General features: G+C 66.6%; 43 protein-coding genes and 1 pseudogene. 15 read left to right on the top strand and 29 right to left on the bottom strand.

What is annotated here, in order from left to right:
- The coding region (locus VGC47_12665) for a hypothetical protein (protein ID HEX9856158.1) at window positions 1-515 on the bottom strand (515 nt) is incomplete at its 3' end.
- 123 nt (window positions 516-638) lie between these two features.
- On the opposite strand from VGC47_12665, the gene VGC47_12660 reads away from it, so the two are divergent.
- The gene (locus VGC47_12660; GenBank protein HEX9856157.1) at window positions 639-1,799 is read left to right on the top strand and encodes a DUF222 domain-containing protein; all 1,161 of its coding nucleotides are present in this window, start codon (window positions 639-641) and stop codon (window positions 1,797-1,799) included.
- 25 nt (window positions 1,800-1,824) lie between these two features.
- Here VGC47_12660 and VGC47_12655 read toward each other — a convergent pair whose 3' ends face one another.
- Genes VGC47_12655 through VGC47_12645 form a run of 3 tightly spaced genes read right to left on the bottom strand, consistent with a single transcriptional unit; the run spans window position 1,825 to window position 5,409 of the window.
- Entirely contained in the window at window positions 1,825-3,267 is a 1,443-nt protein-coding gene (locus VGC47_12655) for a hypothetical protein (GenBank protein ID HEX9856156.1), read from the bottom strand.
- 38 nt (window positions 3,268-3,305) lie between these two features.
- Window positions 3,306-4,661, bottom strand: coding sequence for a Pup--protein ligase (gene pafA, locus VGC47_12650; protein HEX9856155.1), 1,356 nt, complete (start codon window positions 4,659-4,661; stop codon window positions 3,306-3,308).
- A gap of 37 nt (window positions 4,662-4,698) precedes the next feature.
- Entirely contained in the window at window positions 4,699-5,409 is a 711-nt protein-coding gene (locus VGC47_12645) for a 50S ribosomal protein L11 methyltransferase (protein ID HEX9856154.1), read from the bottom strand.
- A 102-nt stretch (window positions 5,410-5,511) separates the two neighbouring features.
- Between VGC47_12645 and VGC47_12640 the strand changes: the two genes are divergently transcribed.
- Window positions 5,512-5,880 (top strand): DUF2007 domain-containing protein, encoded by a 369-nt coding sequence (locus VGC47_12640; protein HEX9856153.1) that lies wholly within the window; start codon window positions 5,512-5,514, stop codon window positions 5,878-5,880.
- 4 nt (window positions 5,881-5,884) lie between these two features.
- On the opposite strand, the gene prcA is transcribed toward VGC47_12640, so the two are convergent.
- From prcA to VGC47_12595, 9 genes are all read right to left on the bottom strand, one after another.
- Window positions 5,885-6,565 (bottom strand): proteasome subunit alpha, encoded by a 681-nt coding sequence (gene prcA, locus VGC47_12635; protein HEX9856152.1) that lies wholly within the window; start codon window positions 6,563-6,565, stop codon window positions 5,885-5,887.
- The gene (prcB, locus tag VGC47_12630) at window positions 6,562-7,359 is read right to left on the bottom strand and encodes a proteasome subunit beta (GenBank protein ID HEX9856151.1); all 798 of its coding nucleotides are present in this window, start codon (window positions 7,357-7,359) and stop codon (window positions 6,562-6,564) included. Before prcB ends, prcA begins: the two co-directional genes overlap by 4 nt.
- A complete protein-coding gene (locus VGC47_12625; GenBank protein HEX9856150.1) occupies window positions 7,356-7,550 on the bottom strand; it encodes a ubiquitin-like protein Pup in 195 nt (64 codons plus the stop codon). The genes prcB and VGC47_12625 overlap by 4 nt, the downstream gene beginning before the upstream one ends.
- Window positions 7,543-9,027, bottom strand: a complete 1,485-nt coding sequence (gene dop, locus VGC47_12620; GenBank protein ID HEX9856149.1) for a depupylase/deamidase Dop — start codon at window positions 9,025-9,027, stop codon at window positions 7,543-7,545. Before dop ends, VGC47_12625 begins: the two co-directional genes overlap by 8 nt.
- A 12-nt stretch (window positions 9,028-9,039) precedes the next feature.
- On the bottom strand, window positions 9,040-10,713 hold the full coding sequence (arc, locus tag VGC47_12615; protein ID HEX9856148.1) for a proteasome ATPase: 1,674 nt from the start codon (window positions 10,711-10,713) through the stop codon (window positions 9,040-9,042).
- Window positions 10,714-10,879: 166 nt separating this feature from the next.
- On the bottom strand, window positions 10,880-11,653 hold the full coding sequence (locus tag VGC47_12610) for a tRNA (adenine-N1)-methyltransferase (GenBank protein HEX9856147.1): 774 nt from the start codon (window positions 11,651-11,653) through the stop codon (window positions 10,880-10,882).
- Window positions 11,654-11,759: 106 nt separating this feature from the next.
- A complete protein-coding gene (locus tag VGC47_12605; GenBank protein ID HEX9856146.1) occupies window positions 11,760-11,990 on the bottom strand; it encodes a hypothetical protein in 231 nt (76 codons plus the stop codon).
- Window positions 11,987-12,187, bottom strand: a complete 201-nt coding sequence (locus VGC47_12600; protein HEX9856145.1) for a hypothetical protein — start codon at window positions 12,185-12,187, stop codon at window positions 11,987-11,989. Before VGC47_12600 ends, VGC47_12605 begins: the two co-directional genes overlap by 4 nt.
- 2 nt (window positions 12,188-12,189) lie before the next feature.
- Window positions 12,190-12,501: a phage holin family protein gene (locus tag VGC47_12595; GenBank protein HEX9856144.1), complete on the bottom strand. Its 312-nt coding sequence runs from the start codon at window positions 12,499-12,501 to the stop codon at window positions 12,190-12,192.
- A gap of 161 nt (window positions 12,502-12,662) precedes the next feature.
- On the opposite strand from VGC47_12595, the gene VGC47_12590 reads away from it, so the two are divergent.
- On the top strand, window positions 12,663-14,012 hold the full coding sequence (locus VGC47_12590; protein HEX9856143.1) for an MFS transporter: 1,350 nt from the start codon (window positions 12,663-12,665) through the stop codon (window positions 14,010-14,012).
- Between the two features lie 11 nt (window positions 14,013-14,023).
- Here the strand turns inward: VGC47_12590 and VGC47_12585 are convergent, their stop codons facing one another.
- Genes VGC47_12585 through VGC47_12565 form a run of 5 tightly spaced genes read right to left on the bottom strand, consistent with a single transcriptional unit; the run spans window position 14,024 to window position 18,284 of the window.
- Complete coding sequence (locus VGC47_12585; GenBank protein HEX9856142.1) at window positions 14,024-15,979, bottom strand: thiamine pyrophosphate-binding protein; 1,956 nt, start codon at window positions 15,977-15,979, stop codon at window positions 14,024-14,026.
- On the bottom strand, window positions 15,976-16,368 hold the full coding sequence (locus VGC47_12580; GenBank protein ID HEX9856141.1) for a cupin domain-containing protein: 393 nt from the start codon (window positions 16,366-16,368) through the stop codon (window positions 15,976-15,978). The genes VGC47_12585 and VGC47_12580 overlap by 4 nt, the downstream gene beginning before the upstream one ends.
- Before the next feature lie 51 nt (window positions 16,369-16,419).
- The gene (locus VGC47_12575; GenBank protein HEX9856140.1) at window positions 16,420-16,575 is read right to left on the bottom strand and encodes a hypothetical protein; all 156 of its coding nucleotides are present in this window, start codon (window positions 16,573-16,575) and stop codon (window positions 16,420-16,422) included.
- A gap of 3 nt (window positions 16,576-16,578) precedes the next feature.
- Window positions 16,579-17,775: an OmpA family protein gene (locus VGC47_12570; protein ID HEX9856139.1), complete on the bottom strand. Its 1,197-nt coding sequence runs from the start codon at window positions 17,773-17,775 to the stop codon at window positions 16,579-16,581.
- A gap of 35 nt (window positions 17,776-17,810) precedes the next feature.
- Window positions 17,811-18,284 carry an NUDIX domain-containing protein gene (locus VGC47_12565; GenBank protein ID HEX9856138.1) on the bottom strand — a complete coding sequence of 158 codons (474 nt, stop codon included), beginning with the start codon at window positions 18,282-18,284 and terminating at the stop codon, window positions 17,811-17,813.
- 50 nt (window positions 18,285-18,334) lie between these two features.
- Between VGC47_12565 and VGC47_12560 the strand changes: the two genes are divergently transcribed.
- The 4 genes from VGC47_12560 (at window position 18,335) to VGC47_12545 (ending at window position 21,617) form a co-directional block, all read left to right on the top strand.
- Complete coding sequence (locus tag VGC47_12560) at window positions 18,335-19,285, top strand: pyridoxal-phosphate dependent enzyme (GenBank protein HEX9856137.1); 951 nt, start codon at window positions 18,335-18,337, stop codon at window positions 19,283-19,285.
- A 91-nt stretch (window positions 19,286-19,376) separates the two neighbouring features.
- Window positions 19,377-20,189: a maleylpyruvate isomerase N-terminal domain-containing protein gene (locus VGC47_12555; GenBank protein ID HEX9856136.1), complete on the top strand. Its 813-nt coding sequence runs from the start codon at window positions 19,377-19,379 to the stop codon at window positions 20,187-20,189.
- A 2-nt stretch (window positions 20,190-20,191) separates the two neighbouring features.
- Entirely contained in the window at window positions 20,192-20,701 is a 510-nt protein-coding gene (locus VGC47_12550; protein ID HEX9856135.1) for a VOC family protein, read from the top strand.
- A gap of 19 nt (window positions 20,702-20,720) precedes the next feature.
- On the top strand, window positions 20,721-21,617 hold the full coding sequence (locus VGC47_12545) for an LLM class flavin-dependent oxidoreductase (protein ID HEX9856134.1): 897 nt from the start codon (window positions 20,721-20,723) through the stop codon (window positions 21,615-21,617).
- Between the two features lie 55 nt (window positions 21,618-21,672).
- Here VGC47_12545 and VGC47_12540 read toward each other — a convergent pair whose 3' ends face one another.
- Window positions 21,673-22,467, bottom strand: a complete 795-nt coding sequence (locus VGC47_12540) for a trypsin-like serine protease (protein HEX9856133.1) — start codon at window positions 22,465-22,467, stop codon at window positions 21,673-21,675.
- A gap of 119 nt (window positions 22,468-22,586) precedes the next feature.
- Window positions 22,587-22,919 carry a hypothetical protein gene (locus tag VGC47_12535; GenBank protein ID HEX9856132.1) on the bottom strand — a complete coding sequence of 111 codons (333 nt, stop codon included), beginning with the start codon at window positions 22,917-22,919 and terminating at the stop codon, window positions 22,587-22,589.
- A gap of 103 nt (window positions 22,920-23,022) precedes the next feature.
- On the opposite strand from VGC47_12535, the gene VGC47_12530 reads away from it, so the two are divergent.
- On the top strand, window positions 23,023-24,144 hold the full coding sequence (locus tag VGC47_12530) for a YbhN family protein (GenBank protein ID HEX9856131.1): 1,122 nt from the start codon (window positions 23,023-23,025) through the stop codon (window positions 24,142-24,144).
- A gap of 33 nt (window positions 24,145-24,177) precedes the next feature.
- Here the strand turns inward: VGC47_12530 and VGC47_12525 are convergent, their stop codons facing one another.
- The gene (locus tag VGC47_12525) at window positions 24,178-27,189 is read right to left on the bottom strand and encodes an adenylate/guanylate cyclase domain-containing protein (protein ID HEX9856130.1); all 3,012 of its coding nucleotides are present in this window, start codon (window positions 27,187-27,189) and stop codon (window positions 24,178-24,180) included.
- Between the two features lie 115 nt (window positions 27,190-27,304).
- On the opposite strand from VGC47_12525, the gene VGC47_12520 reads away from it, so the two are divergent.
- Window positions 27,305-27,700, top strand: a complete 396-nt coding sequence (locus VGC47_12520) for a nuclear transport factor 2 family protein (protein ID HEX9856129.1) — start codon at window positions 27,305-27,307, stop codon at window positions 27,698-27,700.
- Between the two features lie 46 nt (window positions 27,701-27,746).
- On the top strand, window positions 27,747-28,700 hold the full coding sequence (locus VGC47_12515) for a hypothetical protein (GenBank protein ID HEX9856128.1): 954 nt from the start codon (window positions 27,747-27,749) through the stop codon (window positions 28,698-28,700).
- A 71-nt stretch (window positions 28,701-28,771) separates the two neighbouring features.
- Here VGC47_12515 and VGC47_12510 read toward each other — a convergent pair whose 3' ends face one another.
- Window positions 28,772-29,782: an aminoglycoside phosphotransferase family protein gene (locus tag VGC47_12510; GenBank protein ID HEX9856127.1), complete on the bottom strand. Its 1,011-nt coding sequence runs from the start codon at window positions 29,780-29,782 to the stop codon at window positions 28,772-28,774.
- A 327-nt stretch (window positions 29,783-30,109) separates the two neighbouring features.
- On the opposite strand from VGC47_12510, the gene VGC47_12505 reads away from it, so the two are divergent.
- The 3 genes from VGC47_12505 (at window position 30,110) to VGC47_12495 (ending at window position 32,716) form a co-directional block, all read left to right on the top strand.
- Window positions 30,110-30,886: a calcium-binding protein gene (locus VGC47_12505; GenBank protein ID HEX9856126.1), complete on the top strand. Its 777-nt coding sequence runs from the start codon at window positions 30,110-30,112 to the stop codon at window positions 30,884-30,886.
- Between the two features lie 367 nt (window positions 30,887-31,253).
- Window positions 31,254-32,186 (top strand): LLM class flavin-dependent oxidoreductase, encoded by a 933-nt coding sequence (locus VGC47_12500; GenBank protein HEX9856125.1) that lies wholly within the window; start codon window positions 31,254-31,256, stop codon window positions 32,184-32,186.
- A gap of 173 nt (window positions 32,187-32,359) precedes the next feature.
- Window positions 32,360-32,716, top strand: a complete 357-nt coding sequence (locus VGC47_12495) for a serine hydrolase (GenBank protein HEX9856124.1) — start codon at window positions 32,360-32,362, stop codon at window positions 32,714-32,716.
- Window positions 32,717-32,782: 66 nt separating this feature from the next.
- Here VGC47_12495 and VGC47_12490 read toward each other — a convergent pair whose 3' ends face one another.
- From VGC47_12490 to VGC47_12460, 7 genes and pseudogenes are all read right to left on the bottom strand, one after another.
- The gene (locus tag VGC47_12490; GenBank protein HEX9856123.1) at window positions 32,783-33,172 is read right to left on the bottom strand and encodes a DUF1801 domain-containing protein; all 390 of its coding nucleotides are present in this window, start codon (window positions 33,170-33,172) and stop codon (window positions 32,783-32,785) included.
- 91 nt (window positions 33,173-33,263) lie between these two features.
- Window positions 33,264-33,923, bottom strand: a pseudogene (locus tag VGC47_12485) (adenylate/guanylate cyclase domain-containing protein).
- Window positions 33,857-34,486: a hypothetical protein gene (locus VGC47_12480; GenBank protein ID HEX9856122.1), complete on the bottom strand. Its 630-nt coding sequence runs from the start codon at window positions 34,484-34,486 to the stop codon at window positions 33,857-33,859. The pseudogene VGC47_12485 and the gene VGC47_12480 overlap by 67 nt, the downstream one beginning before the upstream one ends.
- 134 nt (window positions 34,487-34,620) lie before the next feature.
- Window positions 34,621-34,956 (bottom strand): type II toxin-antitoxin system PemK/MazF family toxin, encoded by a 336-nt coding sequence (locus VGC47_12475; GenBank protein ID HEX9856121.1) that lies wholly within the window; start codon window positions 34,954-34,956, stop codon window positions 34,621-34,623.
- The gene (locus VGC47_12470) at window positions 34,932-35,189 is read right to left on the bottom strand and encodes a ribbon-helix-helix protein, CopG family (protein ID HEX9856120.1); all 258 of its coding nucleotides are present in this window, start codon (window positions 35,187-35,189) and stop codon (window positions 34,932-34,934) included. Before VGC47_12470 ends, VGC47_12475 begins: the two co-directional genes overlap by 25 nt.
- 1,466 nt (window positions 35,190-36,655) lie before the next feature.
- Window positions 36,656-37,516 (bottom strand): alpha/beta hydrolase, encoded by an 861-nt coding sequence (locus VGC47_12465; GenBank protein ID HEX9856119.1) that lies wholly within the window; start codon window positions 37,514-37,516, stop codon window positions 36,656-36,658.
- Between the two features lie 658 nt (window positions 37,517-38,174).
- Window positions 38,175-38,918, bottom strand: a complete 744-nt coding sequence (locus VGC47_12460; protein ID HEX9856118.1) for a VOC family protein — start codon at window positions 38,916-38,918, stop codon at window positions 38,175-38,177.
- Between the two features lie 1,268 nt (window positions 38,919-40,186).
- Between VGC47_12460 and VGC47_12455 the strand changes: the two genes are divergently transcribed.
- Together VGC47_12455 and VGC47_12450 are read left to right on the top strand one after the other, a co-directional pair.
- The gene (locus tag VGC47_12455; protein ID HEX9856117.1) at window positions 40,187-40,420 is read left to right on the top strand and encodes a hypothetical protein; all 234 of its coding nucleotides are present in this window, start codon (window positions 40,187-40,189) and stop codon (window positions 40,418-40,420) included.
- The gene (locus VGC47_12450; GenBank protein ID HEX9856116.1) at window positions 40,395-41,084 is read left to right on the top strand and encodes a site-specific integrase; all 690 of its coding nucleotides are present in this window, start codon (window positions 40,395-40,397) and stop codon (window positions 41,082-41,084) included. Before VGC47_12455 ends, VGC47_12450 begins: the two co-directional genes overlap by 26 nt.
- Window positions 41,085-41,220 lie beyond the last annotated feature (136 nt).

Here is a 41,220-nt window from a genome sequence, read left to right as displayed (position 1 = left end):
ATCTCAAGTCGAGGCCAGAGCACGGCGATGAGCGTGTCAACCTGGCCATCGACGAGAAACGGGCGCGGATCCTCGGTCACCCGGGCCACAAGACAATCCTCGCGATCGAGGAGGATCTCGTCGACCCTCAACTCGAAATTGGACGTACTCGGAGATTGACTGAAGTAACGCCCCGAGTCACCCGCCGCCTCAGCTAGTGGCTCATAGTTGAACGGATCGCCCAGCAGCGTCCCGAGGAGCTCGATGTCTCCAGCCTCGACGGCCTGCCACATCCGAAGCTCCACGAAGGTCATGATCTCCTCGATCTCGGCCTCGCGGTCCGCGGGCGGCGCCGTCGTGGTCGGCGGGGTGGTGGTCGTGGTCGGCGAGGTCGTGCTCTGCGGGGCGCTGGAGGTGGGCGGCGCTGTCGTGGTGGGAGCCGCAACCGGATCGTCGCCACCGTCGATGACGAGCACGGTGATCAGGGCCGCCAGCAGCACGGCGACGAAGCCGATCGCAGCCGCGGTCCTGTTCACGTATCTCCCCTTCGTGACCCCGACGCACTTTAACGATATCTAGCGATGGACGCTGGAAGAAGTTTTCGCGGCTCCGAGGGCCTTCGATCGGTTTCTGTCACATGGGAGCGTTACTTTGCGGTGATGGAACAGCTTTTGGAACCATCGGCGATGATCGGCGGAGCCGGTCCCGATACGGGCACCTCGTCCGCCGCCGAGTCGATCGACGCCCTCGAGCAGCGGCTCATCGCTTGCGAGCGCCTCATCGACCGGCTCCGAGTGGTCCAGGTCGCCACGCTGCGCCAGCTCGAAGCGGCCGGCGTGACGACGATCGACGGAGCTCGATCGATGAAGGATTGGATCACGGCTCGCCTCGACTTGCATCCGGACACGGCCGGCAACGTCATGCGTGCCACCCGCCTCCTCGCCCAGCATCCCGACCTCGGGGCTGCGGTGGCGACCGGCGAGGTGTCGACGGATCGTGCCGTCGCCACCGCCACGCTCCGAAACAGCGGAGCGTCAGCCGAAGCCATAGAGCTGTCCAACGGATTCGACGTCGCCGGGGTGTGGCGGTTGGCGGGGAGGCATCGTCGGCACAGGCGTGCAGACGAGCGTGAAGCGTCTGAGCGGCGTCATCTGCGCCTTCAGCCTTCGCTCGGCGGAATGACCGGGACGGGTTGGTTCGAATTGCCCGCCGTCGATTTCACGGTCCTCGAGAAGGCACTGTTTCAGCGCGCCGACGAGCTCCCGCGGTCGCCCGATGCAGTCCGTGAGGCGTTGGGGGCCCGACTCGCCGACGCCCTGGTGTCGATCTGCCAAGACTCCCTCGACCTCGAGGCGCCCGTCACCGCGACGACGGCCCCGTCCGTCACGGTGTTCGTCGACGCCGAGCTGGCAGCGCGAACGGGTGGGGAGGCGGGCTCAGTGACGGCAACCACCGGGCTCCCGGTCGGCCCTGCCACGCTCGAAGAGCTGCTGTGCACCGGCACCGTGAAAGTCGTCGGCGTCGATGCCGGAAGGCCGGTCACCGTCACCGACGGCAATCGCGCCATCCCGCCCGCCATCCGCGACTTCGTGCTGAACCGAGACCAGGGATGCACCATCGACGGCTGCGGATCCCGCTACCGCTTGCAGCCCCACCACGTGATCCCGTGGGCCGGCGGCGGAAGCCACGATGCCGACAACTTGACGACGGTCTGCTGGTACCACCACCACGTCGTGATCCACACGAGGGGTTACACCCTCGACCCGGAGTCGCCACCCCAGCGGCGGCGCCTCGTCCCACCTCAGTTCGACGATCCGTGACAGACACGTGGCAAGGTGGCTCAAGTTACCTTTCCCGGTCACCTGAACGCCACGTCCCGTCCCGGATGTCGATCCTCATCGTTCTGCCCGGCGCCAGCTCGCCCGCCGGGATCGTCACGAACTCGAACCCGACCTCGGCCACCGTGGGAGCCAACTCCCAGGGGTGGCACGGCTCGACGCTGGCCTGCTCGACGAGCCAGACCCTCACCTTCGATCCGGGGTCCGGCCGCGGAAGCCGCACTACTCCCTGCCGGCCGGCCTTCGCGGTCACGACGCCCATCAGCCCCTGTCGATCGATGAACAACGCATGGAGGCCGCCCGGCTTGCCGGAGTACTCGACCTCGGTCGTACGCACGCTCCTCCGCCGCTCGTAGTCCCGTTTCGCCTCGAGACGCAGCGAGTACCTGCGGCCCGCCGCGGCCAGCTCGTCGAGCCTGCCGATCGCGGTTGTCGCGGTCGCCGCCTCGACGGCGAACGCGCCGAACCGGCACGCCGACCCATCGGCGCCGCCGGCTGGGCCGCCGTGCTCGATGGCGATGGCCATGACGTGGCCGAGCCCGAATGTGACGTCCGCCGACGACAGGTCGACGAGATCGTCGCCCTCTACGAGGCCGATGAGGCGAACCCGCCGGTGCTTGTCGACGAGCGCCACGACGGCGTCGCCCCGCTGGAGTCGATCGAAGGCGTCGTCCTCGAGATGCCCCTCGTAAGGCGTATGGAACGGAACCCGGAGCGTCGTGCCGACGAGTGACTTCCCCTTGCCGACACGGACGCCGCTCACCTCGATGGCGATGTGGTCGCCTGTCGCGGCCATCACCCGGGCGTCGACCAGCACGCCGCCGGCTTCGAGGACATTGCGCGGCCGAGTGACCGCATCGACCTCCCCGGTCCGGGTGGCGAACATGGTCCGGTTCGGGTGCACCACCGCAGAGACCACGTTGCGGGCGAGAGCGTGCAGCTCACCCACGTCGGAGCCCGAGCACGTCCGCAGCGTCACCTGCCCGTCGGGCGTGGCGACCCGGTACTGCACGACGATCCCATTCGCCGGCTCGGCACAGGTGGTCGCGTCCGCTTCGGCCACTGCGGCGAGGCTCGGATCGTCCACCAGGCTCGAAAGCTGCCTGATGCCCTCGGCGTCGAGCGTCCCGACGGCAACCGTCATGTCGGGCACGGTGGCGCTCGGGAAGTCGACGAGCCCGACCTCGTAGCGACCGTCGATCCACACGCGCGCCGACGGGCATGGCCGGAGGTCGCCGAACGGCCACGCCAGAGCAGTGTCGACGACGACGAAGGTTATTGGCACGCACGCCTCGGTGGCGAGCTCCAGGGCCGGCTCCGCCGGAGGGATCAGCTCGGAGGGTGGCCGAAACGCGGCACGGGTCGTGGTTGCCGCCGGGTCGCTCGTGCACCCCGTCGCTACGAGTAGCACGGTGACGAGCCATCCTGCGAGCCGAGTCGAGGCGCGCATGGGCGCCAGTCTGGTCGGCGCCGGGAAGTACCGAGCGCTCAGAGGCTTGCGATGAGCTTCTCGACCCGCTCGTCCACCGCACGGAACGGGTCCTTGCAGAGCACTGTCCGCTGCGCCTGGTCGTTCAGCTTGAGGTGCACCCAGTCGACCGTGAAGTCCCGCTTGCGGGCCTTGGCAGCCTTGATGAAGTCGCCGCGAAGCTTCGCCCGCGTCGTCGCGGGAGGTTCCGTCATCGCGGTGGCGATGTCGCGGTCGGTCACGACCCGCTCCACCATCCCGCGATGCTCGAGCATGTAATACAGCCCGCGATCTCGCGTGACGTCGTGATACGTGAGGTCGACGAGCGCCAGCTTCGGCGAGGACAGCGAGAGCTGATGGCGCGCCCGGTATTCCTCGATGAGCCGGTACTTCGCCACCCAGTCGCACTCGCGATGCAGCGACATCGGGTCCTTCTCGAGCCCCGTGAGCAGCGATTCCCACATGCCGACCGCCCGTTCCACCTCCGGAGGGAAGCCGGTGGTCCTGGCGTATCGCATCGCCCTCTCGAGGTACTCCCACTGCACGTCGAGCGCCGACAGCTCCCTCCCGTTGGCGAGGCGGACTCGGCGCCTGCACGTGACGTCGTGCGAGATCTCCCTGATCGCCCTGATGGGATTCTCGAGTGACAGGTCTCGGAAGACGACGTCGTCCTCGAGCATCTGGAGCAGTGCCGCCGTCGTCCCGACCTTGACGTACGTGATGTACTCGGACATGTTCGAGTCACCTGCGATGACGTGCAGCCTGCGGTAGCGCTCGGCGTCGGCGTGCGGTTCGTCCCTGGTGTTGATGATGGGCCGGCTGCGCGTTGTCGCCGAAGAGATGCCTTCCCAGATGTGCTCGGCCCTCTGGGCGAGACAGAAGACGGTGCCTCTGGCGGTCTGGAGGAGCTTGCCGGCCCCCGCGTAGATCTGACGGGTGACGAAGAACGGGATCAAGGTGTCGATGATGCGCTGGAAGTCGCCTTGCCGGCCGACGAGGTAGTTCTCGTGGCAGCCGTATGAGTTTCCCGCCGAGTCGGTGTTGTTCTTGAAGAGGTAGATCTGGCCTCTGATGCCCTCTTCCTCGAGACGCCCCTCGGCCGAACGGAGCAGGCCCTCGAGGATCCGCTCCCCCGCCTTGTCGTGGCGAACGACGTCGTAGAGGCTGTCGCACTCCGGCGTGGCGTACTCCGGGTGGCTGCCGACGTCGAGGTACAGCCGAGCGCCGTTCTCGAGGAACACGTTCGACGACCGGCCCCAGCTCACGACCCTGCGGAAGAGATACCTGGCGACCTCGTCAGGCGAGAGGCGGCGCTGGCCTCGGAGCGTGCAGGTGACCCCGTATTCGTTCTCGATGCCGAATATGCGCCGTTTCACCCAGACAGGCTACAACCGGGGGTGTCGAACCTCGGCGTCAAGTGGTGCACTCCCAGACCCTCGCCATCCACAAGGCCCGCGAGCCCTTCTCGGTGAGCTGGACGATCTTGTCCTGCACGAGCTTGCGGACGGCGGCGCTCTCGGCGAGGGCTGCCGGCAAGGGGATGCGGCGCTCCGTGATCTGCGTCAGGCTGCTGAACATGTTCTTGGCGGCGCGGAGGATGGCGTTCTCGTCCTGGAGCGTGCCCGTCGGGAGGAACAGCTTGCCCTTCGGGGTGAGCCACTGCTTGGCGCGCTCGAGCATCCTGATCGGGAGCTCGCTCCCGCTGGGACCCCCTCCGTACCCGCTCGGGAACCAGCCGCTCTCGAGTGCGATGAGGTCCGGGATGCCCGACACGTCCCCGATGATCACATCCGCTTTGAGGTCGAGCGGGAGCGGGTCGAACAGGTCCCCTCGCATGAACGTCGTCATGTCGGCGACGCCGTGGCGGACGGCGTTCGATGTGGCCACTTCGACGACGTCTTCAGCCTGGTCGACCCCGTAGACGTGGCCGGCGCCGAGCTTGGCGGCGATGATCGCCAGGATGCCGGAACCGCACCCCACGTCGATGACGACGTCTCCGTCGCCGATCACCATCGCCTCCGCCAACATCGACGAGATCGTGGACGGGGCGAAGGTCTTGTCCGAGAGAGCCAGGTCGAGCGGACCTAGGCGACCCTTCCATTGGAACTCGGTGATGCTCTCCATGCCGGAACGTTAGAGCTTCGCGCTCTCGCACGAAAATGCCGTGCGGAGGGGATTGCGGCGCCGCGGTCCCAGCAGAGCCGCGTCCCGATTAACGTCCTCGCAGTGACCACGCGCGAGCGCCCTGCGCACTTCCAGCGGCTCACCACGGTCGGTGACGTCACGGTTGCCAACGTGCTGGCGGCCCGCCTCCGCTCGGAAGGAATCGAGGTGCGCGTCCACAGCGCAGCGCTCGGCCCCTACCCGGTGACCGTCGGCGATCTCGCCAGGTCCGAGCTGTGGGTGTCGAGCGACCGGCTGGCGGAGGCCGCCGAGATCATGCTCGATGCCGAGACCCGCGACGCACTGGCTCCGGCCGACCCCGACACCGTTCGGCTGCACGACGGGATGCCCGCCGAGTTCCGGCTGGTCGCATTGATCCTCGGCGTGATCCTGGTGATGCTCGTAGTCGCCCGCATCCTCAGGATGTACTGACTCTTCAGCTGCGGGCCGCCGCGATCTCGTCGGGAGTCAGGCGACGGAACTTGCGGCGCCCCAGGGTCCGGTCGAGCACGGCAGCCTCCCAGTCGTCCGCCGGGATCTCGCGGCTCTCCGCCGACTCGATCACGACTGCTGCCTGGGCTACGGCCACCGCCAGGGTCGAGGTCGGATCGAAGTGCTCGGAGAGGGCCGAGGTGAGCTGGTCTTGGTTGGCGCCCATCGCCCCGAAGCTGTCGATGTCCTGCAGGGTTCCGTCGAACTGCACTCGGTACAACTCGTTCGACCGATCCTCGCCCCCGACCTCGGCGACGAGGACTTCGATCTCGTACGGTTTGACGTCGTGGGTGAAGATCTGCCCGAGCGTCTGGGAGTAGGCGTACGCCAAGCCTTTGGCGGTCACGTCCATCCGTCCGTACGAGTAGCCCTTGACGTCTGCGTAGCGGATGCCGCCGACCCGGAGGGTCTCGAACTCGTTCACCCGCCCGACGCCTGCGAAGGCGATCTGGTCGTAGACCTCGCCGATCTTGTGGAGCGACCCGCTCGGGTTCTCGCCGACGATGAGGATCCCGTTCTCGTACTCCATGACGACGATCGGCTTGCCACGGCCGATGCCCTTCCTGGCGAAATCGGCCTTGTCCTTGACGAGCTGCTCGGTGGGCACCCAGTACGGTACGGTCATGGCCGGCCGTCCACGACGACTTGGGCGATCCCTGCGATCACCTCGTCGGGGACCTCCTTGTAGCCCTCGGTCGTCACCGTGACGACGTTCGGGTAGATGCGGCGCCGCAGGTCCGGGCCTCCGGTCGCCGTGTCCTCCTCTGCGGCAGCCACCAGGGCTTCGACGGCGATCTCGAGAGCATCGTTCTCGCCGAGCCCCTCCCGATAGGCCGACTTCAGGAACGACTTCGCCTCGGCGCCGCCCGAGCCGGTCGTCGCGTAGTCCTGCTCCTCGTAGCGGCCTCCGACGACGTCGAACGTGAACAGCTTGCCTCGCCCCTCCACCTCGTCGAACCCGCAGAACAGCGGGACGACGGCTAGCCCCTGGAAGGCGAGAGGGAGGTGATTGCGGACCAGCCTGGCGAGATAGTTCGCCTTGCCTTCGAGGCTGAGCCTGGTGCCCTCGATCTTCTCGTAGTGCTCGAGCTCCGTCTGGAACAGCTTGATGAGCTCGATCGCCAAGCCTGCCGTGCCCGAGATGGCGACGGCCGAGTACTCATCCGCCGGGTACACCTTCTTGACGCGCTTGTGAGCGATCACGTTGCCCGCGGTGGCGCGCCTGTCGCCCGCCATCACGACGCCTTCGCCGTAGTTGAGCGCCAAGACGGTGGTGGCTTCAGGGACCTCGATGTGCCCGCCGGCCTCGATCTTCCAAGCAGGAGCCATGCCGCGGACGGTCAGCAGCGAGAGGAAGCTGGCGTCGGGTACGACCGTGCCGAATACAAGTGGATCTTCCTTCGCCCGGTCCGACGTCACTCCCCGCCCTTCTGCACGTAGTTCTTCACGAACTCCTCGGCGTTCTCCTCGAGGACCGAGTCGATCTCCTCGAGCAGGTCGTCGATTCGCTCGGTGAGCTCGTCTCCCTGGGCAGTGACGGCCTCGTCCGCTTCGACCGTTTCGGCGTCGGCGTCCTGTGATCGGGTCTGTTTGCGTTCTTGTTCAGCCATGATCTCCTCCGAGTGATCGCAGCAGGTCGGCCGGAGTCTCCGAGGCTTCGAGGAGGCTCCCTACGAGGGCCTTCGTACCGCGTAGGGGCTCCATCATAGGCACCCGCTTCAAGGCGTCCTCGCCCACGTCGAACACGAGCGAGTCCCAGTTGGCAGCGACCAACGACTCGCGGAAGCGGGCAACGCACTCTCCCCGGAAGTAGGCCCTGGTGCGCTCGGGGGGCCTGCGGACCGCCTTCGCCACCTCCTCGTCCGTGAACAGTCGCTCCATCCTGCGGTTGCGGACGAGACGGTGGTACAGGCCTCGCTCGGGATCGACGTCGTGGTATTGCAGGTCGAGGAGGCGCAACTTCGGGTCGTTCCACTCGAGCCCGTCGCGTGCGATGAAGCCCTCGAGGAGGCGCAGCTTGGCGGTCCAGTCGAGCCGGTCTGCCGTGCGGAGCGGGTCGATCTCGAGATCGCCGAGCACCTGCTCCCACAGCGTCACGACATCGGCGAACACCGAGTCGAGATCGCTGCCGTGGAGGTACTTGGTCGCCCACTCGAGGTACTGCCACTGTGCCTCGAGCGCCGTCATCGTCCTGCCGTCGTCCAGCTTGAAGACGTAGCCAAGGGTCGTGTCGTGGCTCACCTTCCACACGGTGGGCACCGGCTCTGCGAGCACCAGATGCTCCGGGAGAGCGTGCTCGTCGAGGGCGTGCAGGACGAGCGCCGTCGACCCGAGCTTGAGGAACGTCTGGGTCTCCGACAGGTTGGCGTCGCCGATGATCACGTGGAGCCGGCGGTACTTCGTCGAGTCGGCGTGCGGCTCGTCGCGGGTGTTGATGATCGGCCGCTTCAGGGTGGTCTCGAGCCCGACCTCCTCCTCGAAGAAGTCGGCGCGCTGCGACACCTGATAGCCGACCTCGGGTCTGCCGTTCTCGGCTCCGACCTTGCCCGCCCCCGTGAAGATCTGGCGCGTCACGAAGAACCCGGTCATCGCCTTCACGATGTCCCCGAACGGAACGTCGCGCGGGATGAGGTAGTTCTCGTGCGACCCGTAGGAGTTGCCCTTGCCGTCGCTGTTGTTCTTGTGGATGAACATCCGCTCCTCGGGCGGCATGATCGATCGCACAGACGCCACCGCCCGGGCCATGACGACCTCGCCGGCCTTGTCGTACAGGGCCGCCTCGAGGGGGTCGTAGCACTCGGGCGTCGAGTACTCGGGGTGGGCGTGGTCGACGTAGAGCCGGGCGCCGTTGGTCAGCACCACGTTGACGAGTCCCGTCTCGAGCTCCGTCGGCATCGAGTCCTCGAAGCCGAAGCCCCGCGCGTCTCGCCCGGGTGACTCCTCGTCGAACGACCACTGGATCCTGGCGCGCTCACCGGCGTACGAGTTGATGATCGTGCTCGAGGCCAGCACGGGGTTGAAGTCGTGCTGATGGCGGACCGTGATCCCATATTCGGTCTCGGTACCGAGGACCTTATGCTGCGCCACGCTGTGTCCCGGTCACAGATACTGGCCGGGGGTGACGGCCTCGATCGTCCGATGCTCGGTCTCGCCCTCGATCAGCGTCCGGACGTAGACGATGCGTTCGCCCTTCTTACCGGAGATCCTCGCCCAGTCGTCCGGATTGGTGGTGTTCGGCAGGTCTTCGTGCTCCCGGAACTCCTGGGTGACGGCCGACAGGAGGTCCTCGGCCAAGAGCCCCTCGGGCTCGCCGCTGATCTCTCGCTTGATGGCGTCCTTCTTGGCCCTGCGCACGATGTTCTCGATCATCGCCCCGCTCGAGAAGTCCTTGAAGTAGAGAACCTCGCGATCGCCGTTGGCGTACGTCACCTCGAGGAATCGGTTGGCGTCTGAGGTGTCGTACATGTGGTCGACCAGCATGTCGAGGAGCGCCTCGAGCATGACGCTCTTGTCCCCGCCGTGGCCGGAGAGCAGGGTTTCGGCGTATGGCAGCTCCGACGTGAGGTAGATCCGGAAGATCTGGCGGGCGGCGTCGCGATCCGGTCTCTCGATCTTCACCTTCACGTCGAGGCGCCCGGGGCGGAGGATGGCCGGGTCGATGAGGTCCTCGCGGTTCGATGCGCCGATGACGATGACGTTGCGCAGCGTCTCGACGCCGTCCAGCTCCGAGAGGAGCTGCGGCACGATGGTCGACTCGACGTCGGAAGAGACGCCCGTCCCACGCGTCCGGAACAGCGAGTCCATCTCGTCGAAGAACACGATCACCGGAACGCCCTCGCTCGCCTTCTCCTTGGCGCGTTGGAAGATGAGCCGGATCTGGCGCTCGGTCTCACCGACGTATTTGTTGAGGAGCTCCGGGCCCTTGATGTTGAGGAAGTACGAGCGGATGTCCTCGTTGCCTTCCTTGCGGCCGACGGCCTTGGCGAGGCTGTTGGCGACGGCCTTGGCGATGAGCGTCTTGCCGCAGCCCGGCGGCCCGTACAGCAGGACGCCCTTCGGCGGAGCGAGGTCGTATTCGGCGAACCGCTCCTTGTACATGTATGGCAGCTCGACGGCGTCCTGGATCGCCTCGATCTGCTCGCTCAGCCCACCGATGTCCTCGTAGGTGACGTCGGGAACCTCCTCGAGGATGAGCTCCTCCACCTCGGGGCGGATCAGCTTCTCGAAGACCAGCCCGGTCTTCGGATCCATGCGCACGTGGTCGCCGATGCGGATGTGCTCGCCCATGAGCGGCGCTGCTCGCTCGACGACCCGCTCCTCGTCTGCCCTTCCGGTGACGATGATCCGCGACTCCGGGAGGATCTCCTTGACCGTGACCACCTCGCCGACGGGGTCGAAGTCGCGGACGTCTATCACGTTGTACGCCTCGTTGAGCAGGACCTCCTGGCCGAGCTCGAGCGCCTTGATCTCGAGGTTCGGCTCGACGTTCACCCGCAGCTTCCTGCCGGACGTGAAGACGTCGGCAGTCCCGTCCTCGTTGATGCCGAGGATCGTGCCGAACGGGTTCGGCGGCGACGTGAGCTTCTCGACTTCCTCACGGAGGAGGGCGAGCTGCTCGCGGGTCTCCTCGAGAGCCGTCGAGAGCTTCTGATTCTGCGAGGCGGCTTGCGACAGCTTGTTCTTGGTCTCGAGCAATCGCTCCTCGAGGACCCTGACACGGCGGGGAGCGTCCTGGAGGCGGCGGCGAAGGACGGCCACTTCCTCTTCGAGCATCCTGACGGTCGCTCTCAGCTCCTGGGCTTCACCGTGCTGGTCCACGAGTCACAAGCCTCCTTTTGCGCTCTATCGGCGTCCCGACCGCCTACCTTCAGGACCTGCTTCGCAGTGTAGGCAGAGGCGTGTTCAAGGGTTACGACCGATTCGGGGGGCGGCGCGGCCCTCACGGCTGGACGAGTCGGCCGACCGTGATGAAGCCGGTGTGGGCCTGCATGCGGTGGCTGGGGCGGACCGAACGGCCCTCGATGACCCACTCGCGCTCGAGCACCTCGAGGGTCTGCGCCTCGTGGAAGCGTTTCGAGTCGGCCATCGCCTGGCGCACCTCTTGGACCTGGGGAACGGTCGGGACGTAGCAGCAGAAGATCCCGCCCGGCCGAAGATGCTCGACGGCCGGGGCGACGGAGTGCCATGGCTCGGGGACGTCGAGCACGACCCGGTCGGGCGCCACGTCGGCGATGTGGTCCTCGACCTCACCGAGGCGCAGCTCGAGCTGTGACGGGATCTCTCCGAAGAACCCGACGATCCGCTTGTGGGCGATGGCGGCGTGGTCCTGGCGTCGTTCGACGCTCACGACCTTCCCGGCCGGCCCGACGGCGCGTGCCAGGACCATGGCGAGCGCCCCTGAACCGGTGCCGGCCTCGAGGACGGTGAGGCCGGGGGCGATGTCGGCCCACATCACCATGGCGGCGGCGTCCTTGGGGTACACGACGGCGGCGCCCCTGCTCATCTTGAGGGCGTAGTCGGCGAGCCGCGGCTTGAGCGCTACGAGACGCGAGCCGAGCGTCGACTCGAACGATGACCCCTCCGGCGAGCCGATGATGGCGTCGTGGGAGACCGAGCCCCTGTGGTACTGGAAGTCGCCGCCGGGGCGCAGCTCGATCAGGTAGGTACGACCCTTGGCGTCGAAGAGGAGGCAGGGATCGCCCGGTGCGAACAACTCAGCTCGAGAGGACGGCTACGACGGTGGCGAGCATCGTGAGGACCAGCCCCACGACGACGACGAGGGCGATGATCTTGATCATCTGCTCGCGATGCCGGAACATTCAGCCCTCCACCACGGTCTCGTCCATGATCGCCTCGCCGCGCAGCAGCCTGATCGTCACCGCCTCACCCTCACGCAGGGTGCGCCTGTAGATCGGGCTCCCATCGATGGCGGAACGCTCACGAAGCCAGGACACGAGCGCGATGGCGGCGCCGAGCCCGGCCACATACGGCTGACCTCGCCTCGCCCCGCCGAAGAGTTGACGCAGCCCGAACGTCAGGTACCGGTTCATTTGAGTCGATACACCTCGACCCGGGCGCCCCCGGCACGCTTGCCTTTCCTCCTGCCGACGAGATAGGCGAGCGCCACCGCGACGACGATGGCGACCGCCACCACGGTCCCCGTCTGCTTCGCTTGGGACTTCGTCTCGCTGACGATCTCGTCGATCTCGCGCAGCTTCGCCTCGAGGTCGGCACGTTGAATTGCCACGGTCACGTCCCCCCTTTCGAGGATCTGGCGGCCAGCGACACCACAAGTGCCGCCACCACGACGAGCGCAGCCACCGTTGCCAGGTACCCGAGTGCCGACCAGTTGGCGCCTTCCGGCAACGCCTCGACGATCCAACGCTGCACGGCGATGGTGAGGAGTAGGGCGGCGAGCGACCAGCAGACGGCGGCCCCGAAGGAGAAACCGGCCAGCCTTCCGAGGTTCTTGGCCGGTTCGATCGTCTCCTGGACGAGATACGCCTTCGACATCTCCACGAACTCGGAGACGAGTTGCGGGATCTCCGTCGGGTTGGCCATGACATCGCTCCGGTCGCCGGCTTGCGCCTTCGAGGCTACCCCATCGGGTCACGCCGCCGTCCGGCTGCGGCGGCCCGGTGCGGGACGGAAGCGCGTAGCGATGTCGCGAGGCCACTGAGCGTGGTCGGCTCCGCAGGGACGACGCAGTAGCATCACGCCCGATGAGACCGGTGCACTCGTCGGAAGTCGACGCCATCCGAGAGCACAGTCGCGCCAGGCTCAACCTGTACCCGATCGTGGCGGGCCAGTCCGTGTCGCTCCTCGGCGACTACATCGCCTTCGTCACCGTGCCGTTCTTCGTCCTCGAGTTGACGGGTCGTGCCATCGATCTGGGTCTGACGGCGGCTGCCGAGACCCTCCCGCTCCTCTTCTTCGGTTTCGCGGCGGGAGTCCTGCTCGACCGCTACCGGATCAAGCGCATCCTGATCCTCGCCGACCTGGTCAGGGCAGGAGTGTTCGTGGGCCTCGCCTTCGGGTCGGCGGGCGACTCCCTCGAGGTGTGGACGGTGCTGGCCGCCGCCTTCCTGGTCGGAACGATGACGACGTTCTTCGACTCGGGGCTTCAGTCACTGCTCCCGGCCGTCGTCGGGCGGTCGATGCTCGTCGACGCCAACTCGCGGTTGTCACTGGCGCGCACGGTCGCCTTCTCGATCGGACCGGCCATCGGCGGGCTCCTCGTGGCGAGTAGCGGAGGGTTCCCGCTGGCGTTCGGGGTGAACGCGGCGACGTTCGGGGTCTCGGCGCTGCTGTTGCTGAGGATCAGGGAGCTGCACGCCCGCCCCGAGCCGGTCAAGGAGACGTTCGCCTCGGCCCTCCGCGCCGGGCTCCGGTTCTTGAGCCGGGACCGGCATCTGCGATGGGCCACGATCGGGGCGGCTGTCATCAACTTCGTCTTCGCACCGCTCGAGGCTCTGCTCATCCTCTTCGTCTCGGACCGGCTCGCCGGGATGGTCCAGGTCCCGACCTGGCTCGAGTGGCTGTTCGTCGAGCAGGCGGAGGTTGGGCTCTTCATCGCCTTGCAGGCGGCCATCGGCTCGCTCGGGGTCGCCTTCGCCCCGCGGCTCGCCAAGCGGATACCGCTCGGGCGGATGTACGTCATCGGCATGATCCTCATGGGCGGCGGTTTCGTGGTCGTCAGCAGGCTGACGACGTTCTGGGCGGTGTTCCCGGCAGCGCTGGCGCTGACGGGCATCGGCTGGATCAACGTGTCGTTCTCGACGTTGCGCCAGCGGCTCACGCCCGAGCCGATGCTCGGGAGGGTGACTGCGGCGTCGCGCACGATCGCATACCTGTTCATCCCGCTGGGCGCCGCCATCGGAGGCTGGCTCGCCGACGAGATCGGCCTGACCACCGTCTACCTGCTCGGGTCGAGCGCCGTGCTCGCCCTGGCAGTGGTCTTCCTGGTCACGCCGCTGTGGCTCTGGCAGTCCCCGGCCGAGAACGACGGAGCGGGGTCCGTGCTCCAGCAACGGCTGGCCGTGGCAACGAAAGGTCTCCGCCCACGGCCGTGACGCGGCAGCCGTCAGACCCAGCGTCCGGATGACCTGACTTCCACGAGGCTGGGTCCGCCGGTCACCGCCAGCGCCTCGCGCAGCGCATCTCCCAGGTCGGTGGCGTCGGTCACGGTGAAGCCGCGCCCGCCGCACAGCTCGGCGAACTTGCCGAAGTCCGGGTTGACGAGCGACGTCTGCCATACCGGACGCAGCGCCCCCACCTGCTCCCGGCTGATCTTGGCGAGCTCGTCGTTGTTCAGCACGACGTGGGTGATCTCCATGCCGTACTTGACGGCCGTCGTGAACTCGGCGAGGTACTGACCGAGCCCTCCGTCGCCCGAGATCGAGACGATCTGGCGGGACCCTCTGGTGGCCGCCCACGCCCCGAGTGCAGCCGGGAGGGCGAAGCCGATCGACCCGAGGTATCCGGACATGATGATGTCCTGGTCGCCGCGGCACTCGAAGTAGTGGCCGAAGGCATACGTGTTGTTGCCGACGTCGACGGGAATCACGGCATCGGGAGCAACGAGCGACCCGAGCGCATCGAACAGCAGAGCAGGGTGCATCCGGCCCTTGGCGTCCTCGTACTCCCGGCGCCGCGTCTTCTCGGCTCGCCACGCCGCCCACCGTGCCGCCAGGTCTTCCCGCAGCTCGGGACGCGACGTCGCCGGAAGGTGCTCCTGCATGAGCGCCAAGGTGCGGCCGATCTCGCCCCACAGCGCCACGGTCACCGGATGGAACTTGCCGAGCATCATGCGGTCGAAGTCCACCTGGATCGTCGGCTTCTTCGTCGAGATCCCCGTGTGATTGGAGAACGATGCTCCGAGGACGAGCAACAAGTCGCTGCGGCCCATCACGGCCGACCCGACCGGTGTGCCCGACCGGCCGAGCACGCCACAACCGAGCGGATGATCGTCCCCGATCAGGCCCTTGGCCTTGAACGTGGTGATCACGGGGGCGTCGATGTGCTCGGCGAGGGCGATCACGTCCCGGCGGTACGGCCGAGCACCGTTGCCGGCGATGATCACCGGCCGTTTGGCGGCGACGAGCATCTCGCAGGCCCGCTCCAGCTCCTCGGTCGGTGGCGCTATCTGGATGGCGGACAGCCGTCCCTCGATGGGTCGGGGCGGCGGCTCCTCGAGCCCACGGAGGTTCTGCACATCGTCTGGGAAGATGAGGTGCGCCACGTCCCGATTCACGACGGCGTGCTTGACGGCCAGCGCCATCAACTCCGAGGCGTTGGCGCTCGTCACGACGGTCTGCGACCACTCGGCGACCGCCTCGAACGCCGAAGCGGTCGGGATCTCCTGGAAGGCGCCCGGTCCCAGCACCTGGCTCTGGACCTGTCCGGTCAAGGCGAGGATCGGCACTCGATCCACCTTGGCATCCCAGAGGCCCGTCAGCAGGTTCGTGGCCCCGGGCCCGGCGATCGAGAAGCAGGCGGCGGGACGCCCGGTCAGCTTGGCATAGGCCGACGCCGCGAACGCTCCGGCTCCCTCGTGCCTGATCCCGAAGTAGGTGAGGCGCCCGTCCTTCTCGGCGATGCGGAAGGCGTCGGCGAGACCCAGATTCGAGTGACCCACCATCCCGAACACGGTGTCGACGCCCCATTCGGTCATGACGTCGACCATCTGGTCCATCAACGTCACCGTGCGGTGCGGAACCGGCAGCTCGACGTACAGCCCGTCGTCACGTTCCTCGAGCGGAAACGCCGTCGCCGCGTCGTCGTAGCCGGGAGGTGGGGCGCCCGTCACCGGGTCGTACTCGTAGCCGTGCCACGGGCAGATGAGGCATCCGTCCTCGATGTGGCCCTCGCCGAGAGGTCCGCCCTGGTGAGGGCAACGGTTGTCGAGGGCGGCGTACCCGGCGGCGGTACGAGTGATGGCGAGAGCGCGCTGGGCTGCGACGACCGTGGTGACTCCGCCGACCGCGAGGTCGCCCGGGTCGATTCGATGCCAGGCGCGTTCCGTCTCCCCGGCGGTCATCGGCGGCGGTACTCCTCCTCGGTGACCTTGCGAGAGGTCCACTCGGTGACTCCGCCCGTGGTCAGCGAGAGCTGCACCATGTGCGAATGCGGTAGCGCACCATGCCAGTGGACCTCACCGGGCGGGGCGTACACCACGTCGCCCGACGACATCTCGACCGTCTCACCCGCCTCGGTCTGAACGACGCCTGCGCCGGACGCGATGTACAGCACCTGCCCGTCGGGGTGACTGTGCCAGTCGGACCGGGAGCCCGGTTCGAAGAGCACACCAAGGGCGTTGAGGGCTCCTTCACTGCGTGGCCTGGAGAGGACCCCGAATCGCACGCGACCCGTGAAGTGCTCCTCACCGGACGGTTGCCATTCGATTGCAGTGCTCGGCGTGTGCTCCAAGGGCCCTCCAGGTCGCGGGAGGGCAAGGCTACCGAGCGGGCGGCCGGCTCGTCAGAAACGCCGTTTGCGGTTGTGGGTTCGGTTGATGCTGGCCGTCGAACGAGCCCGGGCGGCCCCCCGCCCGCGCGCCAGCCATCCGACGGCGAAGCCGAACACCACCGCGATGATGATCCAGATCGTGATCTGGGACGCCACGTATGTATCCATGGTCTACTCCTCCAGGGCGGTGAACTCGATGCGGCGGTTGCGGGCTTCGCCCTCCGGTGTTCCATTGTCTGCGACGGGGCGGGACTCGCCGTACCCGATGACGACGAATCGCTCCGGGTCCTCCCCGTGCGCCACCAGGTAGTCGAGCACCGCCTCGGCTCGCCGGCGCGACAGGTCGAGGTTGTGCTCGTCCGTTCCGTTGTCGTCGGTGTGCCCGCTGATCTGCACCGGCACGTTCGGGACCTGCTGGAGGGCATCGAGGATCTCGTCGAGCAGGTCCTGCCCGCGCGGCGTGATGACGTCGCTGTCGACGCCGAACTCGACGACCTTGCCCTCGATGAGCTCGTCGAGGTTGGTCTGCAGCTCGACCACCTCCTCCTGCGTCGGCGGGGGGACCTCGGTGTCCTTCACGGTCAGGCTGTCGACGAAGTCGAAGGTGAGGGCGCTGAGGATCTCCTCGACGTCGGTGACGGCCTCACCGCGCTCCTGGCGGGTGTCGAACTCGGCCCCGACTCGCACGAGCCCGGCGTCCGGGTTGGCGAGCACCTCCCCTGAAGCGGTGCGGCCGTCCATCTCGCGCACCACGGTGAGGATGGTGCCGAGCCAGTCCCGCTCCGGTCCGACCCCCGGCTTCACGACGAGACCGGTGCTGTCGAGCGTGCCGAAGATGCCTGAGAGGGTATCGACGACGAACGTCACGGTGGCATCGTCGGACAACGTCCCGGTCACGATGCCACTGGAGCCCTCCCAGGTGACGATCAGCGGGTCGCTCGACACGACGATATCGCCCGGCACGACTGGGGCGACGAACCGCAGGTCCGTCTCGATCGAACGGATCCCGGCGATGTTCTCCTGGACGAACGCCGGTATCGACGTGAGCAGATCCTCGCGTGGCACGATGCCGGAGATCGTGAGGGCCAGGCCGTGGGCCTCGACATCGACCTCGAGCCCCTCCACCTCCGCCGCCGCGAAGAGTGCCGTCGCTTGACTGGCGAGCGTCGACTCGATGTTGCGCGTCCCGAAGAAGACGGCGGCACCGACGAGGATGACGAGGGGCAGGAAGGCCGTGAGGATGAAGATGGGCGCGTCGAGGGGAGGCTCCGCCTCGACTCTGCTCATCGGCGGAGCACCACCTGCCTTCGAGCCGAACTTGTCGAGCTCTTGGAGGCGCGAGCTCATCTTCTTGGAGGTCTTCGCCATGCCCTACCGTGAGCTTCGGCGCCTGTGCCCGCCTCCTACACGGAATTCTGGGAGGCGAGCGCCGCCAGGAGTCGCCTCACGAGCTCCGCCTGGGCGGGGTTCAGCTTGGCGACCGCCAGCTCGGGTGTCGCCCACTCGACCATGTCCAGCTCCGGGTACTCGCCGAGCCGACCGGAGCCCGGTGGCCATTCCATCGTGAAGGTGTTGCTCACGAACGACGACGGGTCGAGATCTCCACGCGCCGCCCACGCATGGACGACCTTGCCTGCCTTCTGGGTGACGCTCCCGAGCGGGATCACGTCTCCCTCGATCGAGGCACCGGTCTCCTCGTGGAGCTCGCGGATCGCGGCCGCCAGCGGGTCCTCACCCTCGTCGAGCTCTCCCTTGGGGATCGACCACGCCCCGGCGTCCTTGCTCGCCCAGAACGGACCTCCAGGGTGAGCAATCAACACCTCGACCAGAGGACCGTCCATCCGGTAGAGAAGGACCCCGGCGCTCTCGCGTGCCATCCGCCGAACATAGCGCCGCACGGCCTGCGGCGGTTCGTACACTCGGCGTCGTGACCACACTCCCTCATGTCTCGTACGGTGACGTGCTCGATGCGGCCGACCGCATCCGCCCCCACGTGCACCGGACCCCCGTCGTGACCAACAGGACGATCAACGAAGAGCTCGGCGCCTCGTTGTTCTTCAAATGCGAGAACCTCCAGAAGGTCGGGGCGTTCAAGGCGCGCGGAGCGGTCAATGCCGTGATGGCGCTCGATGCCGAACTGGCGGCCGGCGGGGTGGTCACCCACTCTTCCGGCAACCACGGGCAGGCGATGGCCTACGCCGCCGCCATCCGGGGCGTCCCGTGCACCGTGGTGATGCCGGAGAACGCCTCTGCCCTGAAGCGAAGGGCCATCGAGGGATACGGCGCCGACGTGGTCGTCACCGGGCACCATGAGCGGCACGACGCCGCCGAAGCGGTGCTCGCCGAGCGAGGCGGCACCCTGATCCCACCGTTCGATCACAAGGACGTCATCGCCGGGCAGGGTACGGCGGCACTCGAGCTCATCGAGGAGGTCTCGGACCTGGACCTGATCGTCGCCCCGATCGGCGGCGGGGGCCTGCTTTCGGGCACCGCCGTCGCCGCAAGCGGCTCCGGCAGCGGGGCCCGCGTCATCGGCGCCGAGCCGCTCGCAGTCGATGACGCTCACCGCTCGCTCGAGAGCGGTGTTCGCCAGCCGATGGTCCCCGATCCGGAGACCCTGGCGGACGGGTTGCTCACCGGGATCGGGGAGCTCACCTTCGACATCCTCCTGGCGGCGAACGCCACCATCGTCACCGTGACGGAGGAAGCGATCGTCGAGGCGGCCCGCTTCCATCTCGAGCGGATGAAGCTCGTCGTCGAGCCGTCGGGAGCGACCGCCCTCGCCGCCCTTAGAGCCATGGGAGACGCCATTCGGGGCGAACGTGTCGGGGTCATCATCAGCGGTGGCAACACAGACTTGGCGTGGCTGCACCGCTGAGGCGGTCACACCGGCAGCTGACCGCGCGGTTAGATAGTGTTGGTCGCAGCGACGGCCCAGGCCGCGGCTCATCTCGAAAGCGGAGGTCACGATGAGCGACTGGCACTTCATGGATTCGGCTTCTCGAACGAACCTGCTGACGGCGTGGGACAGGGAGGCCGCCGGCATGATGCGGCTGGCGGACGACGCCACCTGGGACTCACCGACCGGTGCCGGCCATTGGAAGGTCCGCGACGTATTCGGGCACATCGTCGACACGACCGAGGGCTACTTCGTCTCTTTCGACGCCGCCAGAGGTGTCGGCGAGCCCCCGGAGAATCTCGGTGTCCGCAACATGGCGAGCTACATCGACAAGGGCGCCCAGGGGTTTCGCAGCCACTCGCGCCGCGACATGGTCGACCGGCTCGGGGACGACCTCTCGAAGTTCCGGCGCATCGTCGACGAGCTGGGCGACGAGGAATGGTCGGGTCTCATCGTCCCGCACAAGTACATGGGCCCGCTCCCGGCATCTTTCTACCCACTGTTTCAGCTCGTCGACTACGGGGTCCACAGCTGGGACATCCGGGAAGGCTCGGGCAGGGGGCATGCACTCGACGGCGACACCGCCGACCTCCTCGTGCCGCTCGCCTTCATCCTGTGGCAATCGACGCATGAGATACCCGAGACGACGGAGCCTTACCAGCTCGGCATCAGGGTCTCGGGACGCAATGGGGGCGACTACGTCCTCTCCGTCGCTCCGGGCGGGCTCACCGTCGAGCCCGGGGACATCGACTCCCTGCCTGCCATCATCGAGTTCGATCCGGCCACCCTCGTCCTCACTTCGTACGGGCGGATGAACGGTGGGACCGTGCGGGGCGATGCTGCGCTCGCCGAGAGGTTCCTCAACAGCTTCTTCAGGATCTGACGATGGCGGGCATCGACCTCGACGCCATTGCCGCCGAACGGCGGCGCCTCGTCGACGAGTACCTCGAAGACGAAGCCGAGCGGCCCCGGTCGACGGCGCGCGGCGTCCACCACGTCGCTCTCTTGTCGTCGGACGTCGAGCGGACGATCCGGTTCTACCAGGGCGTGCTCGAGTTCCCGCTCCTCGAGATCTTCGAGAATCGCGACTACCAGGGCTCGAATCACTTCTTCTTCGACCTGGGCAACGGCAACACGCTGGCGTTCTTCGACTTCCCGGGGCTCGATCTCGGCGAATACGCCGAGGTTCTCGGGGGGCTGCACCATGTCGCCATATCGGTCGAGCCGGAGACCTGGCATCGTCTGCACGCCAAGCTCGATGAGGCCGGGATCGAATACGCCATCCACAGCGAGGTGTCCCTCTACTTCCGCGATCCGGACGGAGTGCGGCTCGAGCTGATCGCCGACCCGCTCGGCGAGATGTACGGGACCAAGCTCATGAGCTGGCGCGAATGACGCTCGCGACAGGCTGAGCGTGCGCCTCGGCGTGTCCGTGAGGAGCTCGTTCGGCGACGCACGGGCCGGAGCGCGCTCGATGATCGCCCGGGCGCGAGCAGCGCGCCTCGCCGGCCTCGACTCGCTCTTCGTCGGCGACCACCACTCCCGCGCCACCGGTTATCTCCAGAACTCGCCGATCCTGGGACGCATGCTCGCCGAGTGGCACGATCGACCGGCAGGGGCGCTCTACCTCCTCCCCCTGTGGAACCCCGTGCTCGTCGCCGAGCAGGTGAGCACACTCGCTGCGATCGCTCCGGGACCATTCGTCATGCAATGTGCGGTCGGTGACGGCGAAGACCAGTTCGGCGCCATGGGTGCCAGGCCGGCGACTCGGGGCAGGGTGTTCGAGGCTGCCCTCCCGGTCATCCAGGCGCTCCTGCGGGGCGAGACGGTGAGCTCGGAGACGCTGGGAATCTCGTCTGCATCCATCGGCCGGGCACCCGAGTCGCCCGTGACGGTGTGGATAGGCGGGCACTCCCCGGCGGCGATCGACCGAGCCGCCCGGCTCGGCGACGGCTGGATCGCCGGCCCGGAGCTCGGCGAGGAAGAAGCCGCCGGGTTGGCGGCCCTCTACCTGGAGCGCTGCGAGCATCACCGCTCGGACCCTGGCGTCGTGGCGCTCAGGAGGGACATCCACGTCGCGGCGACGTCCCAGCAGGGGCGCTCGGTCGTGGACGAGGCCGTCCGCCGCGGGTACCGCGGCATGGATCCAGCCGTCCTGGTGCACGGCACGACAGACGAGGTGGCCACGCGGCTCGGCGCTTTCGGCGACGTCGGCTACACAGACGTGCTCGTCCGGCACATCGCCGACGACCACGAGGCGGTGATGGGTTCCTACGAGCGGCTTGCCGACGTGCGCGCCGCCATCGCGTGAGTGCGAGGCGGGGAGCCCCGCCGTCGGGGGCTCCCCGCTCGCTTCCCCACCGTGGTCAGAACGAGTTGATGAAGTCCAACGCGTACCCGACATCGATGCGGTTCGAATACCCGACGCCGGCGCAGTTCCCGTTCGTCACGTACGAGTTGACCGAGAGGATCGTGTCCGAGTTGCCGAGAAGGTTCGGTCCCCCCGAGTCGCCGAAGCAGGTTCCGCCCTTGCCCTGCGAGCCGTTGAGCGTGAACTTGAGGTACTCCGCCGAGTGGACGTGGTTGCTCGCCACCACCTCGGCGGGGGCGATGCGCCGCAGCCCGTCGAAGACGGCGCCCGGTGGGCCGCCTCCCCTGTTGAAGTCGTTCACCCCGTAGCCGACATTGGTCACGGCCGCATGATTGGCGAGCCCATCTGCCAGCCCCTCGTCCGGCAAGTTCGCATAGCGGGGCAGGTCGACCGGCTCATCGAGCACGACCACGGCGACGTCGTGCGTGTCGAATCCCGGGAGTCCCGGTCCGCATGCCGTGCACCACTGCGGATCCGGATGCCACGTGCCTGTGACGAAGTCGCCGGTGACGAACAGTGCGGTGAGCGCGTCGACACTGAACGTCACTGCCACCGGTACCGGATCGTGCGTCGGGTTCACTGGATCGTCGAAGCAGTGCGCCGCCGTCACGTAGATGGTCGGCGATATGGCCGCTCCTGAGCACAGGAAGGCAAAATCGGTGACCATCCCGACATAGGGATAGTCGTTGTCCGTGTCCACTGTGCCGTTCGTGATCGCCCCGGCTGGAGCCACCGATGCCGTGAGAGCCACGGCTACCGCCGCGACGAGTGTTGCCAGCCTTCTGGCCATATGCGCGTCCCTTTCTCTTGGGGACGCGGCCTTTCGCGCCCTCGGTCACCAACCGTAGTCCTCGGTGACCATGGGTGGGAACAGCACTTCAGCGTGCCGATCGACGCTAGAGGGGGGGCTCATCCCGGCGCCGCACCGGCGGCCCGGCGCTTGGCGACGACGGCGCCGAGGACTCCCCCGACGCCGGCGCACAGCGGCCCGACGAAGACGAGGGCGATGGCAGCGATGCCGAGGTCCGTGAAGCTCCCCTCCGCGAACCAACCGAGAGCATTCCCGAGGCGCACCACGACGAAGGCGACGAGCACGGGAACGGCGTAGCCGATCGCCGCGCCGATCAGGGCCCCGGCGGTGTACGCCAGAGGCGACGGACGCCGTGGATGCTCGCCGGACATGTTCACCCACCGGGCCGGTAGACACTTCATCTCGAGGACGGAAGACCGAAGGATCGGCATCGACTCCTCGCTGCGGAGCCCTCGTCCCAGGTGCGTGGAGTGTAGGTGGGCACTGCGATGTGCGATGGAACGGCGGGCGGCGTTTCGGCGTAGCCTGCCGCCGATGGGCTCGATGAACACCGACGCCACCGTCCCGCTCGACGACCTGCCGGCCGCGCCTGAGCGCAGTTCGTCGCTTGTGAGGAAGCTGATCCAGGTCGCCGTGTCGCTCGTAGTTCTCGTCGCGATCTTCTGGTACGTCTTCAAGCAGGTGGCCGACGTCTCCGAGGTGTGGGCCGCCGTGCGGACGCTCACCTGGCGCGAGAACGCCTTCCTGGCGCTGATCACGGTCGTCAACCTCCTCAGCTACTGGGTGGTGCTCGTCATCGCGACTCCCGGGCTCGGCTTCGTCCAGGCCTCGGTGCTCACGCAATCGACGACGGCCATCGCCAACTCGGTGCCGGCAGGCGGAGGGATCGCCCTCGGGCTCACGTACTCGATCCTGTCTTCGTGGGGTTTCTCGCGATCGCGGGCGACGGTCTCGATCGTCATCACCGGCATCTGGAACAACTTCGTCAAGCTCGGGACACCGATCCTTGCCCTTGCCATCCTCGCCCTCCACGGTCAGCCGGGCGGGGGGAAGCTGCTCGCCGCCCTCGCCGGGCTCGCCGGGCTCGTCGGTGCGATCGTCGTGTTCGCCTTGATCTTGCGCAACGAGGCCTTCGCCGCCAAGGTCGGCACCGGGGCGGGCCGCTGGGCGTCCTCCCTCCTCCGGGCGTTCGGGCGCGGCCCGGTCACCGGATGGGACCGCGCCGTCGTCAAGTTCCGCAACCGGGTCGTCGGCCTCGTCCGGCTGCGGTGGGTGTCGCTCACGGTGTCGACGATCGCCAGCCACGCCGCCCTCTACGCCGTTCTCGTGACGGCCTTGCGTGTCATGGGGGTGTCCGACGCGGAGGTCGGGTGGGCGCAGGTACTGGCGATCTTCGCATTTGCCCGTCTCCTCACGGCGATCCCGCTCACGCCGGGCGGAGTCGGCGTGATCGAGTTGGCTCTCATCGCCGGGCTCACCAGAGCGGGAGGCGACTCGGCAACGGTCGTCGCCGCGGTGCTGCTGTTCCGGGCGCTCACGTATGTGCTGCCGATCCTCTTCGGGGCGTTCGCCTACATGTACTGGCGCCGCAACCGCTCGTGGCGCGGCACCGCTCCCCCGCTCCCACCGGAGCTGTCGGCAGCCGTCGAAGCATGAGGGAGCTGCCTGAGGCTCTCGACCTGTCGAGCTTCAGCCCAACAGGTCCCGGGCGACGACGAGGTCGCGCTCGTAGAGCCCCTCCGAGAAGGAGGCGTACAGAGATGCCAGCTCATCGCTGCCGTCCGGCGTGCGACCTGTCTCCCGGCGAAGACCGACGAGCCTGATCGACCCCCTGAGGGCGCTGAGATCCAGGCTCCGAGCCCTCGATTCTCTGAGGCAGCTCAGATATGCCTCTTCGGCGCCGTCGAGGTCGGCTTCGGGGAGCATTCTCAGGATGTCACCCTTGATGTTCCACAGCTCCGGCGACATGACCGTTTCCGGAGGTCCCGTCCCGATGGCCTCATCGATGAAGGCGAGAGCCGGCCCGCGCTTGCCTGCCATGGCGTGCACCATGCCGCGCAAGCTGAGGATCAACGGCCAGAACACCGGCGGCGTCGTCAGTCCCTTGTAGAGATCGATGGCGGCCTCGGTCATTGCCAGGCCTTCCTCGACCCGGCCGAGCGCAGTCGCCGATACCCCTTCGAGCACCGTGGCGAGGGTGCTCCACACGACGTAGTCGTTCTCGTTGGCGACGATCGCCAGCTCATGGACCCTCTCCAGGCACTCGTCGAATCGACCGCGATCGAGGGCGAGGAATGCGTTGTGGTAGAGCGCGTAGGCGATGCTGTACGGATGGTCGATCCGGCGCGCCAGGTCGAGAGCCTCCGCCACTCTGGTCATCGCTCTCTCCAGGGCGCCGCACTGCCAGAGCAGGAGACCGGAGGCAACCCGAGCCACCACTGCCGTGTTCGGGCCGAGGCGATAGCGGTTCGAGCTGTGGATGCGCGGGTCGTACAACTCGATGGCGCGGTCGAGATGCGGCAGGCCCGTCTCGAGGTCGCCCATGAAGGAGATGGAGGCACCGAGGACGTAGTGCGCCTCGAGCCGAATCGACTCGTCGTCCTCGAGCTCTCCCAACTCGAGGAGCCGCCTTCCGGTTTCGGCGGCCCGACCGAAGTCTGCGGTGTTCACGTAGTAGCTGGCGAGGGCGCGAAGCACGGCGAAGCGCTGCGCGGCGCTGCCGGAGGTCTCCGACATCTCGAGCACCTGTCTGAAGGCTGCCTCCACCTCGACGCCGTAGCCGCGGACCGCCATCAGCGCCCTCGCCAGACTGGTGCGGAGAGTGAGCTCCTCTGCGGCGTGCTCGAGAGGGTGCTCGGCGGCCGCCAGCACGCCGAGAGTGTCGGACGCCAGCTCGATGGCGGCGTGGTACCAGCCCTTGGCTTCGTGGAGCGCCCAGAGCCCGTCGATGAGGTGGAAGAGCTGTTCCAGGTCTTGGCGTTCGACCCAGAATCGCCAGGCGGTCCTCAGGTTGCCGATCTCGGATTCGAGGTCTTCGAGTGCGGCATCGCGCTCCGACCCACGCAGCCGTTCCCGCAGAGCGTCGGCGAACCCGGAGAAGTGGAGGGCGTGGGCTCGGCGCACCGCCTCCTCGCGCTCCGAAGACTCCGCCAGACGCATCGCGGCGTACTCCTTGATCATCTGCAACATCGAGAAGCGCTGCGAGCCGCCGACCTCGTCGCTCTTGACCAGGCTCTTGTCGACGAGGGATGCGAGGGAGTCGACGACGTGAGTCATGCCGAGGGCGGCGGCCGACACATCTTCGAGAGCGGGCAGCCGGGTCGTCGAGAAGGCCGCCATGAGTTCGAAGAGCCGACCCTCGCCCTCATCGAGGAGGTCGTAGCTCCACCCGATCGCCCCCCACAGTGTGCGCTGCCGGTCGGGTCTGTCACGACCTCCGGCTCCCAAGACGTCGAGTCGATCCTGCAAGCGCCCCAGGAGTTCGGCAGGCGTGAACACGTTCAGCCGCGCCGCCGCCAACTCGATCGCCAGCGGGAGGCCGTCCAGGCGGAGACAGATCTCGGCGATGGTCGAGGCGTTGGTGTCGGTGACGGCGAACCCAGACCGCACCGCACGCGCCCTCTCCGTGAAGAGCTGCACGGACTCAGACTCGGCGATCGAAGACGCAGTATCCCTCGGGTGAGGGAGTGCGAGCGGCGGGACGGGGAAGACACGTTCGGCCCGAATCCGAAGTGTCTCACGGCTGGTGACGATGACCTTCAACGCCGGGGCGTGCTGGAGCAGCTCGGCGACGCCTTCGGCGGCGGAAGTCACCTGCTCGAAGTTGTCGAGGACCAGCAACATCTCGAGGTCGCGCAGCCTGGTCTTCAGAACCTGGAGAGGGTCTCCCGCTCCCGAAACAGGGAGGTTGAGGATGCGGACGATCGCTTCGAAAGCGGCGCCCGAGTCGCGCTCGGCGGAGAGGTCTACGAAGAACACTCCGTCACGGAACCTGTGGACCTGCTCGGCGGCGACCTGGAGACCGAGTCGTGTCTTGCCGGCACCACCAGGACCGGCCAGCGTGAGCAGCCTGGTGCCGGTTGCCTCCAGCAGCGCTTGGACCGCTGTCAGCTCGTTGCTCCGCCCCAGGAACTCCGTCGTCTGCAGGGGGAGATTGTGGGGCCGGGCGTCGAGGGTGAAGGGCGGCGGGAAGTCGCTGTCGATGTCGGGGTGAAGGAGCTGATAGAGGTGCTCGGGCAGAGTCAGGTCCTTGAGGCGGTGCAGGCCGAGGTCCCGAAGGTCCGCCCCGGACGGCAGTTGCCCTGCGGCGAGCTCGGCGACGGCAGCCGAGATCAGTATCTGTCCGCCATGGCCCGCGGCCATGATTCGCGCGGTGCGATTCATAGTCGGTCCGAAGTAGTCGCCGTCGCGGTTCTCCGTCTCCCCGGCGTGGACCCCCATCCGCACCCGCAACGGCGATGACGGCCATGGCTCGGCGCTCAGCGCCTTCTGCGCAAGAACGGTGGCTGCCAGGGCGCCGCCGGCCGAGTCGAACACGGCGATGGTCCCGTCCCCGGTCGTCTTCAGGACGGCGCCGCTGGCCTCGTGGATCGATTCGGCCAGGATCACGTCATGCCGCGACAGGGCCGCAGCCATCTCGTCAGGTTGCTCCTCCCAAAGACGGGTACTCCCCTCGATGTCGGTGAAGAGAAACGTCTGCATCCCGCGGCAATATAGGAAGGGGGCGGCGCCGTTCGAATCCGGTGGCCTCCGGCTCGACCAATCGTCGAGATCCAGATGTCTGCGATGATCCGAGAGCCCATATGGAGGAGTGAAAGTGGCACAGCGTGATTCGAATCTGCGGGAGCTTCTGGCCCGCCACACGGAGGCGTGGAACCGGCACGACCTGGAAACCCTGATGAGCCTCTTCTCCGAGGACTGCGTGTTCGAGGCATCGGGAGGTGATGAGGTGTGTGGCAAGCGGTACGAGGGTTCCAGGGAGGTGAAGGAGGCGTTTGCCGAGGCTCTCGAATCGATGCCGGACGCCCAGTGGGGCAACGGACGCCATCACAGCCTGGCTTTCGGCTACGGGGTGTCCGAGTGGACCCTCACCGGCACCCTGCCCGACGGGCGACACGTCGAGGTCAACGGCTGCGACTTCCTGACCGTGCGTGACGGAAAGATCATCAGCAAGAACTCCTATCGCAAACACCGACCACCAACCCAGGTCTAGGCGAATCGCTCGAACGGGGTTTCGAACCCGGGTTAGCCTGCGGGCGATGGGCGTGATCGATTGGCTGCTCGAGGGCGACCCCGCGATCCGCTGGCAGGTGCTACGCGGTCTCATTGCTGCCTCGCCCGGCGAGGCCTCGCCCAGCGAGGTCGCCGCCGAGCGAGCGCGCCTGGAGCACGAGGGCTGGGGCGCCCGTCTACTGGCGCTCGAGGGCGCCGACGGGTTGTGGGACGGCGGCGCCTGCTTCCCGGCGGGCTACCGGGGCGGCGAACCGGGCCAGCCGTGGACGGCGACGATGCACACACTGCAGACCTTGCAGATCCTCGGATTGGACCCGGCGAGCGAGGCAGCGCGTCGGGCGATCCCGCTCATCGCCGAGCACGGGCGCTGGGAGCACGCCGGGCAGCGCTACTTCGACGGCGAGGTCGAGCCGTGCATCAACGGTCGGACCATCGAGACCGGCGCCTACTTCGGGGTGGACGTCGCCGCCATCGTCGAGCGGGTCCTGGGCGAGCGGCTCGCCGACGGTGGCTGGAACTGCGAGGCCGAGAACGGGTCGGTGCGCTCCTCGTTCGACACGACGATCAACGTGCTCGACGGGCTGCTCGAGTTCGAGCGCGCCACCGGGGGTTCCGCCGCGGTCCGCCAGGCCCGCCGCGGCGGGGAGGAGTATCTGCTCGAGCGCGATCTGTTCCGTCGCAGGAGCACGGGCGAGGTCGCCGATCCGGCGTATCTCGACTTCGCCTTCCCCTACTACTGGCACTATGACGTGCTGCGGGCGCTCGACTACTTCCGTCACTCGGGAGCGGACCCCGATCCACGCATGGCCGAAGCCGTCGAGGTCGTGCGGTCCAAGCGGCAGCCCGACGGCCGGTGGCTGCTCGACCGCATCCATCAGGGTCGCGTCCACTTCGACCTCGAAGCCGTCGTCGGAGAACCCAGCCGCTGGAACACCCTCCGAGCGCTCCGAGTTCTCGATTGGTGGGACGGCGCCGCCTGACGCGTCGCTTTCCGTCGCGTTGATCCTCCCGATCTTGTTGATCGAGTGCGGGGAAGATGGATGCCGGGGGGTCACCCCATTGAGAAGGCTTCCAGGGTCATCGCGATGTTGTGCAGAATGTTGCGACCGAGTGCCTCTTTGCGTGAGCCGGGAGGATCGGGCGGTGTTCGGCCGAGCCAGTTGATGATGCGGGCCAGCAGACGCAACGAGGCATGGCCGATCTCTTGGCTGGCGTCCGACATGGGTCTGTGGATACCGCGGCGGGCGAGCTCCTCCACGTAGGTGAGCAGCGCCTCTGATCCGTAGGAGCGGTGCTGCTCAGCCGTCAGGCATTCGACCATGAATCGAGCAAGATCGGTTGCCGGAGGTCCTACGGCGGCTCCTTGCCAGTCGATCACGAACGGCTCACCCGACGGCGCGAAGAGCACGTTGTCGAGGTGCCAGTCGCGATGGATCAACGTAATCGGGCCCATCCGCAGCTTCTGGTACGCCAAAGCCAGCCGATTCGGAAGATCCTCGAGGAGTTCACGCATCGACCAGGGAAGCGACCCACCATGACGATTGAGAAACGGGCCGAGCCGGTCTTCCCGTATACCCGGCCCGGAGGCCATTGTGTCATCACCGAGCTCTGCTAGTGCTGACGTCGCCGCATCGTCGGCACCCCACCACGCCGCATGCAGGCGCGCCAGCATCCTCGCCAGGGTGATCGCCTCCGCTCGGGTGCACCCGGCCAGAACGTCGCCCTGCCGCAAGTCGGCCAGATACTCGAGCACGACGACCCCTCGGTCGGCCTCGTGATCGACGGCTCCTGCCACGAAGTCGGGTAATCGAAGGGGCGTGTCGGCGGCGCAGCGCTCGAAAAACATGATCTCCCGTGCCGTGGGATCGTAGGAAGCGAACTTGATTGCCACCTGTCGCCGTGGTGCATCGATTGGGCATAGATCGACCTTGAATGTCGATCCGCTGAGACCGAACTCCTCTCCAATCTGCTCTATCGTGAACGACTGCAGCGGACCAAAGATGCGCGAGAGCCACTGGGTTGTGACCTCATCACGACCAGCCGGGACAGAAAGCCAGTCCATGGACAGGCACTCTATGCGCCGGCACATGGTCGGGCTGACCAGCCGCATCCGTATGGGACATCACCGCCACCCTCGCCGCGGCCGACCCGGCAGACAGGGCCAAGGTCTAACGCCGAGATGGGGATCGACATCACCCACCACCAAGACGGCCAGGTCGTCGTCGAATCCCGGCCGCGCGTAGTTGAGTCGAGTATCGGAGAACCGGGCGGCTCGGCAGGGCAACGCGTGGCGACTGCACCGCCTGACACGTGCCACGAGGCCGTGACGGCGAGCGCCGAACTGAGGCCATCTGGGACTTCGGGCTCGGTTCATGTGGGTCGTGTAACGTTGGAGTACCTCAGGAAAGGGGACGCAATGAGAAAGCTGGGGAGACTTTCCGTCGTGGTGACGGTTGCTGCCTTGTCGTTGATAGTGGCTCCTGCCGCGCTGGGAGATGCGCATCTCCCGACTTGCCCGGGTGTTGATCTCGAGGATCCCATGTTCGAGGGAGGCAACTTCATTCTCGGCACTGACGGCAAGGACGTCCTGTTCGGCACAGAGGGCTTCGACGTCATCATCGCCGGCGATGGCGACGACATCATTCGGGCTCTGGGTGGTGATGATCTGATGGCTGGCTGTGGGGGTGACGACGTCATCGACGGGGGTGACGGCGACGACGGAATCCTCGGCGACGACCTCGCGTTCTTCGGCGACCCCAACGCCGAGGGTGGCAATGATCGGATCCACGGCGGTGCTGGCGACGACGAGATTCTTGCCGGACCCGGCGACGACATCGTTCATGGCGATTCGGGGAACGACTTCCTGGCTCTAGCCCAAGGCGATGACCAGGGTTATGGGGGAAGTGGAGACGACGAAATCATTGGTGGGCTCGGCGACGACTCCATATTCGGACAAGCAGGCGCCGATTCGCTATTTGGTGGATCCCACTCCGACCACATCAACGGCGGTCCCGGAGACGACTTCATCGGTGGTGATGTTCCAACGTTCTTCCCACCGCCTCCAGGTGTGCCACTGCCTCCGGGTGATGACGTATGTCAGGGAGCCGCGGGGTACGACGCGTCCCTCGGGTGCGAAACCAACCTGGCCGTGGAGGACATTCTCTAGATAACGACTGCTTCGCAGGATGGAGGGCGGGACCTGGACAAGGGATCCGGGTCCCGCCCGTCGTTGAACAACCCTCACGGTGCGTATCGCTCGGGGCGAGAAGTGATCTGTATGGCTCAAGGGCCAGAACCGACCAGGATGGTCCGTCTTCACTGATCATGATGGCGTTCTGATCGCTGACCACCTATGGGCGACGGGCAACAGCGGCGCCGCATCACGTGAAAGTTGAGGACGTCTGGTTTCGGAGATGCGATGCGGTTGTGGACCACACGGGCGCCGGGCGTTGGTCACATCGTTCTCGGCGGTGTGACGAGGCCGAGCCGCACTCACCCAAGCCAACTCCGCGACGCATCACTAGGGTCGGCGCATGCACCTCGGGCTCATCAATCAGCTCCATGGCCGGCCGGATGGCGCCACACCCGTACCTTCCTGGAATTCGATCAGCGAGCGTGCGGTCGCGGCGGAAGCAGCTGGGTTCGACATGTTCGTGTTTGAAGATGCGCTGCTCTACCGGGGTGAGGCGGCCACGGATGGAGTGTGGGAATCGGTAGTCATCGCGGCCGCGGTGGCGGCGACGACAAGTCGTATCAATCTGGGACAGTCAGTCGTCAATTCCCCATACCGCCCTCCGGCGATGACAGCGAAGATTGCCGAGACGATCGATGAGGTATCTGGGGGGCGGTTCGTCCTCGGCATCGGAGCGGGGAACACGCCAGACTCAGACTACGAGGCCTTCGGGATCCCGACCGACAAGCGGTTCTCGCGGTTCGCTGAGGCAATCCAGATCATCCACGGCCTTCTCAAGAACGGAGAGTTCGATTTCGAAGGCCAGTTCTACTCGGTCAAGCAGGCCGAGTTGGTGTTGCGGGGTCCTCGGCGGACCGGTCCACCGATCAACATCGCCGCAGGCGGCCCGAAGATGCTGCAGCTGGTCGCGAGATACGGCGACGCATGGAACTGGTGGGGCTGGGACGAGACACTCGAACAGATCAAGGCTCGGCTGAGGCCCATCATCGACCTCTTGGAACAGGCTTGTGAGGCGGAGGAACGAGACCCCTCCACGCTCGTTCGGACCTTCGATCTGTACACGGTTGTGCCCGAAGCGTTCAGCAACCGGATCGGCATCGCCGAAGGACTCCAAGTTGAACAGCCAGTGACGGGCACGTCCGCAGAGATTGCTGAGTACATCCTCTCTTTGGGCGATCTCGGCCTTGAAGAAGTCCGGTGCGACGTATGGCCCAAGGAGACAGCAGCGGTGGAAGCCATGGCACCTGTCGTGGAGATCGTCCACACTGGTTGAACCGACCCCGTTCGTCAGCGCGGGATGTGATGCCATGAAGCGCGGGAGCCTCCCCGCTCTTGCGTCCCGGGCAGGGAACTCGGGGTGTCATCACGACGAGTGAGGAGGCTCTCGATGACACGTGACGAGGGTGTGGATCTGCATCGGCGTCTTTCGGGTGATCGTGGTGCTCGATGCCGACGGCACCACCCGGGTTCATCACGCCGGCGTGGACTGCCGGAGCGATGATCTCCACGGCGGAGGAGCTCGTGCGATTCCTCGATGCCGTGTTCGGCAGTGCGCTCCTCAGCGAAGACTCACTCGTTGCGATGCTGGAGGGGTCGAGCGGCGGGGGCTCGTACGGGCTCGGCATCTACCGCAACGGCACTGCCTGGGGACACGACGGCGGCATAGCCGGATTCCTGTCCGCCCTGTTCCATGACACCGGCACCGGCGTGACCGTGGCCGTGCTCACCAACCGCTTCGGTCCGGATGCGCCCCAGGCAGATTTCCTGGCCCAACGACTGCTGTCGCTCGCCAACCATCTCTAGGTGGCGCACCCGTCGGTCGGCGATCCGGCGTAGCTACGGTCGGACGCCGTCGCTCGATCGTGCCGTTCAGGCGACCGCGGCTTTGACGAGCGCCACGAGCTTCTTCTCGACGGCCGGGGTCCACTTGACGATCGCCCACGAGACCGGCCACATCGGGGGGTCGTCGAGTGCGGCCGCATCGTTGAATCCCAATGTCGCGTAGCGGGCATCGAACTTGGAAGCGCCCTGAAAGAAGCAGACGACCTTGCCGTCCGCGTTGGCGTAGGCGGGCATGCCGTACCAGGTCTTGGACAGAAGCTCCGGCGCGTTCGCGGTGACCAGGGCGTGGATACGCTCGGCAAGAGCCCGGTCGGCATCCGGCATCTCGGCGATCGCCTCGAGCACGGCGCGCTCGTTGTCGGCCTTCTTCTGGCCGCTGCGGCCCTGCGCCTTCAGCTCCTGGGCGCGCTCCCTCATGGCGGCACGCTCCGCCTCCGAGAAACCCGAACCGGACTTCTTCGCTGTGCTCATCTCTTGACCTTCCTATTCGATCCGCAACGGGTCATGCCTACGGCGAGGTGGGCGATCGCGCCGCGGAAGACCCGGTGAGGAGCCAGGTGGACATGGGGCCCTTGCCCTTGACGTCGATGGTGCCGCGCGACTCGAAGCGGTAGCCGTTGCCGGCGAGGAGCTGGTGGGTGGCGGGACCGACCTGGATCTCGCCGGGGAGCCCGCCCGACTCCATCCGCGACGCGGTGTTGACCGTGTCGCCCCACAGGTCATAGGCGAACTTGTGCGTCCCGATGATCCCCGCTACCACCGGCCCCGAGTTGATGCCGATCCGCAACTCGAGCCAGTGCCCGTCGAAATCGTGGCTTGCCATGTAGTCACGGATCCGCAGCGCCAGCTCGGCGATCGCTTCGGCATGGTCGGGGCGCGGCACCGGGACGCCGGCGGCGACCATGTACTCGTCGCCGACGGTCTTGATCTTCTCCAAACCGAGCTCTGCGACGAACCCGTCGAACGTGGTGAACACCCGATTGAGGAGTCCGACGAGTTGCGCCGGGGTCATGGTGGCCGACATCGGGGTGAACCCGACCACGTCGGCGAACAGCACGGAGGCTTGCGGGAAGTCGTCGGCGATCATCGACGGGTCGGTCTTCAACCGAGCGGCGATCTCGCCGGGCAGGATGTTGCGCAACAAGTCATCCGACTCCTGCTGAAACCGATCCCCTGCCGCACGAAATATGCCATACCGGCGTAGACGAAGATCGCGGCGCCGCCGCGCGATGCCGCAACGTCGACGGCCGAAGCCGGCTCCAGGTCGTAGATCGGGTCGATCCACTCCGGGAGCACGACCGCGAGGACCAGCGAGACGAGAAAGGCGACGAACCACCAGAAACCCGCCCGTCTGCTGAGAGCTATCAGGGCCCCGACAGGAGCCAGCACGGTCCACGCCATGAAGAGCTCCGCCTCGAGGACGCCGCCGCGCATGACGGTCGGCACGAGATTCTCGACGATGATCGCGCCCAGGAGAACGTTCACGATCCCCCTGTACCACAGGGGCTCGAGTCGGAGCGCGAGCAATCCGGCGGCAGGCGGGAGCGCCGCCAGAATGTCGACGAGACCGGCCGCAGGGAGGCCTTCAGTGATCGTCAGGGCGCCGAGCAGCAGCCGGAGAGGGATGCCGAAGACCATGTAGCCGACCACGATCCGGCGCCGCCCGGCCTGCGCAGCCGTCTCGCCCGGGTAGGCGCCCATGGCCATGAGCGCTCGCCACATCCTTTGCATCGGGAGAGGCTACTTCCGGCCGTTCATTGCGGCGGTTCGATCAGCTGTCATCGATCCACGGGGACCAAGCCCGGCCGCGTGCAACCCGTGACCACGCGAGTGGCGGCCTTGGTGACGTCGTTCACCGTGTCACGTCATGCAAGGCCGAGGGCCACCATCAGCGCCCGATCCAGCTCGTTCAGCTTGCGGGAGTCGAGCATCCCCCGCCGCCGCGACAGAACCCGCTTCGGCAGCGTGAACACGTTGTCGCAGTTCGCTGCGCTGGGCCGGCTGAGACCCTCACCGGCTCCGAGCGCGACTTCGGCCACATGGCCGTGAAACGTGCTGGTCACCAACACGCACACAACGGAGGACAGAACCGGGATGGCCGAGTCACGCGTCACCACCACGACGGGATGCCGGCCCACACCCGGGATGTCGGCATCCCACACCTCGCCGCGAGAGATCAACGCCCGCTGTCGGCGAGGCATGCGGCCAGCGAGAACGAAGCAAGCTTCTCCATGAGGTCATCGTGGGCCGGGTCGGGATCTGCGTATCGACGCCGGTACGACTCGACGATGGCATCCTCCCCATGCCGGGTGAGCCATTCGGCGACGGCGCGAGCCACTACTGCACCCCGGCTTGGTGCAACGCCGGCGTCCACGGCGCGGTCCAGCGCCTCGACAACGGACTCGTCCAAACGGGCAGTGACGGGGATGCTCATGTCCGAACTCTACCAGAACGTGTACGAAACGTACACGCCTCAACTCTGGGCGGAGGATCCGGCCCAAAGCCGCCACAAACGGGCTCTACGCGATGAATTGTGGGGCGTGGTGAGTCCCGGGGGCTGATCGGGGAATCCATTGACGCGGGAATGGGTCCCGTCATTCTGCGGATTGGAGGTCTGCAGAAGGAGAGACGCTTGCCGATGACTCCGGGTTGGGCCCCTACGGCGTCTGCCAGGTGTTGGGCTCGTCGTGGACCGCTCAGCTCGACGCACTCAATCAGGCCAGCATCCCGAATGCCGCACTTCCCGCGAAGCGGCACTTCATCATCACATTCCACGAACAAGCAACCGCCCGATACCGCAGCCGATCTCGGGCGGTGACAGACATGGGCGGAACCGTTACGGAACCGTTGATCTGGGGCGGGCTCCAAATTTGACGCCACCGGCTCGAAGGAGAGGACGAGTGGAGATCCTTTCCACCACACGCTGACGTGCCGGTTATGCGTTGTCTGGGGAATCACGTCCCTCCCCTGCTGCCGCGTCGTCTGCGACTAGCCTCATGACAGCGACAGTCAGGACACCTCGATGCAGAGAGCGATGATTGTGACGCTCGTTTTCTTACTCTGTGCTTGCGCTTCCGCTGATGATCAAGGGAGCGCCGAGATTGTGGGTACGTGGGTGGGATCCAGCCCGGGTCAGCCAGGCGAGGTGACCTTTGTGCCAGCCGCCGACGGATCCTTCACCTGGAGTGTCTTTGACCTCGAAGGAACGTGGGAGGGTGACGCGACAAGTCTGAGACTCACCTTTTCGGACGACAGTCCCTTCTGCCCCGCCGGGAATCTCATCTGGGACTATCAGATCGAGGGGTCGACGTTGACAGCCGACGTTATAGGTGGTGACTGCCCAGATGCTTCCGTGGAAGTGGGCCCCCCATCTCCCGACTGGACCTTCGAACGGCAAGGCTGATCGGAGTCACGACGTTCCCGCTGGACGCCCGAGGGTCCGCGGACTTGATGACAACGGGTGGCCAGTTCAACGGAGATCCTGCCGGCCGACCTACCCGCCATTTGCCACGCTCTCTCGCCCACGACGGCGCTGCTGGTCGACGAGACGCACATCACCAAGTCAGGCGCTGGAACCTCGCACCGCGCACCCATCCGGGATCGGCACATTGAGTGCGTCAGGAACAGGTGACCGGACCCCGGTTGTTGGTCCACTGGTTATGAGAGTTCTTCTGGGTGGTTGGTCCGCCATTGCCGGGTGTACTCGGTTGGGGTGAGCATCCCGAGGGCGGAGTGGGGACTGAACTCTGGCCGGGTTTGACGATCAGCGACGCCCGTTCTAGTTCGTCCTCAATGGTCTGGATTAGAGAGGTGTGTCCCGTCCTGCCCGGTGAGCCCAGCGAGTCGTCTATGAAGAAGCCATGCGGAGGGCGAAGAAGACCAGCGTCCTTCCTGGCGCCCCTAGTCCAGTCCCGTCTCGGCGAGCCAATCGATAACGGCGTCGCGATAGGCGGCCGGCTTCTCGATCTGGACGAAATGGCCGCAGTCGGGAATGACCAACAACCGGCCGGCCGGGGCCGACTCGTAGAATCTGGCCTGGATCGGTGGAACTGCCCAGTCGTGTTCACCCACGACCGCCAGGAGCGGCATGGCAAGACTGTCAAGAGTCGAGCGAAGGTCCAGGCTCGGCCACTCCTTCTCGTAGAACCACATCATTGGATCCATGTTGATCTCGATCGGACCCATCGCCGCGACGGCGTGTTCGAGCAAATCGTCGGTGGGGTCGGAGAAGTAGAGGGGCAAACCACGTCGGAACGAACCAGCTGGGTCGGAAGGGTCGGGGTTGAACTCTGCTTGCACAGCATCCTCGTACCACGGCTCTGCGGCGTGGCGTTCCATAGCGGTGTTCATGTCGGCTCGGATCTGCCCACCTTCGGCGGCGTCGACGTCGGTCCCCACCACCGGGGGAGCCACGAGCAGACAACCCAGCGTTGTTTCGGGATATTGCGCAGCAAATGTTGTCGCCACCGTGCCGCTGTACGAGTGGCCAAAAACCAGGGCTTCGTCCAAACCGAGCGCGGACATGACATTCCGGTAGAACGCCGCATGGGCGCCGATGCTGTAGTCACTCGACGGAGTGGACGCACCGGTCCCCGGCGGGTCGATCAGATACCACGTCAGTCGGTCGAGCAGCGGCTCCGCAAACGAATGGACGTACCCGGCCGACACGCCGGGACCACCCGGCATTCCGATGGTAGGAGGGCCCTCGCCAACAGCCCTATAGCTGACCTCCGACCCATCGCCGAGCCTCAGCTGCTCCATACCGGCCCCTTAGTCGACTCCGTTCGCGGTTCCGGCTGCCCAGGCCCATATGACCGAGGATGTCGGCGTCGCTCACACGTGAGCCTGATCCACACAGCACCTCGGCCTCCGTTGCGTCGAGACCGCCCATCACTATATCCCGGCACGCGCCCCCGGGACCCTCCCCTGCTTCGATGAAGCCGACGACGGTGGCCGCGGCCCGGAGATCGCCACTCGCCGCCATGAGGCGACAGGAGGTCGCCGCCAGACGGGGTGCGGAGCGGGGCGGATCGGCTCCGATCGGCGGGCGGCGAAGACGAGGTGAGCGAGGGCCTTGTCGACCTGGTCGCGGCCCAGTTGGTGGTCGATCATGTCGTTCGAGGCGTTGACTGCACAGGGGATGTCACCTATCTCGGCCAGGATAGAAGCACGTCTGGTCACGGCGCTGCCGCCTGCTTCGCCGCCGTCCCGGTCTTTGGTGGCGGCACCCCCAGTAGAGGAGGCCATGCCCGAGGGCTTGGTGGAAGTCGAGGTCGTCGAGAATCCGCACCGCCTCCTCGAGCATCCGCTCGACGTCATGGCGGCATCGCGTGTGCCGCAGTGAACTGGTCGCCCATCGACTTGGCCCGTTCAGCCAGGGAGCGGCTGCCGCTGGATCTGTAGCGCCTCCCGCTACATGTCAGTGGCCGAGGGTGATCGAAAACCCGTTCCCGTCGGGATCGGCCAGCCCAACGCCGTCGCCTCGGTCGCCCAGAACCGTCGCACCCAGGGCGACCAGTCGTTCGGCCTCGACTGCGGGTTCCGGTGCAGCGAGATCGAATTCCTGCCGGTTTCTCCCGTTCTCGCGGGTTACGTGCCAACTGTCCCATGAGATCTTCGTGCCGCCCCGTCGGGACTGGATGGCGATCTGCTTGCCCTGGTTCCACACGAGCGGCCACTCGAGTGCGTCGCGCCAGAACAGACCGACCTCCCGTGTGCCGTCGCACGTGAACTCGCCGAGAAGGCCACAGCCAGCGAGGTAGCCGTTGCCTGGTTCGATCACGCAAAACTCGTTGCTGCCAGGATCGGCCAGAAAGATGGAGTCGCGACCCATTGGCAGCGGCTTCGTGCCGAAGCGGCGGCCCCCAAGTCTCAACACCGTTTCCACCTTGCGCCGTTGGTCCTCGGCGGTGGAACTGGTTAGGTGGAGGTGCAGGCGGTTCCGCCCAGACGTCTCCGTAGTGGCCGCGACGAACCGAAGCCCGATCTGAGTGTCGGTACCGGGCAACAGCACTCCGTTGGCTTCCTCGACGATCTCTCGACCGAGCATCCCGGCCCAGAACAGGCCCAAGGCTTCCGGGTCGAGAGCGTCGTAACTCACCGCGACGATTCGCAAGGACACTTCGGCATCGTAAACATGCCCGGAACAAGCGAGATCGGCCATGATTCCACGCCTGGCAGCAGGACGCGCCCGAATTCGGTACCTATCGGCGAACGCTGCGGCCGAAGCCGTATGAGAAGATCCTGGGTGTCGGAGAAGCGTTCGGGTCGCGGACCACCCCTAACCCATCCAGACGTCTCGCAACATTCGATCCACGTGAGCTAGCCCTTCCGAACCGGTGAGTCCATCGCGCGGCTTGCTCGCCGCGTCGCGCCCGGCGTTGAGCGTGACCATGAACCCGCCATCCGTATGCCGGTCGAGATGTGCGCCAACGCCAGCATCGCGTCGCCGTCCTGCGGAACCTAGGGTCCTACGGCTCTCGGACCCGTCACGCAAGCCGCCCGAGAAGTGCCGATCGGGTGCACTCGCTGAAATGCTCGTTACTGCTCGGGATCGGTTTGTATGGCGCTCCGGCTGGGGTTATCGGGCGGCGCAGTGGCAGCTCACGGACGCGTTCACGGGAGTCTCCAAAACGGTCCCGAGAGTTCGAGTCGATCGAGGATCGCCTGGTTCTGCTCGCGAGTGTGAGGACGCCAATCGGGCGAGAGGCGATCGTCCCACCAGGCGTGGGCCAACTCGCTCAACTTCAACACGGGGATGGTCGCTCCTGGGGCGCGAGCACCAAGCCATTGGGCAATGTGCTCTTCCGACCGGAAGAGATTCATGTTGCTTCAAGTGAAGACGATGTCTTCCCACCAAGAGCTAGCCGGGACCAGGCAATGGAAGCGCATCGTCTCATCGCTGGGTCGCTGGCGTCGGATCGCTACCGTTAGCAGCTCGCCGCAATCCGGGCAGGACGTCTCGATGTCACCGTCGGTGTGCAGAGCAGCGCAGATCCCGAACGCATCCCACGCGCAGTTCGCGTACCACCAGCGACCGCCGGCATGCACTCGATTCGCCGTGGGAACCGCCGAAAACGGATTCGCCATACGGAGCTCGCCTCCGTCATGCAAGACCAGTGCATGGTCATCGTGAAGACGGCGCCACGCCTCCTGGACAAGTTCCGCAGTCGAACTCTCGGCTGCCGCAACCTCACCCGCTGTCGGGGCCCGGCCAAACTCCACAAAGAGGCGGTACGTGGCGTTGCGAAGCGAACGTTCACCTTCATCCACGCCGCGACGGTATCACGCTACCTTCAGCCTTCCTGATGACATCACCGGATCGAGGGAAGAAATATCTACGAAGCCGCCAAGGCCCGGCGCGAATTCAGAACCGGAAGTTCTGACCCGCACCCGAGGTGATGCCATGAAGAGCGAGAGCCTCCCCGCTCTGTGTCCCGAGGGTTGCTCGACCACCTGTACGCCACACTGCTGAAGAGCGGGCGGCGCGACGGCACCGACCTGGCGCCGAAGACGGTCCGCAACGTCCACGTCATGTTCCACCGGGCATTCCAGGATGCCGTCGAGCACGATCTGCTCCGGCGGAATCCGGCGACCCGGACCAAGCCACCCAGCGCCCGACGAGCACGCAAGCCCGCGGTTGCAACGACGCACCTGGAGCCGTGACCAGGTCGAGACCTTCCTCGGCCACGTCGCCGGCGATCGGCTGCGCGCCCTGCACACGGTCGTGCTCACCACCGGGATGCGACGCTCCGAGGTACTCGGGCTCTCCAGGGACCACGTCGATCTCGACGACGGTCATCTGGCCGTAGTGCAGGCACTGGTCGAGGTCGAGCACCGGCCGCAGCTCAAACCGTTCCCGAAGACCGACCACTCACGACGCCGCATCGCACTCGACGCGGTGACGACGCGCGAGCTTCGCACCCATCGCAAACGCCAACTCGAGGAACGGCTCGCGGCCAGAGACGGGTACGGCGACCGCGGTCTGGTCTTCGCACGGGAAGATGGAGCACCCATCCAACCGACCTCGCTCTCCCGTCGCTTCGCCCAGTTGGCGAACGCGGCCGGGCTGCCCGACCTGAGCCCGCGGCCCTTCCACGGTCTCCGTCACACTTACGCGACCCTCGCCCTGGAGGCCGGTGTGCCGGTCGAGGTGGTGTCCAAGCGTCTCGGACGTGCTTCCATCGCCATCACCGCAGATCTCTATCAGCACGTCACGAGGACCGTCGATCGGGATGCGGCAGAGGCGGTCGCCGGCCTCATCTTCGGCGGTTCCCAGAGGCTGCGGGCACCTGAGAGGATGTCGAGACCCGTCACCGGAACCCGCTGATCGCCGACAACCCTTACGAGCTTGGTGTCGGAGAAGCGTTCCGATCGCGGACTACACGGGCGGCAGCACTGGTCACTTCCTTCTCGATTGCTTGAAGCGATCGCTACCGGATGAAGACTTGCAATGGCTCAGGGCG

This window comes from Acidimicrobiia bacterium, assembly GCA_036396535.1.
Taxonomy (GTDB): Bacteria; Actinomycetota; Acidimicrobiia; order Spongiisociales; family UBA5794; genus DASWKR01.
This window is presented reverse-complemented; position numbering and strand designations above follow the sequence as displayed.

Excerpts from the sequence above, each read along its gene's own strand:
- VGC47_12480 (HEX9856122.1), bottom strand. The coding sequence starts at position 34,486 with ATGCAAAGGATGTGGCGAGCGCTCATGGCCATGGGCGCCTACCCGGGC.
- VGC47_12660 (HEX9856157.1), top strand. The coding sequence starts at position 639 with ATGGAACAGCTTTTGGAACCATCGGCGATGATCGGCGGAGCCGGTCCC.
- VGC47_12465 (HEX9856119.1), bottom strand. The coding sequence starts at position 37,516 with ATGGAGCAGCTGAGGCTCGGCGATGGGTCGGAGGTCAGCTATAGGGCT.
- VGC47_12495 (HEX9856124.1), top strand. The coding sequence starts at position 32,360 with ATGCCGACGGCACCACCCGGGTTCATCACGCCGGCGTGGACTGCCGGA.
- VGC47_12470 (HEX9856120.1), bottom strand. The coding sequence starts at position 35,189 with ATGAGCATCCCCGTCACTGCCCGTTTGGACGAGTCCGTTGTCGAGGCG.
- VGC47_12515 (HEX9856128.1), top strand. The coding sequence starts at position 27,747 with ATGGGCGTGATCGATTGGCTGCTCGAGGGCGACCCCGCGATCCGCTGG.
- VGC47_12460 (HEX9856118.1), bottom strand. The coding sequence starts at position 38,918 with ATGGCCGATCTCGCTTGTTCCGGGCATGTTTACGATGCCGAAGTGTCC.
- VGC47_12625 (HEX9856150.1), bottom strand. The coding sequence starts at position 7,550 with ATGGCTGAACAAGAACGCAAACAGACCCGATCACAGGACGCCGACGCC.
- VGC47_12535 (HEX9856132.1), bottom strand. The coding sequence starts at position 22,919 with ATGCCGATCCTTCGGTCTTCCGTCCTCGAGATGAAGTGTCTACCGGCC.
- VGC47_12570 (HEX9856139.1), bottom strand. The coding sequence starts at position 17,775 with ATGGCGAAGACCTCCAAGAAGATGAGCTCGCGCCTCCAAGAGCTCGAC.
- prcA (HEX9856152.1), bottom strand. The coding sequence starts at position 6,565 with ATGACCGTACCGTACTGGGTGCCCACCGAGCAGCTCGTCAAGGACAAG.
- VGC47_12555 (HEX9856136.1), top strand. The coding sequence starts at position 19,377 with ATGAGCGACTGGCACTTCATGGATTCGGCTTCTCGAACGAACCTGCTG.
- VGC47_12540 (HEX9856133.1), bottom strand. The coding sequence starts at position 22,467 with ATGGCCAGAAGGCTGGCAACACTCGTCGCGGCGGTAGCCGTGGCTCTC.
- VGC47_12645 (HEX9856154.1), bottom strand. The coding sequence starts at position 5,409 with ATGGAGAGCATCACCGAGTTCCAATGGAAGGGTCGCCTAGGTCCGCTC.
- VGC47_12655 (HEX9856156.1), bottom strand. The coding sequence starts at position 3,267 with ATGCGCGCCTCGACTCGGCTCGCAGGATGGCTCGTCACCGTGCTACTC.
- arc (HEX9856148.1), bottom strand. The coding sequence starts at position 10,713 with ATGCTCGAAGAGGAAGTGGCCGTCCTTCGCCGCCGCCTCCAGGACGCT.
- VGC47_12565 (HEX9856138.1), bottom strand. The coding sequence starts at position 18,284 with ATGGCACGCGAGAGCGCCGGGGTCCTTCTCTACCGGATGGACGGTCCT.
- VGC47_12530 (HEX9856131.1), top strand. The coding sequence starts at position 23,023 with ATGGGCTCGATGAACACCGACGCCACCGTCCCGCTCGACGACCTGCCG.
- VGC47_12500 (HEX9856125.1), top strand. The coding sequence starts at position 31,254 with ATGCACCTCGGGCTCATCAATCAGCTCCATGGCCGGCCGGATGGCGCC.
- VGC47_12550 (HEX9856135.1), top strand. The coding sequence starts at position 20,192 with ATGGCGGGCATCGACCTCGACGCCATTGCCGCCGAACGGCGGCGCCTC.
- VGC47_12590 (HEX9856143.1), top strand. The coding sequence starts at position 12,663 with ATGAGACCGGTGCACTCGTCGGAAGTCGACGCCATCCGAGAGCACAGT.
- VGC47_12525 (HEX9856130.1), bottom strand. The coding sequence starts at position 27,189 with ATGCAGACGTTTCTCTTCACCGACATCGAGGGGAGTACCCGTCTTTGG.
- VGC47_12605 (HEX9856146.1), bottom strand. The coding sequence starts at position 11,990 with ATGAACCGGTACCTGACGTTCGGGCTGCGTCAACTCTTCGGCGGGGCG.
- VGC47_12595 (HEX9856144.1), bottom strand. The coding sequence starts at position 12,501 with ATGGCCAACCCGACGGAGATCCCGCAACTCGTCTCCGAGTTCGTGGAG.
- VGC47_12575 (HEX9856140.1), bottom strand. The coding sequence starts at position 16,575 with ATGGATACATACGTGGCGTCCCAGATCACGATCTGGATCATCATCGCG.
- VGC47_12475 (HEX9856121.1), bottom strand. The coding sequence starts at position 34,956 with ATGCCTCGCCGACAGCGGGCGTTGATCTCTCGCGGCGAGGTGTGGGAT.
- VGC47_12510 (HEX9856127.1), bottom strand. The coding sequence starts at position 29,782 with ATGGACTGGCTTTCTGTCCCGGCTGGTCGTGATGAGGTCACAACCCAG.
- VGC47_12585 (HEX9856142.1), bottom strand. The coding sequence starts at position 15,979 with ATGACCGCCGGGGAGACGGAACGCGCCTGGCATCGAATCGACCCGGGC.
- VGC47_12490 (HEX9856123.1), bottom strand. The coding sequence starts at position 33,172 with ATGAGGGAGCGCGCCCAGGAGCTGAAGGCGCAGGGCCGCAGCGGCCAG.